The following is a 46,664-nucleotide window of genomic DNA, read 5'->3' as shown; positions in this document are numbered from 1 at the left end:
AGCTTGCTCCGGGCGCGCGGACCGCGGGCGCGCCACTGGCGCCCCCTAAGGGCGGCCCGCGGAAACATCTCGATCCGAACCAATCAAGCGGATCTGGTATCAGCCGTCCTTGACGGTGAATTCCACGAGCATCGTCCGCTGCAGCGGAAAGAAATTGTCGTCCGACAGCATCGTCACCCGGGTGTCGCCCCGGGCGTCGCGCCAGACCGACAGGCCTTCCATATTGTCGAGATCGCCGAACTGGGTGGTGAGCAGCGTTTCCTCGTTCAGGATCCTGTCGTCGCTCAGCGTGAAGCGGCGCAGCCGGGTCTGGAAGCCGCCGAGCCATTTGAACTTGCGCTCCAGCAGATAGAGCTTGCCGTCCGGTCCGAAGTCGGCGTCGGTCTCGTAGAAGCCGTCGCGCCGCTGGATGTCGTACGGGTTTTCCCATTCGCCGTTGCGAAACCGGAAGACGGGCGCCTTGCCCTTGGGACTATAGACAAATTCCGGGATCGCATAGAGCTCGTCCTTCGCATCGATGGCGAGCGATTCGAGCCCGGTATTGCCACGGAACCGCTTCATCGCCGGAAAGCCCGGGATCCGCGTCGCCGGCCCGCTGATCGGATCGTAGCGGCGGACGCGGTGAAACCCCTCGAAGGAGACATAGACGCGACCTTCGGCATCGACGGCCAGCCCCTCCGCGTCGGTCTCGCCGTCGCCGAGCGGCTGGCCGCCGACGCCGAGCAGCGGGCCGATGCCGGTGGTCCGCGCCCGTTCGAGATGTTCGCCGTCGCGCTCGAGCCGCGCCGTCACCCAGACGCCGCGGTCGCCGATCGCCAGCAGGCTCCGGCCGTCGTCGCTCAGATCGAAGCCCGAGAGACCGCCGAAGCGGATGTCGCCATCGGACCAGACGACGGTCGCATCCTTGATCAGGCGAAAATCGCTCGCCTGCGCGGCGGCGCACCAGAAGAGGCAGAGAAGAAAACTCGCTAGACGCATGTCACACCGGTCAAAGGAACAAGGATCGGGGTCAAGGCACCGGAGAAAAAGCCGTCCCCGCGAAACCGGGCCGTCCGTTCCAGCATGTTGATTCGCCGCGATATCCTGACCACCATGCGATCCTGTCGGGTTGGATGTTGCTCTATGGCGCGCTCAGCACGCGGGCGCAGGCGGGGGGAAGGTCGCCCAGCGTCAGCGGCGGCTTCGGCGGCGGCTTCGGCGCGTTCGGATCCGGTGGCTCAAGCGCCTCGGTCACCCACCACACCGCTTCGGCGCAGCCGTCACCCGCGGGCAGCGGCGCGGGGGACACGCAGGCCGTCGCGCCTTTCGGACAGTTCAGCCGCACATGCATATGATCGTTGTGCCCCCACCAGGGCCGCACCTTGCGCAGCCAGGCCCGGTCGTTCGCCGGCGTGCTGGCACACATGGCGAGCTTGGCCGGCGGGGTGATGAAGATCCGCTCCACCGCCGGATCGCGGGCGGCGGCGCGCATCAGCGCGGCATGGGCCGGCGTCCAGTTGGCATTGACCCCGCGCTGGTCGGCGGCGCGCACGTTGTTGGCCGAAATCTTCTCGCGTTCGGCCCGCGAGAGATTGAGCCTGGGCGGCGGCAGCAGCCAGATATCGACGTCGAGCCCGGTCTGGTGCGAGGTATGGCCGCCCACCGGCCCGCCGCGCGCCTGGGCGATGTCGCCGACATAGAGGCCCTTCCAGCCGACCCGGACGGCCTCGCGGCTCAGCCGCTCGATGAAATCGATGGTGACCGGATCGCCCCAGTGATGATTGCGCGACAGCCGCATCGCCTGCCAGGTCGGGCCGCTCTCGGGCAGTTGCGTCCCGCCGGCGAGGCAGCCGCGGGCATTCTGGCCGATCGGGGCGCTCGGCCCCGTCGTCGGCGCCTCCTTCGCGGCGAAGAGCGCCTTGGCCGTCCGCGCCGCCGCCGCGCCGCCGGACAGGGCGACGAGAAACGGCAGGACGATCAGCGCCGCCGCGACCAGCGCGGGCAGGCGAAAGGCTCCGGTCCGGCGTCGGGTCATGCGCTCTCCGTTGTCGATTCGCCGGTTTTGACCCACGTCAGCAGTCCAAGTCCAATCACGAAGAGCAGGAGGATGGGACTGACGCCCAATCGTTGCGACCCGGTCGCGGCCGTCACCGCCGCGATCATCGCCGGTCCGAGGAAGGCGGTCGCGCGTCCCGACAGCGCGAAGAGGCCGAACGCCTGGGCGCCGTCGATCCGCCCCTCCGCCTGATGGACGAGGAGCGTGCGCGACGCCGCCTGCAGCGCGCCCGCCGCCGCGCCAAGGAGGGCGCCGGCGAAGAAGAAGGTGAGGTCGGGGGCCTTCGACCCGACCGGGACAGGCAGGAAGGCCGCCTGTCCCGGCGCGGTGCCGAGCACGATGAGACAGACGAGGATCAAGAGCCAGATCGTCACGACGATCACCGGCTTCGGTCCCAGCGCCCGGTCCGCGCGGCCGCCGATCCAGGCGCCGAGCGCGCCGGCCCCGGCGGCGGCGATGCCGAAGACGCCGAGCTGGAACGCGCCCCAGCCGAGCACCCCCGCCGCGTAGATGCCCCCGAAGGTGAAGAGCGCGGCCAATGCGTCGCGATAGATCATGGAGGCGAGGAGATAGGCCGCGAGGCTGCGGTGCGATCCGAGGCCGCGCAGCGCCTTGACGAGATCGCTCAGCCCGCCGCGCACCGCGCCGGCCAGCCTGCCCCGCCGGGCTGTGTCCGGGGTGAAGAGAAAGAGCGGCCAGGCGAAGAGGAGATACCAGAGCGCGCTGAGCGGCCCGGTCGCGCGCGCCGGTTCGCCGAGCGCGGGATCGAGGCCGAGGACCGGCGCGATGCCGATCAGCGTCCGCGCGCTGCCCGGCGCCGGCACGAGGAGGGCCAGCACGAGCAGCAGCGAGACGAGCCCGCCGACATAGCCGAGCGCCCAGCCCGAGCCCGAGATCCGCCCGAGCTCGGCGCGCGGCCCGAGGTCGGGCAACATGGCGTTGGTGAACTGGATGGTGAATTCCGAACCGACGAAGGCGAGCCCGAAGGCGAGGAGGACAAGGTCGAGACGCGGCGTGTCCGGCGCCGCGAGCCAGAGCCCGAGGCAGCCGAGGATGTAAGGCAGGGAGAAGGCGAGGATCCAGGGCTTGCGCGCCCCGGTCCGGTCGGCGACCGCGCCGAGCACCGGCGCGAGCAGCGCCACCGCGAGGCCGGCGACGGCCGAGGCGGTGCCCCAGACCGCCTGGCCGCGCACCGGATCGCCGATCACCCCGGCGGCGAAATAGGGTGCGAAGACGAAGGTGAGGATCAGGGTCTGGAACGGCTGGTTCGCCCAGTCGAACAGCATCCAGCTCCGGACGCCGCGCTGTCCGCCGCCCGCCGCGACATCCTCCGGACCGGCGGCTCTCATCGCCGCCCCGCGGGCGACGCCGGGCGGCGGCATGGCCGCGCGGAACCGGAACGGCGGATCGGTGTCATTGGCCTCGGCGCGCCTTGCGTTTCCCCCCTTCTGTCACCCGGATCACGCCCCGAAGCAACCCGTCCCGCGCGCCGTCACGCTGGATGCGCCGCGCCGGCGGGTGCCAATGCCAACGTCGGTGCCATAACTCGCACCGCGTCGAGCCCCTGGCGCCCCTTCGCTGACCCGGGGCTCAGCCCTCCAGTGCGCCGGAAGCCCCGCGGGACCACGCCGCCCCCTCGGCTTCTTCCAGTTTCATATTGGCAGAATTCCTATCGGGCAGGACGAGGGGCCCCGCCAACAGGCGGGGAGAAAAAAGGACCGCGGCCAACGGGCCGCTCCTGTCGCGGCCGCGGGAGCGGCCGCCGGGCCCAAGGGCGGAGCCCGCGGGAGCCCCCTTCACTGGGGCGCGCCATGGCCGAGGCGGGCGCGGACGCGGCGGACCATGAGCCAGACGGCGAGCGCCGCGGGGATGACGAGCAGCGCCGAGAGATGGGCCTTGTCGATGCCGACCGGCTCGACCAGCGGCCCGAGCAGATAGGTGCCGAGCGAGACGGCGTAATAGCTGATCGCCACCACCGAAAGGCCCTCGACCGTCTCCTGCAGGCGCAGCTGCGTGGCGGCGCGAGCGGACATCTGGCGCAGCACCTCGGTATTCTGTTGCTGGTTCGCGACATCGACCCGGGTCCGCAACAGGTTCGCCGCCCGCTCGGCACGGCTCGACAGCTCCTCCAGCCGCTCGCGGGCGGAGCGGCAGGTGCGCATCGCCGGGTCGAAGCGGCGGGTCATGAATTCGGCGAAGATCTGGCGGCCACCGATCCGTTCCTCGCGCAACACCTCGACCCGCTGGTTGACGATCGCCTCATAGGCGCCGGCCGCGCCGAAGCGGAAGGCGGAGGTGGTCGAGAGATGGGCGATCTCGGCCGCCATGCGCAGCAGCTGGTCGAGCGTGCGGCTCTCCTGCCCGCCGCCCTCGGCCATGGCGGCCACGACGCCGCTGAGTTCTCCGTCGAGCCGGGCGACCGAGGTTGCGACGCCGCGCGCGGTCGGCAGGGTCAGCAGCGCCATGCTCTTGTAGGTCTCGATCTCCAGCAGACGCTGGACGATCCGGCCAAGCCGGCGGGCGCCGATGCCGGGCCGGACGAACGCGGCCATGCGGCAATGGCCGTTCTCGTCAATGCGGAAATCGGCGGCGACCACCGCTTCTCCATCGACCACCTTGCTGATGGCGAGGCTTTCCGGCACGAACCAGGACAGAACCTCGCGCGCCAGCCGCTCCTCGAGCTCCGGCCCAGCCACCTCGACCCGGACGAGGCAGGAGGTAACGACAAGCCCCGGGGCCTCGGCCAGCCAGTCGGCGGGAAACAGCGAGAACACCTCACCGGAGAACGGGCGGTCGGACACGCCATCGGCGAAGATCGTGTAGGTGACGAACTCGGTATGCATCTCCCATTTCAGGAAGCCGCGGCCGAGGGGCCCCGAATAGTGGCTCGCGCCCGGCGCCGGATGCGGCGCGCCATAGCGATCGAGCAGCGCGACGAGATGGGCGAAATCGAGCCCGCGGTCGCGGTCGGCCGCGTCTTTCGGCTGCTTGATCGCGAGATGCGCGGCGCGGCAAGGGGCGGTGAGCTCGGGAAAAGGCCGGGCATGGAGCTCGTTCGAAAGTTGGTAGCGGTCGGGATAGTCAGGGACGGCGAGCTGTGCCATGGCGGTCTCCGGGCGATCGCCTCGCTTGGTGCCACGTTCCGCCCATCATTCCAAGCCGCGCCCGTGCCGATTTTTTGTCGGCGGACCCGTGGCCGCTGCCAGGCTCGCCGGTTCTGACAGCGCGGGATCCGATGACGAAACGAGACCGACCCGTCTGGAGGGACAGACCGACTCATCTGTCGTTTCGCCTCCGACTGTTGTATGATTTATCTTGGATGGAGGCTTCGAATTGTCGCGGCGATTTGTTTTCGGTCGCTTGATGGTAGGCTGATCCGCACATTTGAAGTGAGTTCATCAGACCTTTTCCATCAAAGGAGGATCAGGCGATGACTAAACTTCGTGCATACGATCGTCTCGGATATGGCCTGGACATGTCCAACGGCAATACAGGTGTATCATTCTTCGCGCCGGGGACTGATTTTGAGGCGGAATATTACGATTATAATGAATACGGGGTCGGACCAGATAGCTGGGACGATTTCTACAAGGTAACGTCTGGATTTCATGGCGGAGAGCTATATAAGTTTTCCTATATTGACGACGATTTGAATGATATCATAGGGTATATCGCACTTACCGACCAGAGAATTGGCAGCGATAATTCCCATATGTTGATTTCTTGGAATCTGGATCTGCGCTTCGCGAGCAGTGAATTTGACTTCGATGGATTTGTCGGATCCGACCGGATCCAGGGAAACAAATTCAAGGACGTCATCAAGGCTGGCGCCATGGGCGACGATTTGATCGGCCGGGGCGGCGACGACAAACTCTGGGGGCAAAGCGGCAACGACAGACTCTACGGCGGCACCGGCGACGACCGCGCCTCAGGGGGTGACGGCCGGGATTTTCTGGACGGTGGCGCTGGCGCCGATCGCCTGACCGGCGGCGACGGGGCGGACGTGTTCCTGTTCCGAACGCTCGCTGACCCCGGATCGGGAGCCGAGCACGACGTGATCCTCGATTTCCGGAGTGGCGTCGATCGCGTCCGCCTCGATCTGATCGACGCGGACGCGACCCGGTCTGGCGTTCAGGTCTTCGATTTCATCGGGCCGGACAGCTTTGGCGGCGTGGCTGGCGAGCTGCGGTTCAGCGGCGGCTTCCTCGCCGGCGACGTGGATGGCGACGGGCGCTCGGACTTTCGCATCGCGCTCGCGGGCGACGGAACCCTCGTCGCCGGCGATCTGGTCCTGTGAGCGGCGCGCAAGCATCCGCCCCCCTACGACGAGACCCCCGGAAGGCGCGTGATGTTGACCGAGGCCGTCGGCTCGTCGAGGTCCGCCTCGGGCGTGAAGTCGATCGCTTCGAGGCGCCGGGCGCGGCCATGGGCGCGGTCGGCGGAGATGCGGATCTCCTCGATATCCTTCTGCGCCTGGCCGAAATGCCGGTCGAGATTGCCGACCCGGGCCGACAGCCGCTCGACATCCTTGTAGAGCAGGCCGAGCTCGCGGCGGATCGCATGCGCCTCGGCCCGCATCCGCGCGTCCTTCAGCACGGCGCGCAGCGTATGCAGCGTCGCCATGCAGGTGGTCGGCGACACGATCCAGACCCGCGCCGCGAAGCCCTCGCGCACGAGATCGGCGAAATTGGCGTGCAGCTCGGCATAGACCGCCTCGGAGGGCAGGAACATCAGCGCCCCCTCCGCCGTCTCGCCCTCGATGATGTATTTCTCCGAGATCGCCTTGATATGGGCGCGGATCGCGGTCCGCATGCCGCGGCCGGCGGCGGCGAGCTCGGCCGGGCCTTTGGCGCCCCGCAGCGCCTCGTAGGCTTCGAGCGGAAATTTCGCATCCACCACGATCGGGCCCGGCGGCAGCGGCAGGTGGATCAGGCAATCGGCGCGGGTTCCATTGGACAGCGTCGTCTGAAAGGTGGCGGCGTCGGGCGGCAGCGCGCGGGTAACGATCTCGCGCAGCTGAATCTCGCCGAAAGCGCCGCGGGTCTGCTTGTTGGAGAGGATGTCCTGCAGGCCGAGTACGTCGCCGGAGAGCTTCTCGATATTGGTCTGGGCCTTGTCGATCGCGCTCAGCCGCTGTTGCAGTTCGCCGAGCGAATGGGCGGTGCGCTGCGCCGAGGCGCCGAGGCTGTCGCCCATGGCGCGGGTGACCTCGGCGAGGCGGCTTTCCATGCTGGCGGCGACCCGCGCCTGCGCGGCGGCCTGCGCTTCGGCGACGTGGGTGATGCCGCCATGCAGCTGCTGCTGGCCATCGTTGAGCGCGCGCACCGCGCCGTCGAGCTCCAGGAGATGCCGCGCCAGCGGCTCGGTCGCGCGCGCGGCGCGGGCGCTGGCCCGGAGCAGCAGGACCGCGACGAGAATGGCCGCCGCGGCCGCCCAGAGCCGCGGATCGTCGAGAGCGATCACGGTGGAGCCGATGGTGATCATCGTCGGCCGAACAGCCGCTCGACATCGGCGAGCTTGAGTTCCACATAGGTCGGCCGGCCGTGGTTGCACTGGCCGGAGAGCGGCGTCGCCTCCATCTCGCGCAGAAGCGCGTCCATCTCGGGGCCGGTCATCCGGCGGCCGGCGCGGATCGAGCCGTGGCAGGATATGCGGCTGATCACCGCGTCGATCCGCGCGCCGAGCCCGCGGCCCGCGTCCTCGATCAGCGCGTCGGCGATGTCGGCGAGCAGGGCGCGACCATCGACCGCGCCGAGGATCGCCGGGGTCTCGCGCAGGCAGAGCGCGCCACCGCCGAAGGGCTCGATGACAAGTCCGAGCGTTTCGAGTTCGGGCGCCGCGTCGAGCAGGGCGGCGCGGGCGGCGGCGTCGAGCTCGACGATCTCGGGGATGAGCAGGATCTGGCCGGGAACACGCGCCGCCCCCCGCTCGGCCTTCAGCCGCTCGTAGACCAGCCGCTCATGCGCGGCGTGCTGGTCGACGATGACGATGCCGTCGGCGGTCTGGGCGACGACATAGGTCGCATGCAGCTGGGCCCGGGCGACGCCGAGCGGATAGTCGGCGGGCGCCTCCTCGGCGGGCACGGCGGGCGTCGCCGGTTCGACGCGACCGGACCAACCCTCGGGCCCGAGCAGTTCCTCGGCGAAACCGAGCGCGGCACGGGTGGGGAGGCTCGGGCGGGCAGGCCAGATCGGACGGGCGACCGCCGCCTCGGGACGGAAGGCGCCGAGCATGCCGGCGCCGGTGGTGGTGGCACCGCGGTGACCGGCCGCGGCGAGCGCCTGTTTCAGCGCGCCGATCATCAGGCCGCGCACGAGGCCGGGGTCGCGGAACCGCACCTCCGCCTTGGCGGGATGCACATTCACATCCACCGCTTCCGGCTCGCAGGTCAGGAACAGCGCCGCCGCCGGGTGACGATCACGGGCCAGCACGTCGGCATAGGCGGCGCGCAGCGCGCCGACCAGCAGCTTGTCACGCACCGCCCGACCGTTGACGAAGAGATATTGCGCCACCGCCGCGCCGCGCGAGAAGGTGGGAAGCGCGGCGAAGCCGGCGAGGCGCAGCCCGTCGCGCCCCGCCTCGATCGGCAGCGCGTTCTGCGTGAAATCGGCGCCGAGGATCGCGCGCAGCCGGCCGGGCAGCGCATCGAAGAGATCGCCGGGCTCGGGATCGAGTCGCAGGAGTTCGCGCGGCGCGCCGGGTTCGGTGACGTCCGTCAGCGTGAAGCCGACACCGGGCGCGGCCATGGCGAGGCGGCGGACCGCCTCGCCGATCGCCTGCGCCTCGGCGCGGTCCGAACGCAGGAATTTCAGGCGCGCCGGCGTGGCGGAGAAAAGCCCGGCCAACTCGACCACCGTGCCGCGGGCGAGCGCGGCGGGACGGACGCCGCCGGTCTCGTCACCGCGCACGGTGAGGCTCGCCGCCTCCGGCGCCGACGCCCAGCGCGAGGTGAGGGTCAGCCGGCCGACAGCGCCCAGCGACGGCAGCGCCTCGCCGCGAAAGCCGAAGGAGCGGATATCCGTGAGGTCGGTGCCGTCGATCTTGGAGGTGGCGTGGCGGCTGAGCGCCAGCGGCAGTTCCTCGGGCGGGATGCCGGCGCCGTCGTCGGCGACCCGGAGCAGCGTCTTGCCGCCGTCGGCATAGGCGATCGCGATCCGCCGCGCCTCGGCGTCGAGCGCGTTCTCAACCAGCTCCTTGATCGCGGAGGCAGGCCGCTCCACCACTTCGCCCGCCGCGATCCGGTTGGCCGCCGCCGCGTCGAGCTGGCGAATCGGGCGCCGGATCGAGCGGGGTTCAGCCGCTATGTTGTGGGTCGCAGCGTTCATACCGCAATTTATAGCACAAGCAGGTGCCGGTGCCAGCGGTTATTGGTTAACGTGGACGTTCCGTCGCGCGGCTATTCCGCGACGACGGTCGGCGGCGCCGGAGGAACGCCGACACCCTGCGCGCGCAGGCGCTCGAACTCGGCGCCGCGGTCCAGCATCTCGCCACCATAGGTCAGGAGTTCGTCGTCCTTCAGGATCAGCCGCGGGAGCAGCAGGCCGCGGTTCTCCTGCCGATAGACCACGTCGGCGGCGGCGAGTTCCGGGCGGATATTGGGATCGACCGGGCCGGCGCGGGCGATCAGCGCCCCGGCGCTCGCGGTACCGGCCGGCGCCTGCTTGCCCGTCAGGCTCGCCACCGCCTCGAGCTCCGGCTGGTAGTCGACGCGATTGATGGCGCCCGGGGTCGGCGACGGCAGCGCGGCGAGATCGGCGGGCATTTCGAGGGGCTTCGTCGGCAGAACCATGAACTCGTCCGGCGTCGAGCCGATGCCCGCGGCGCGCAGATTGCCCGCGACCCCGCCTTCGGCGCAACCCGCGAGCGCGGCCGCGGCCAGAAGCAGCGCGGTCAGGCGCAGGAGGTTGGCAGAGCGCATCCTCGTCCTCGTCAGGTCCGATCGGACCCGTGCTTACCGCGGAATGACGGGCGCGTCACGTCCTGTTGCGCGGCTTCGGCGCCGGCTCGCGCGTGGCGAAGACGAGCAGCGCGGCGCCGCCGAAGATCGCGGCGTCGGCGATGTTGAAGGCGAAGGGATTGCGTATCCCACAGCAGCTGAAATTGAGGAAATCGGCCACCGCGCCATAGGTGGCGCGATCCCAGACATTGCCAATCGCGCCGCCGATGATCGCGCCCGCGCCGATCGGGCGCAGCCAGCCGCCCGGCCCGCGGCGGACCCAGACAAGGAGCGCCGCGACGATGACGAGGGCGAGGCCGATCAGCAGCCAGCGCCCGGAATAGCCCATGTCGAACAGGCCGAAATTGATACCGGGGTTCCAGGCCATGGTCAGGTTGAACCAGGGATCGAACACCTCGATCCGGCGCAGGCCGCGCAGGTTCAGATGCTCGACGACCCAGATCTTGCTGATCCGGTCCAGCGCGAAGACGAGCGCGGCGACGGCGAGCGCGCGACCGAGACGGCGGTTCGGCGTGATCACCATCAGTGGCGGAAATGCCGGACGCCGGTCAGGACCATGGCGAGGCCGGCGGCGTCGGCGGCGGCGATCACCTCGGCGTCGCGCAGCGATCCGCCGGGCTGGATCACCGCCGTGGCACCGGCCTCGGCGGCGGCGAGCAAACCGTCGGCGAAGGGAAAGAACGCGTCCGAGGCGACGACGGAGCCCTTGGTCGGGCTCTCGGACAGACCGAGCGCCGCGGCCATGTCCTCGGCCTTGCGGGCGGCGATACGGGTCGAATCGACGCGGCTCATCTGGCCGGCGCCGATCCCGACGGTGGCCCCGCCCCGAGCATAGACGATCGCGTTCGACTTCACGTGCTTCGCCACCCGCCAGGCAAAGAGCAGGTCGGCGATCTCGGCCTCGGTCGGCGCGCGCTTCGTCGCGACGCGCAAGTCGGCGGCGGCGATCCGCCCGCCATCGCGATCCTGAACGAGAAAGCCGCCCGCCACCTGCCGCCAGGCGAGACCGGGCGCCCGCGGATCGGGCAGGCCGCCGGTCACCAGCAGCCGCAGGTTCTTCTTCTTCGCGAACAGCTCGGCCGCGGCTTGGGTGACCTCCGGCGCGATGACCACCTCGGTGAAGATCTCGGCGATGGCGGCCGCGGTCTCGGCGTCGAGTGTCCGGTTCAGCGCGACGATGCCGCCGAAGGCCGAGACGCGGTCGCAGTCATAGGCGGCGCGGTAGGCCTCGATCAGCGAGCCGCCGCGGGCGACGCCGCAGGGATTGGCATGCTTGATGATCGCGCAGGCCGGGCCGTCCTCGGGCGCGAATTCGGCGAGGAGTTCGAAGGCGGCGTCGGTATCGTTGATATTGTTGTAGGACAGCTCCTTGCCCTGAAGCTGGCGGGCGGTGGCGACGCCGGGCCGAACGGCGCCGTCGCGGTAGAAGGCGGCGGACTGGTGCGGGTTCTCGCCATAGCGCAGGCTCTGGGCGAGGCGTCCGCCGAAGACCCGGCGCCGCGGCCGCGGCTCGCCCAGCGCGCCGGCCATCCAGCCCGAGACGGCGGCGTCGTAGGCGGCGGTGCGGCCAAAGGCGGTCAGCGCCAGCGCCTCGCGGAAGGCGAGGCTGGTCGCGCCCCGGCGCAGGTCCAGTTCGTCGCGCAGCGCGTCGTAATCCTCGACATCGGTGACGACGGTCACGAACCGGTGGTTCTTCGCGGCGGAGCGCAGCATGGCGGGGCCACCGATGTCGATGTTCTCGATACAGTCGGCCCGGCTCGCGCCCGCGGCGACGGTCGCCTCGAACGGATAGAGATTGACGATCAGCAGATCGATCGGTCCGATGCCGTGGTCGCGGAGGGCCGCGCGGTGCGCGGGATTGTCGCGCACGGCGAGCAGGCCCGCGTGCACCATGGGATGCAGGGTCTTGACACGGCCGTCCAGCATCTCGGGGAAATCGGTCAGTGCCGCGACATCGCGCACCGGCAGATCGGCGGCGCGCAGCGCGGTCGCGGTGCCGCCGGTCGAGACGAGCTCGATGCCGCGCGCGACGAGATCCCGGGCCAACTCGATGAGGCCGGTCTTGTCGGAAACCGACAGCAGGGCGCGGGTGATCGGCACGAGTTCGGACGGCATCGACGGACAGGCTCCTCAGAGATCAGTATCGGGATCAGAATCGGTGGCCGTCGGCCGCGCCGAACTCGGCGGCGCCTCGCCGACGCGGCCGAAGGACCAGGTGATCTGCCCCAGATACTCGACCACTTCGGCGCGGACAACCATCTGTTTGGTCGGCACGGGCGCGGCCAGCGCGGGGTCGAACCAGACCGAATCCTCGATCTCGAGCGCACCGCCGGCGACACGGAACATCCAGATCTCGCCCGACGGCGGGGTCAGCGACGCGACCTGGCGAAAGGGATCAAGCTCGGCCCGGACGGCCGGATGCAGATGGAAGCGCGCGGCGAAGCCGACCGGCCCGTCGGCCGCCGCCCGGTCGTGCCGCGCCCGGGCGCGCGCATCGGTCACCGTCAGGATCTCCTCGCCGCGCACCTCGGCGCCGCGGGCCTCGACGAAGATCCGGCGCTCGTGCAGCAGGCCGTGGGTCGCGGCGTAACCGTCCTGCGTGGCGAGCAGCCACATGCCGGTGGCATCCTGCGCCTGACGGACGGAGACGAGGGTCGGACCGTCCTCGAGCCGCGGGCCGAGGACGCGGGCGGCCAGATCGCGCGTCTCGATCCGCGCGAGCGAGCGGCCGTCGACCTCGACCGTGCTCTGCGCCGCGGTCTCACGGCAGAGCCGGGCCCAATCCGCGCCGAACTGGCCGCCGGGGCCGACATTGACCACGAAGGGCTGCCGACCGACGCTCATCTCGAAACCGAGCGCGGCGGCGTGGGCGCCGAGCGCCCAGTCGTCCGCGGGCGGCGCGGCGCCGTCCATCACGACGACCACGCGCCCGCCGGTCAGCCGCGCATAGCCCATCGCGAGCCGCGGCTTGGCCTGAACCGACAGCCGCAGCTCGGCCAGCGCCTGGTCGAGCCGGTCCGGCGCGCCCGGTCCCCCGCCATGAAAGCGCGCCAGCGTCCCGTCCCCGAGGCGCAGCGGCCGCAGGACCGGCACGGCGCGGGCGATGGCGGCGAGCAGCGCGCGGGGCGCGTTCTGACCGCCGTCCTCCAGCAGGCGCGCGGTCCAGATCAACAGGGTCACCGTCTCGGCGAGATCCTCGGGCGCGCGGGTCGCGACCGCGCCTTCGCCGTCGATCAGCTCATCCGCCAGCGCGCCGAGATGCGCCAGCGTCAGCCCCTGCTCCGCCCGCGGCAGCACGCGCCCGGTCCAGACGAGGCCGGCGAGCGCGCGGAGCCTCGGCAGGCCGGCCGGCGCCTCGGGCCAGGCCTGATCGAGATAGCGCTGGTGCATCGCGAGCACGCGCCAGAAGCGGTCCGTCGCGGTCGGGTCGAGGCCTTGGGTCAGCATCGCCGAATGCGCGACCCAGCGCTTGGCGCGCCGGCCAGCGCGCTCGGGGGTCCAGCCGGGGCCATTGCCGCCGCCGAAATGACGGATCCAGTCCTGCGTCCACCCTTGCGCCAGCAGTCGCGCCTGCCGGCTGCCGAGCGCCGCGAGATCGTCGAGCCAGAGGCAGGACTGCCGCAGATCCTCCAGCCGGTCGCCGACCGGCCCTTCCGGCAGGCCGATGTCCCAGATCGAGGCGGGTGCTACGCGAAGATCGAGGCCGAGCGGCGCCCAGCCGCCGGAGACCAGCTTCTGTCCGGCGTCGGCGTCGCCGAGCAGGATCGGGCCGGGCAGCGCCGCGACCGGCCCGGGGGGACCGCCGAGCCGGGCCCGCCGGGCGCGCAGCCGGTTGCGCCAGGCCCGCCAGGACCGCGACAGCCGGACACCCAGCGCCTTCAGGGTCAGAGCGGATCGGGGCATCGGCGGCAATTGTTCCGGAGGAAAACGCGGTCAGGCGCGGACCTTAGCCTCCCGCCGCGGCGGCGTCACGCGGGTTGCGGGCTCTTTTCGAGGAGCGCGGCGTAGAAGCCATCCATCCCGCCGCGCTCCGCCCAGAAATCCGGCCGGGTGCGCAGGGCGCCGGCGGCGTCGAGCCAGCCCGGTTCAATGCCGAGCGCGGCCGGATCGGAGCGGAGCCGGCGGGCGTCCGGGGTCTCGGAGACAAAGGCCGCGATGCGCGCCTCGCCCTCGGCGGGGAGCAGCGAGCAGGTGCAATAGACCAGCCGGCCGCCGGGCCGCAGCATCGTCCAGGCGTGGGCAAGGAGCATTGATTGCAACGCGGTCAGCGCCGGCAGCTCGCGCCCGCTCCGCAGGTGTGGCAGGTCGGGATGGCGGCGGAGGGTGCCGGTAGCGGAACAGGGCGCGTCGAGCAGGATCGCGTCGAACGGCGTCTCCGGCACCCAGCCGAGCGCGTCGGCGACGACGATCTCGGCGGAGAGGCCGGTCCGCGCGAGATTCTCGCGCAGGCGGCGCAGCCGCGGTTCCGAAATGTCGAGCGCGGTGACTTGCGCCCCCGCGGCCGCGAGTTGCGCCGTCTTGCCGCCCGGCGCCGCGCAGAGGTCGAGCATCCGCAGGCCGGCGACGGGGCCGAGCAGCCGCGCCGGCAAGGCCGCGGCGGCGTCCTGCACCCACCAGGCGCCATCCCCGAACCCCGAAAGCGCCGAGATCCGCGGCCGGCCGCGCAGCCGCAGCGAGCCCGTCGGCAGGGGTTCCGCGTCGAGCCCCTCGGGCGCCGACCCGCGGAGCGTCAGGTCGATGGGCGGCGGGATCAGATGCGCGGCCTCGATCGCGGCCAGCGCCTCGGCGCCCCAGGCGGCGCGCACCGGCGCGGCGATCCAGTCGGGCAACGGCGCTTCCGGCGCGGCGTCCCAGAGCGCGGCGCCGCCTTCGGCGACCCGGCGGGCGACGGCGTTGACGAGGCCGGAGAAATGCCGGCCCTTGGGATGCGTCAGCGCGAGGCGGACCGCGCCATCGACCGCCGCGTGCGCCGGAACGCCGTCGAGATGGATCTCGGCGACCGCGATGCGCAACGCGTCGCGGGCGGCCTGTGGGGGCGGCTTGCGCAGGAACCCACCAAGCAGGGCGTCGATCCGCCCAAGGTGGCGCAGCACGCCGGTCGCCACGGTCCGCGCCCGCGCGCGTTCCGGCGGATCGAGCCGGGCGAGCGGGCCATCCTCGGCGGTGGTGAGATCGGCGAGGCTCTCGCGCCGTTCCAGCACGCCGGCGATCAGCTCCGCCGCCGCCCGCCGCGCGGCGAGACCGGGTACGCCCGAGGCGGCGGCGTTCAACGTTGGCCGCCGCGGCGGCCGGCGCTCGGGATCGTGGTCGGCCGCTGCGTCGGGTCGGGCCGGGCCGGACCGCCGCGCGTCGCCATCTCCTCGAGCGCGCGGATCCGGTTCTCGACATTCGGATGGGTCGAGAAGAGGTTGTCCATGCGCGCGCCCGACAGCGGATTGATGATGAAGAGCGGGGCGGAGGCGGGATTGCGCTCGGCGCTCGGCATCTCGATCCGGCTGGCATAGGAGGATATCTTGCGCAAGGCGCTGGCGAGGGCCAGCGGGTCGCCGCTGATCTCGGCGCCGAGCCGGTCGGCGGAATATTCCCGCGTCCGGCTGATCGTCATCTGGATGATCATCGCGGCGAGCGGCGCGACCAGAACCGCCAGCAACGCGCCGAGCCCGCCCATCGGATTGTCGCGGTCACGGTTGCCGCCGAAGAACATGCCGAACTGCGCCAGCATCGAGATGGCACCGGCCACGGTCGCGGCGACGGTCATGATCAGGGTGTCGCGATTCTTGATATGGGCGAGTTCGTGGGCGATGACGCCGGCGAGCTCCTCGCGCGACAGCACCTGGAGAATGCCGGTGGTCGCCGCGACCGCCGCGTTCTTCGGGTCGCGCCCGGTGGCGAAGGCGTTCGGCTGGTCGCCGCGCACGATCATCACCCGAGGCATCGGCAGATCGGCGCGGCGGGCGAGTTCGGCCACCATGTCGTGGAGCTCGGGCGCGCTGGCCCGCGTCACCGCCTCGGCGCCATGCATGCGGAGCGCGAGCTTGTCGGAGTTCCAGTATGCATAGGCGTTGGTACCGATGGCGAACAAGAGCGCGGTCAACATGCCGCCTGTGCCGCCGATCAGCCAGCCGACGCACATGAAAAGCGCGGTCAGCGCCGACAAGAGCAGCATCGTCCTGAAGTAGTTCATCGCTCCCCCGCGACCCTTGCGGCCGAGTTCGCGGCCGCTCTATGATCGGCCATGGCCGTCACGGAGGTATATATGTCGAGCGAGCCAAAGGAGAAAGAGGCGCGGCAGGCCGCGGCCGCCGCCCGCGCGCTGACCGAGGCCGTCACCCGGCGCGCCGCCGCGAAGCCGCTCGACCTGCCGCGCGAGCTTGGCGGGCGCGACGGTCCCGAGCCGATCCGCTTCGGTGACTGGGAGCTGAAGGGCATCGCCAGCGATTTCTGAAGCTGGCGCGGGGTGAGCCGATGCTGAAGCAGGTCATCTGCATCAATTGGGGCACCCGATACGGCCCGCCTTACGTGAACCGGCTTTACGCGGGCGTCGCCCGGCACCTGACGCCGCCCTTCACGTTCACCTGCTTTACCGACAATGCCGACGGCATTCGGCGCGAGGTGCGCTGCGAGCCGCTGCCGCCGCTCGGCGTGGCGATGCCGACCGGCACCAAGGGCATCTGGCCGAAGGCGCGGCTGTGGGGGGCGCGGCTCGGCGATCTGCGCGGCCCGGTGCTGTTCATGGATCTCGATCTGGTGGTGACCGGTCCGATGGACGATTTCTTCGCCTTCGGCGATTCTGACGAGGTGATACTCGCGCGCAATCCGAGCACGCCGCTGGAGAAGCTGGGCCAGACCTCGCTGTTCCGCTTTCCCGTGGGCAAGCTCCTGCCGTTGTGGGAGCGGTTTCGCGCCGATCCGCAGGGAATCGCCGACGCCTACCGCTTCGAGCAGCGCTTCGTCACGCGGGAGGCGCCGGGCGGCATCGGCTTCTGGCCGCCGGGCTGGGTGCGGGGCTTTCGCAACGACTGTGCCCGGCCGTTTCCGCTGAACTATTTCCTGCGGCCGCGGCTACCGGACGGAACCAAGGTGGTGATCTTCCCGGGCGGCCTGCTGCCACCGCATGCGATCGCCGGGCACTGGGGCCGGCACTATCGGCCGAACAGCCGCCTCGGCCATCTGTTCGGCCTCTTCAGCCCCGACCGGCCGGATCCGCCCCTGCGCTATCTGCGGCACTATCTCCTGCCGAGCGACTGGGTCGCGCGGGACTGGGCGGAGTAGCGGAAGGACGCGCCCGGATCAGCCGTTGAGCGCGCCGCGACGGACGGCCCAGAAGCGCTCGCGCGCGTTGAGTTCGGTCAGTTCGCAATTCTCGATGACCGTGACGGAAACCGACCGCCCCCGCCCGATCGCGTCGGACAGCGCCTGATGGATATCGCGGTGGCTGTCCTGGCTCGCCACACGACGCGGCAGGCCGTCGCGCATCCGGCGCAGGTTGGCGGCGTACTGGCTCAGCCGTCGGCGCAGTTGGCAGGACTGGCCGACGTAGGAGCCGACGCCATCGATGCGCCATTCGTAGATGCCCGGACGTGCCAGGTCGATATTCGCGGCGATGTCGAAGCGGAACCAGTCCGTCGGCAAGAAATCCTTTGGCATGCGCTACCTCGCGATCACCCTCGTGACGATTCGATGCGAGGCATCCTGCGCCCCTTGCCGCTTCCAGTTGGTTAACGCGGCACGCCTGAAGCGGCTTTCGGTTAACGCGGGATCAATCGTCCGCCTCGTCCTCGTAGCCGACGAGACGCAGGGGGCGCGCGGCGAGGGCGTGGAGCGCGCACCAGCGGACCAGTGCCTCCTCGCGCCCGTGGGTGACCCAGGTCTCGCGCGGGGCGAGCTCGGTCAGGGTGGCGGTCAGCTCGGTCCAGTCGCAATGATCCGAGACGATCAGCGGCAGCTCGACCCCGCGCTGCCGCGCGCGGGCGCGAACCCCCATCCAGCCGCTGGCGAAGGCAATGAGGGGATCGGCGAAGCGGCGCACCCAAGGGCCGGCGAAGGCCGAGGGCGGGCCGAGCACCACCTGGCCGCCGAAGCCGGCGCCGCGCCCGCGCTCGACCGTCGCGCTCTCCAGCCGGCCGAGTGCCACGCCCTCGGCGGCGTAGTAGTCGCAGAGCGGAGCGAGCGCGCCGTGGATATGGATCGGCGCGTCATACCCCGCGTCCCGCAGGAGGCGGATCACCCGCTGCGCCTTGCCGAGCGCGTAGACCCCGACGAGATGCGCGCGCTCGGGAAAGAGCGTCAGCGAGGCGAGCAGGCGTCCGATCTCCTCGCGCGGGGGCGGATGGCGGAAAACCGGCAGGCCGAAGGTCGCCTCGGTGACGAACACCTCGCAGGGCACCGGCTCGAACGCGGCGCAGGTTGGATCCGGCGCGCGCTTGTAGTCGCCGGCCGCGACGATGGTCAGGCCGCGATGCGCGACCTCGATCTGGGCGGAGCCGAGCACATGGCCGGCCGGATGGAAGGTCACCTCGACGCCGCCGACCGCCAGCGGCTTGCCATAGCCGATGGCCTGGGTCTCGCCAGCGAAATCGGCGCCGAGGCGGATCGCCATGACATCGAGCGTCTGGCGCGTCGCCAGCACCGCGCCGTGGCCGGGCCGTGCGTGGTCGGAATGGGCGTGGGTGATCAGGGCGCGGGCCACCGGCCGGGTCGGGTCGATGTAAAAATCGCCGGGCGGGCAATAGAGCCCCTCGGACCGCGGTGTCAGCAGGTCGCTCGGGCGCGTCATGCGTTGGAAACCCCGCGCCACGGCGAGGGGTTCCGGTTCAGGCGTGCTCGCCCTGCGCGGTCGTATGCGCCTCGGAGGCCATGTCGGCGGCGAAGGCCGCGTCGTCGCGCGAGATGTAGGTATAGAACATCGGCACCACGAAGAGCGTGAACACCGTGCCGACCATCATGCCGGTAAAGATCACAAGGCCGATCGAATAGCGCGCGGCGGCGCCCGCGCCCTCGGCGAGAATGAGCGGCACCACGGCGAGCGCCATCGCGGCGGTCGTCATCAGGATCGGCCGCAGCCGGACCTTGGCGGCCGCGACGATCGCCTGGCGCCGGGTGAGGCCATGCATCTCGCGCTGCTGGTTGGCGAACTCGACGAGCAGGATGCCGTGCTTGGTGATGAGGCCGATCAGTGTGATCAGCCCGACCTGCGTGTAGATATTGAGCGTGCCGAGCCCGAGGTTGAGCGGCAGGATGGCGCCGAAGATCGACAGCGGCACCGACATCAGGATGATGAGCGGGTCGCGGAAGCTCTCGAACTGCGCGGCCAGCACCAGATAGATGACGAGGATCGCGAGGCCGAAGGCGACGAGCAGCGTATTGCCCTGTTGTACCTCCAGCCTGGACTGGCCGGAATAGTCGATGAAGAACCCGTCCGGCAGGCTCTCCTCCATGATCGCGCGAATGGTGGCCAGACCGTCGCCCGAGGTGACGCCGGGCAGGGGCAGGGCCGAGATGGTCGCGCTGTTCAGCTGGTTGAACTGCTCGACCGCCGCCACCGACGCGGTGGTGCTGACCGTCACCACGGAGGAGAGCGGCACCATGTCGCCATTCGCCGCGCGCACGAAGAACTCGCCCAGCCGCTCGGGATTGTTGCGCCATTCGCGCGGCACCTGGGTAATGATGTCGTAACTGTTGGAATCGCGGTCGAACTGCCCGACGGAGCCGCCGCCGACGAGGAGGCCGAGCGTGTTGCCGATTTCGGCGACCGAGACGTTGAGGCTGGCCGCGCGGTCGCGGTCGATGGTGACGCGGATCTCCGGCTGGTCATAGGCCAGCGAGTTCTGCACCACGATGAACCGGCCCGACGCCTGGGCCTTCGTCTTGATCTCCTCGGCGACCTCGTAGACCCGATCCGGGTCGTGCACCGACTGCAGCACGACGGAGATCGGCAGGCCGCCGCCCGAGCCGGGCAGCGACGGCGGCGAGAAGACGAACCCCTCGACGCCGGCGTTCTGGCCGAGCCGGGCCTGGATATCCTGCTGGACCGCGCTCTGCGAGCGGTCGCGGTCGGCCCAGTCCTTGAGCGCCCAGATATAGAAGGCCATGTTCGGCGTGCCGCTGATGCCGGCGATCGAGAAATCGGTCTTCACCTCGGCGATGTCCTGGGTCAGCTCCGAGATCTGGTCGGTATAGAGCTTGGTGTATTCATTGGTCGCATAGCGCGGCGCGTTGAGGATGGCGAAGAGCGCGCCCTGATCCTCCTCCGGTGCCAGTTCGCTCGTGGTGTTGAGGAACATGAAGACCGTCGCCCCGAGGAGCGAGGCGACCACGATCAGCGTCACCGGACGATAGTCGAGCGAACTCGACACCCGGCGCTCGTACCAGTTGGCGAGACTGTCGAACGTATGGTCGACGATGCGCTGGAACCGGCCGACATCGCCGGCCTTCAGGATGCGCGCCGACATCGAGGGCGTGATGGTCAGCGCGACGATGCCCGATATGATGACCGCGCCGGCCAGCGTGAAGGAAAATTCGCGGAAGAGCGCCCCGGTCAGCCCGCCGGTGAAGCCGAGCGGGGTCAGCACGGCGGCGAGGGTGATGGTCATCGCCACCACCGGGCCGGTGATTTCCTTCATGCCGACGATCGAGGCCTGCATGGGGCTGAGCCCCTCCTCGATATGGCGGTGGATGTTTTCCACCACCACGATCGCATCATCCACCACCAGGCCGATGGCGAGCACCATCGCGAGCAGGGACAGGAGGTTGATCGAGTAGCCGAGCGCCAGCAGCACGCCGCAGACGCCGATCAGCGAGAGCGGAATGGTGACGATCGGCATCAGCACCGACCGGAACGAGCCGAGAAACAGCAGGATGACCACGACGACGATGGCAACCGCCTCGGCGATGGTCTTGAACACCTCATCGATCGAGGCGCTGATCGTCTCGGTCGAATCGTAGACGAGCTCGATCTTCATGCCCTGTGGCAGGGCGGCGTTGATCGACGGCAACTCGGCGACCACCGCGTCGGCGGTGTCGAGCGGATTTGCGGCCGGCGTCGGGAAGACGCCGATGAAGGTGCCCTCGGCGCCGTTGAAGGTGACGATCGTGTCGTGGTTCTCGGCGCCGAGCTCGATGCGGGCGACGTCGCGCAGCCGCACCACCGCGTCGCCGTCCGAGCGGATCGGCAGCGAGCCGAAGGCCTCCGGCGACTGCAAGGTCGATTTCAGCGTGATCGAGGAGATGAAGAACTCGTTCTCGGTCTTGCCGGGGGCCGAGAGGAAGTTCGAGGCGCTGATCGCCGTCAGCACGTCCGAGGCGGTGACGCCGCGGGCGGCGAGTTGCAGCGGGTCGATCCAGACCCGCATGGAATAGTTGGCCGCGCCGATGATCTCGATCTCGGCCACGCCGGGGATGGTCGACATTCTCGGCCGGATCACCCGCTCGAGATATTCGGTCATCTGTTCGGCGTTCATGTTCGGGTTCTGCGCCGCGAGATACATGAGGGCGAACTGCTGGCCGGTACCCTTGACGATCGAGGGATCGTCGGCGCCGTCGGGCAGCAGGCCGCGCACCTGCTGGACCTTGGCCAGCACTTCGGTCAGTGCGACGTCGGGGTTCGCCCCCAGCCTCATGTGCACGCTGACGATGCTGGCCGAGGGCGTCGATTGCGAGGTGACATAGTCGATATTCTCGGTCGTCGCCACGGCGGCGGCGATCGGCGAGGTGATGAAGCCCTGGATGAGGTCCGGCGGCGCGCCGCGATAGATGGTGGTGATGGTGACCACCGTCTCCTCGACCTCGGGATATTCGCGAACCTGCAGGCTGAAGATGCCCTGGAAGCCGATGAGCAGGATGAAGGCCGCGAGGACGGTCGACAGGACCGGCCGGCGGATGAAGAGCTCGCTGAAATGCATGCCGGCGCCCCTAGTCGATCGGCGTCGGGTTGGCGGTGGCGGGATTGACCGTATTGTCGATCCGCACCGGCACCCCGCCCGAGAGCCGGTTCTGGCCCGCCGTCACCACCACGTCTCCCGGCTTCAGGCCCTGGAGGATCTCGACCTGATTGCCCGACCGGCGGCCGATCCGCACGAAGACCTGTTCCACCTTCTGCTTGGCCTCGTCCCCCTCGCCCTCGGTGCGCACGACATAGACCGAGTCGCCATAGAGGTTCGAGCTCACCACCGTCTGCGGCAGCGAGATCACCCCCTCCTCCTTCGGCAACTCGACCCGCACGCGCAGGAACTGGCCCGGATTGACGCTGGCGTCGGGATTGTGCACGGCGGCGCGGATGGTGACGAGGCGGGTGTTCGGGTCGATCCTCGGTTCGATGGCGCTCACCTCGCCAGTCAGTTCGGTGGTGCCGACCTCGGAGGAGACGGTGACCGGCAAACCCATGGCGATCAGCCGGATCTGCTGTTCGGGCACCGAGAAATCGACGCGCATCGTGTCGAGATCCTGCAGCGTGGCATAGACGGTGCCCGGAACCACGTATTCGCCGACATCGATCTGAGGGATGCCGATGACGCCGGAGAACGGCGCCTCGAGGCTTTTCTGGTTCATGACCGCGGTGAGCTTGACCACCTCGGCCTGCGCGCTGGTCGCGGTCGCCTGCGCCTCGTCGACGTCGGTCGTGGCGGAGACGCCGCGCGCCTTCAGTGTCTCGGCGCGGGCGAGCTGGGTCTTGCTGAGGTTCAGCGTCGCGTTCGCGGCCTCGAGATCGGCGCGCTCGATGGCATCGTCGATCTGCACCAACCGCTGGTTCAGCTCGACCCGGTCGTTGGCGGCGAAGAGGATCTCCTTGACGATGCCGGCCGTCTCGACGCCGAGATTGACGCCCTGCGCCGCCCGCGCCGTGCCGATCGCCTCGATCCCGGGATACCAGGTCGAGGGTGCGACCTCGATGGTCGAGACCGTCACCGGATCGGGCTGGCGGCTGGCGAAGAAACCCTTGATCGCATTGGCCCGGAAGATGTTGAAGCCGACGATGCCGCCGACAACGATTACCAGGAGAATGATAGCTATTATCAGGCGCTTGATCATCGCTCGTCGTACCCCACCACCAGCCCCGTCCTCGCGCGTGCCGAACATCACATCGCGGTCGGTCATGCAAAGTCAATGTCGCGCATCGCGCGACCCGTATACCTGTGTCCCAAATCACCCGCTTCCGCGAGCGGCGAAATTCGCGAAACCAATGCGTTTCGCCTTCTTGCCGATTTTGACCGACCGGTCAAGTTGTCGTGTTCCCCGAAGGGCATGATGGCGGATCCGAGCCCGCCAACCCGCCGCGGCTTGTGGCGCCCGGCCGCCGCTTCTATGAACGCCGCGGCATCCAGAGGAGGAACAGATGCGCTTCAGGACTTTCTTGCTCGGCGCCGTCGCGGCGGTGGCGCTCACCGCCTGCGCCGAGTCACGCCCCGCCGTATCGGAAAATCTGGTAACCGCCAGCGCAGTGGTCGAATCGGTCGATCCCGCCACCCGGGAGGTCGTCCTCCGCGGCGATGACGGCCAGGTGGTCAGCGTGGTGGCCGGGCCCGAAGTGCGCAACCTCGCCCAGCTGGAAAAGGGTGACCACGTCACCTTCAATTTCTATGAATCGGTCTTTCTCAGCATGGCCGACCCCGACGCCCCGGCGGAGACCACGACGGTCGCCGCGGGCCGTGCGCCCGCGGGTTCGAAGCCGGGCGGCGCCGCCGTCGTGAACCGCGATGTCGTGGTGACCGTGCTGTCCTACAATCCCAAGAACGGTTTCGCGACCTTCCGCACACCCGACGGCGCCACCCACAACGCCACCGTTCCGCCGGAGTTGCGCAACTTCGCGGCCGCCCGGGCGCCGGGCTCGAAGGTCCGCGTCTCGCTGACGCAGGCCGTGGCGGTGTCGATCACCGAGGGTTGAGCACAGGAACCGCGGTTCCGCCCATATGCCGACCCCCGCGCCGAGGCGCGGGGGCAAGCCGGTCAGACCACGCCCTTTGGGTGCGGGATCGCCGCGCGTCCCGGATTGTTAACGAATGTTCCGCCACCGCGATATGGTTTCCGCGCCGGCCCGTCGCGATTTTCAACTTCTGCCGAAATCTTGTGCATCGGGTCAGCCGGCTGGCGCGCCGCGACTTGATCCGCCGGGGCTCATTCGCGCCGCGGTGGCATCGGCGCGGGGGCTGGCTCCGGGCACGGCGGGTTGTTAGCGCTAGCTGCGATCTTCTGTTGCCAGATTGTCAAAAAAGCCCGTTAACTTCAGCCGGTCGCGTCCGCGCCGCAACCTCGGCGGGCCGCGCCAAAAAGGACGGCCCAGCGGGGCGCGTCCAACAACAGGGGATCACTGATGCCGCATCTGAAATCCACAACCGCGCTGGTCGGCCTCGGACTCGTGCTCGCACTCTCTCAAACCGCGCGCGCGGAGCCATCGGAGGAGCTGATCGCCGCCGCCAAGGCCGAGGGCACGATCACGACCGTCGCGCTGCCGCACGACTGGTGCAACTACGGCGGGATGATCGCCGGGTTCAAGGCGAAGTACGGCCTGGAAGTCAACGAGCTCAATCCGGACGCCGGCTCGGCCGACGAGATCGAGGCGATCCGCGCCAACAAGGACAACAAGGGCCCGCAGGCTCCCGACGTGGTCGATATCGGCTATTCGTTCGGTCCGGCGGCGCAGAAGGAGGGCCTGTTGCAGCCCTACAAGGTCTCGACCTGGGACACGATCCCCGACGAAATCAAGGATCCCGACGGCCACTGGTACGGCGACTACTACGGCGTCATGTCGTTCATGGTGAACAACGACCTCGTGCCGGAACCGCCCGCCGACTGGGCGGACCTGCTGAAGCCCGAATTCGCGGGCAGCGTCGCGCTCTCGGGGGATCCGAAGGCCTCGAACCAGGCGATCAGCGCGGTGCACGCGGCAGGGCTCGCCACCGGCGCGGAGCCGGGCAAGGCGGCGGCCGACGCCGGTCTGAAGTTCTTCGCCGACCTCAACAAGGCCGGTAACTTCGTGCCCGTCACCGGCAAGGCCGGCACTCTGGCGCAGGGCGCGACGCCGATCGTCATCTACTGGGACTATAACGCGCTCACCGGCCGCGATACGCTGAAGGGCAACCCTCCGGTGACCGTCGTGATCCCGAAGAGCGGCGTAACCGCCGGCGTCTATGTGCAGGGCATCAGCGCCTATGCCCCGCATCCGAACGCCGCCAAGCTCTGGATGGAGTATCTCTATTCCGACGAGGGGCAGATCAAGTGGCTGGAGGGTTACTGCCACCCGATCCGTTTCAACGACCTGGCCGCGCGCGGCGTGATCCCGCAGGCGTTGCTCGACAAGCTGCCGCCGGCGGATGCCTACGAGGCGGCGATCTTCTCGACGCTCGAGCAGCAGGAAGCCATGTCGGCCGAGATCAAGGGCAACTGGGACGGCGTCGTCGGCGTAACCGTCCCCAACTGACCCGGACCGCGGCGGCGCCGGCGCCGCCGCGAGCCCCCCGCGAGGATCGCTGAATGGCGCAAGGCAAGGACGCGAAGGCTGCCTGGAACTGGCTCGGCGTCGTGCCGTTCCTGGCCTTCGCGCTACTGTTCCTGATCCTGCCGACAATGCAGATCGTGGTCGGCGCGTTCCGCGATCCGGAGGGCGCCTTCACGCTGCGCAACGTCGCCAACCTTTTCACGCCGGCGATCCTCGGTTCCTTCTGGATCTCGATCCGTATCAGCTTCGCCTCGGCTTTCCTCGGCTGCGTGATCGGATTCGCGGTCGCCTGGGCGGTGACGCTCGGCGCGCTGCCGCGCTGGTTGCGCGGGCCTGTGATGACCTTCTCGGGCGTCGCCTCGAACTTCGCCGGCGTGCCGCTCGCCTTCGCCTTTCTCGCCACGCTCGGGCGGCTCGGCCTGGTGACCGTGATGTTGCGCGATTGGTTCGGCATCAACCTCTTCGCGCTTGGCTTCAACCTGCTCTCCTTCTGGGGGCTGACGCTCACCTACCTCTTCTTCCAGATCCCGCTGATGATCCTGATCGTCACCCCCGCGCTCGACGGGCTGAAGCGCGAATGGCGCGAGGCCGCGCAAATCCTCGGCGCCTCGCAGTTCCAGTACTGGCGCATGGTGGCATTGCCGATTCTCTGGCCCACGCTGCTCGGCACACTGGCGTTGCTCTTTGCCAACGCCTTCGGCGCGGTGGCGACCGCCTATGCGCTGACCGGCTCGTCGCTCACCATCGTCCCGATCCTGCTCTTCGCCCAGATCCGCGGCGACGTGCTCGGCGACCCACATCTCGGCTACGCGCTCGCCTTCGGGATGATCGTGGTCACCGGCATCGGCAATGCGCTCTATATCTGGATGCGGGTTCGGGCGGAGCGCTGGATCAAATGAGCACCAACCGCTTCTGGGCCTGGCTCGCCCTCGCCTTCGGGATGATCTACTTCTTCGTGCCGCTGATCGCGACCGTCGAGTTCTCGCTCCGCATGCGGCGCGGGGTCTACAGCTTCGATGCCTACAGGGTTGTGCTCTCCGATCCGAACTTCCACGCCACCTTCGGCTATTCGGTGGTGATGGCGCTGCTGACCATCGGGATGGGGGTGATCCTGGTGGTGCCGACCGCCTACTGGGTGCGGCTGAAGCTGCCGCGCTGGCGGCCGATCATCGAGTTCATCACCCTGCTGCCACTGGTGATCCCGGCGATCGTCATCGTGTTCGGCTATGTCAGGATGTTCAATACCTCGTCGATCCTGCCACTGACCGGTACCGCGTCGGGGACAAATCTGCTGTTGATGCTGGGCTACACCACCTTGGCACTGCCTTACATGTATCGGGCGGTCGATACCGGCCTGCGTGCCATCGACGTGGCGACCCTGACCGAGGCGGCCCAGAGCCTCGGCGCCGGCTGGCTCACCATCATGACCCGGGTGATCCTGCCCAACGTGCTGGTCGCGGTGCTTTCGGGCGCCTTTCTCACCTTCGCCATCGTCATCGGCGAGTTTACCATGGCCGCGCTGCTCAACCGGCCGGCCTTCGGCCCGTACATGCAGTTGCTCGGCGCCAATCGGGCCTATGAGCCGGCGGCGCTCGCGGTGATCGCCTTCGCCATCACCTGGGCCTGCATGGGGCTGATCCAGCTCGTCACCCGATTTTCCAGACATACCCAGGCGGCGCGATAGGCATGGCATTCCTCGATCTCAGGCATCTGCAGAAGTTCTACGGCACCACCCACGTGGTCCGGGACTTCAACCTCGCGGTGGAGAAGGGCGAGTTCATCTCGTTCCTCGGCCCCTCGGGCTGCGGCAAGACCACGACGCTGCGCATGGTCGCGGGCTTCGAGACGCCGAGCGAGGGCTCGATCAGCATCGACGGCAAGGACGTGGTCAACCTGAAGCCGAACCAGCGCAACATCGGCATGGTCTTTCAGGCCTATGCGCTGTTTCCGAACATGACCGTGGCGCAGAACGTCGGCTTCGGCATGAAGATCGCCGGCCGGTCTCGGGCCGAGATCGACGCCCGCGTCGCCGAGATGCTCGGCATCATCAAGCTGCCCGAACTCGGCACGCGCTACCCGTTCCAGCTGTCCGGCGGCCAGCAGCAGCGCGTCGCCCTCGCTCGCGCGCTGGCTGGGCAGCCCAAGCTCCTGCTCCTCGACGAGCCGCTGTCGGCGCTCGACGCGAAGATCCGCGTCAGCCTGCGCGAGGAAATCCGCGCGATCCAGAAGAAGCTGGGCATCACCACGATCTACGTGACCCACGACCAGGAAGAGGCGCTGTCCATGTCGGACCGCATCGTCGTGATGAACAACGGGATCGCCGAGCAGATCGGCAATCCGTTCGAAATCTATTCCAAACCCGCGACCCGCTTCGTCGCAACCTTCGTCGGCCATCTGAACACGCTCGAGGCGCGGCTGACCGATCCTGCGACCGGCGCCTGCGAGATCGCCGGCCAGACCGTCGCCCTCGGCCAACCGGTCGAAGGGCCGGCGGGGCGCGCGGTGACCCTGTCGCTGCGGCCCGAGGCGATCTTGCTCGGCGCCCGCCCGGACAACGACGTGACGATCCGGGCGCCGGTGCGCGATGTCAGCTTTCTCGGCTCGGTGGTGCGGATCCGGGCCATGGTCGGCGCCGCGCCGATCAGCCTCGATATCTTCAACAACACGGCCAGCCGCCCCCCGGTCCCGGGCGAGGAGATCGAGATCAGCTTCTCCAGCCGCGACGCGCTCCTGACCGGCGACTGAGCAGCCGGGAACCCTCATCCTCCTCACCTGAAACGGAGATACCCCGGTGCAGCTTTTTCACTGGCACGCGCCGCGCGGCAATTTCGGCGACGACATGAACCAGTGGTTCTGGGACGACGTGCTGCCCGGCTGGCGCGACTGGGCGGCGCCGGGGCATCTGATCGGCGTCGGCTCGCTGCTGACCACCGGTCTCGCGCTGCCGGCCGGCGTCAAGATCGTCGCCGGCGCGGGCGCCGGCTATGGCCAGCCGCCGCCGATGGACCCGGCCGACTGGGACATCCGCTTCGTGCGCGGCCCGCGCACCGCCGCCGCGCTCGGCCTGCCGGCCACGGCCGCGCTCACCGACAGCGCGGTGATGACCGCCCGCCTGCCGCGGTTCGCCGAACGCGCCACCGGCGGCCAGACCCTTTTCGTGCCGCATTGGGAAAGCGACGTTCACCCGGACTATGATTGGTCGGCGATCTGCCGGTCGGCGGGCATCGGCTATCTCTCGCCCCGGGGCGACTCGCAGGAGGTGATCCGCGCCATCGCCGGCTCGCGCCTCGTGCTGGCGGAATCGCTGCACGCGGCGATCCTCGCCGACGCCTTTCGCGTGCCCTGGCGCCCGGTGCGCAGCGGGGTCGGCGGCTTCAAGATATTCAAATGGCTCGACTGGACCGACAGCATGGAGGTGCGGTTCGAGGCGCTGGAACTTTTCGCGCCGATCACCCGCCTCCGCGGCCTCGTCCGCCGCGGCGCCCCGGCGAAGGAAGTATCGGGCAAGGACGCCGCGGCGACCTTCGACCCCGAAGCCCCGCCCGTCGCCGACCGCCCGCCCCCGACACTCCGCGCCCGGGTCCGCGACAAGGTTCGGGCGGTGGTGGCGGCCCGTGAACTCGCCCGCGCCGCCCGCCTCACGCCGTTCCTCAGCGCCGATCGCGTGCTCGAGTCGCGCCTCGACCGGGGCGCCGAACTCCTGCGCGGCCTCGCCCGGGATTGCGGCGGCGCCTGATCGCGCCGCCGGCCGGTGGAAGGATCAGGCGCTGACCAGCTGCCCGCGCACCAGCTTCTCGTAGTCGTCGGCGATCCGCCGCGTCAGCTCGCCCACTTCGAACGTATAGTCGCCGATCGATCCGACCGGCGTCACCTCGGCGGCGGTGCCGGTCAACCAGCACTGCTCGAAATCCGCCATCTCCTCGGGGAGGATGTGCCGCTCCACCACCCTAACCCCACGCTCGCGCAGCATGGCGACCACCGTCTGTCGGGTGATGCCGTTGAGGAAGGCGTCGGGCAGCGGCGTATGCACCTCGTCGCCCTTCACGAAGAACACGTTGGCGCCGGTCGCCTCGGCCACGTAGCCGCGATAGTCCAGCATGATCGCGTCGGAGCAGCCCTTGGCCTCGGCGGCGTGCTTGGACATGGTGCAGATCATGTAGAGGCCGCTCGCCTTGGCGAAGGAGGGGATGGTCTCGGGGCTCGGCCGCTTCCATTTCGAGATGTCGAGCCTGGCGCCCTTCATCTTGGCGTCGCCATAGTAGGCGCCCCATTCCCAGACGGCGATCGCGAGATGCACCGGATTGCGCGCCGAGGCGACGCCCATGTCCTCGCCCGAGCCGCGCCAGATCAGCGCCCGGACATAGGCGTCGTCGAGGCCGCTCTTCTTCAGTGCGTCGTTTTTCGCCGCCTCGATCTCGTCGAAGGAGTAGGGATGCGGCATTTCGAGATAGTCGCAGGATTTCAGCAACCGCTCGGTATGTTCCGCGCTCTTGAAGATCACGCCGTTATAGGCCCGCTCGCCTTCGAAGACCGCGCTGGCATAATGCAGCGCATGGGTCAGGACGTGAACCTTGGCCTCGCGCCAGGGCACGAAGGCGCCGTCCATCCAGATGACTCCGTCGCGATTGTCATAGGCCCCAGCCATTTGTCCGATCCTTCGATTGCCTTCGGGCGCGCGATTCGTATCGCTATTGCCCTCTCATGTTTTCGATAGTTGCGCGCTAGAGATCCAAGGGGACAGTTTATTTCGCCCAACGGCCGCCGGGATACCATTTGGCGCTTGGAATGTCAACATGCCTGACATAAACTGCGCGCAACCGGGCACGCCCCGGAACAACGGAGGATCCCATGCCCCAGACCGGCTTCTCGGTGTCTCCGAACCGGGGAGAGCAGCTTCTGTTCCTCACCGACGAGCAGCTGCGCCAGGGCATCGAGCTCATGTTCTTCGCCTATCGCGGCTTCACCGCCGATCCCGACCGCATCCTCGAGGAACGGGCCTACGGCCGGGCGCATCACCGCGCGATCCATTTCATCAATCGCCGTCCCGGCCTGACGGTCAACGAGCTGCTCGACATCCTGCGCGTGACGAAACAGAGCCTGAACCGCGTGCTGCGCCAGCTGGTCGATGACCGTCTCGTGCAGGCGCGGGTCGGGCGCGACGACCGTCGCCAGCGCAATCTCTTCCTGACCGAGGCCGGGCGTCAGCTGGAGCAGGAACTTTCCGCCGCCCAGCGCCGGCGCATGCGCGGCGCCTTCTCAAGCGCCGGCCCCGAAGCGGTACACGGCTTTCGCAAGGTCCTGGAGCAGATGATCGACGCGGAGCTGCGCGACCATGTGTTGCGCTCGCTGGAAACCTCGCGCCCATGAACGATTCCCGGGCGAACGATCCCCGGGCGGAGCCCGCCCCCGCCGCGTTCGCCCATGTGCTCGTCGTCGATGACGATGCGCGGATCCGCGATCTGCTGCGCAAATTCCTGATCCGGAGCGGTTTCATGGTGACGGTGGCGCGCGACGCGGCCCATGCCCGCGGACTGCTCGAAGGGCTGGAGTTCGACATGATCGTGCTCGACGTGATGATGCCGGGCGAGGACGGGCTGACGCTGACCGCCGCGCTGCGCGAGCATTTGTCGACGCCAATCCTGCTCCTGACCGCGCGCGGCGACGCCGACGACCGGATCCGGGGCCTCGAGGCGGGCGCCGACGACTATCTGCCGAAGCCGTTCGAGCCGCGGGAACTCCTCCTGAGGATCAACGCCATCCTGCGCCGGGTGCCAAAACCGGCGCCGAAGTCGGAACCGCCGAAGACGCTGCATCTCGGCGAGGTGCGCTACGATCTGACGCGCGGCGAGCTCTGGCGCGGGCGCGAGCCGATCCGGCTGACCGCGACCGAGGCGATGCTGATGCGCATCTTCGCCGCCCACGCGCACGAGCCGGTTACGCGTATCGAGCTGGTCGAAAATCTTGGCGGCGGCGACGCCCAGTCGCAGGAACGAGCCGTCGATGTCCAGATCACCCGCCTCCGCCGCAAGATCGAGATCGACCCCAGGGCGCCGCGCTACCTGCAGACCGTCCGCGGCTCCGGATACATGCTCGCCCCCGACTAGGGCGAAAGCCGCCCCGGCAGAACCGGGCCGTCCGTTCCGGAATATTGATCTGTCGCAAGATCCTGACCACCAGACGATCCCGTCCGGTCGGATATTGCTCCGGTGTGTCCGCCGGGACGGATGAGTCCGGTCGGGGTTTCCCGGCGGCGTTGATGCATGGCGGCCGCCGGCATGCGCGCAGGAATATCCCTCAGCCTTGTCGAGACCGACCGTCAAGCGGGTTCGGAGCGCTCGCTCTGGACCGCCACACGCCGCGGAAACACGCCCGGCGCGCCCGGATCGCGCCGCTGAGCGCCGATGGCGCCGGCGTGAGCCGCGGAATGTCGCGAACGCCGGCGGCCAACGCGCGAGGAGAGGATTTGATCCGTCATCGGGCGCTTGCGAAGCACACGATGCTCCAAACGCCGGATCGAACAGTGCGCGGATTTCATTGACTATTTCCCATTCACCCCGCAGGTTTGAGGTCGAGGAGCTGACCATGCGCAACCAAAAGCCAATCAATCGATGTCGCCTCCAAGGCGGACCCCACGCGGCGGCGTAGGCCGCGACGACTCCCCTTAGTTCAGTTCCAGAAAGAACCGACATGAAACGACTGCTCACATTCGGAGCGGCGCTGATCGCGCTTGCCCTGCCGGCCGCCGGCTTCGCCGATGACCTCAAGCTCACCATCGGCTACCAGACGGTGGTCGAACCTTCCAAGGTGCCCCAGGCCGCCGGAACCTACGAGGCCGCGACGGGTGCCACCATCGACTGGCGCAAGTTCGACAGCGGCGCCGATGTAATCGCCGCGATCGCTTCCGGCGCGCTGGACATCGGCTATGTCGGATCGAGTCCGCTCGCGGCGGCGGCGAGCCGGGAGCTGCCGATCGAGACGATCTACATCGTCGGACTGATCGGCGAGTCCGAGGCGCTGGTCGCCCGCGACGGCAGCGGCGTCGCGAGCGTAGCCGACCTCGTCGGCAAGAAGGTCGCGGTGCCTTTCGTCTCGACGACGCACTACAGCCTGCTCGCCGCCCTGCGGCACGAGGGCGTCGATCCCGCCAAGGTCGAGATCCTGAATCTGCGCCCGCCGGAGATCGCGGCCGCCTGGGAGCGCGGCGACATCGACGCGGCCTATATCTGGGACCCGGCCCTTGGCCAGATCCGCGAGAGCGGCGAGGTGATCCTTGACTCCGCTCAGGTGGCCGAATGGGGCGCACCGACATTCGACGCCTGGATCGTACGCAAGGATTTCGCCGAAGCGCACCCCGACGCCGTGCGCGGCTTCGTCAAGGTGACCGGCGATACCTACGCCAGTTTCCTCGCCAATCCGGCCGCCTGGAACGCCAGCTCCGACCAGGCCAGGGAGATCGCGCGGCTGACCGGCGCCAAGGTCGAGGATGTGCCCACGCTGCTCAAGGGATATGTCTTCCCGCCGCTGGCTGACCAGGCGTCCGACGCATATCTCGGCGGGGCCACGGTCACGGCGATCGCGGCGACCTCGGAGTTTCTGAAGGAGCAGGGGCGCATCGAGGCCGCGCTCGGCGATTACAGCGCCTATGTCTCCGCCGACTACGTCATCGACGCCGCGAAGGTGAACTAGGCGGCTTTCCCTCCCACGCTTTCCCGGTCCGAACGCGGGCCGGGACTTTTCTTGTTTCGAGAATCAACATCATGGCCAGACTCGCACTCACCGACATCACCATCCGCTACGACGGCGCCTCCGAACCCGCTGTGGCCGGGGCCTCGCTCTTGATTTCGACCGGGGACTTCGTCGTGCTGACCGGCCGCTCCGGCTGCGGCAAGACCTCGCTGCTGAACGTCGCCGCGGGATTCGCGCCGTGGACGGAAGGAAGCGCGACCATCGATGGCCGGCCGATAGCCGGTCCCGACGCCGACCGCGCGGTTGTGCTGCAGAGCGGGGCGCTGTTCCCTTGGCTCAGCGTGGCGGAGAACGTCGCCTTCGCGCTCAAGGTGCGCGGCGTGCCAAAGGCCGAACGCCGGGCGCGCGCCGACGCGTTGCTCGCGCAGGTCAAGCTCGGCGATCTGGGCGACAAGTCGATCTGGGAGTTGTCGGGCGGCATGCGCCAGCGCCTCGGTCTCGCCCGGGCGCTGGCCGCCGAGCCGAGCTTCCTGCTGATGGACGAACCCCTGGGCGCGCTCGACGCGCTGACCCGTGAGCAGATGCAGACCTTGCTGCTCGACATCTGGGTGGCGAGCCCGATCGGCGTGTTGATGGTCACGCACGGCATCGACGAGGCACTGCTGCTCGGCACCCGCGTCGTGGTGATGGCGCCGAGGCCCGGCCGTATCGTCCGGGTGTTCGAGACCGGCTTCGCCCGCCGCTACCGTGCCGGCGAGTCGGTGCGCGACATCAAGGCCGCGCCCGAATTCGCCGAGGCCCGCGCCGAGCTCGGCGCCTCCATCCTCGAAGGAGAACCCGCATGAGTGGATCGCAGACCAATGTCGGCACGGACTGGGCGAGCGATGCGCCACGGCCGTCCGCCGAGCGCGAGGGCTCGTTCTGGAGCGTGCGGCGCATCAGCCTGCTGACCATCCTCGCCATTCTGCTTGCCTGGGCGACCGCGACCGAGTTGCGCCTCGTGTCGCCGGTCTTCCTGCCCTCGCCGCTGGCGGTGGCGACGAAGTTCGTGTCGGTCGCCCGCGACGGATATGCCGACGCGACGCTGCTCGAACATCTGGCCGCGAGCCTGAAGCGGGTGTTCGCCGCCCTCGTGGCGTCGGTCGCCGTCGGCGTCCCGGTCGGCCTTGCCATCGGCATGTCGCCGGTCGGGCGGGGGATCTTCGACCCTCTGCTGGAATTCCTGCGACCGATCCCTCCGCTCGCCTACCTGCCGCTGATCATAATCTGGTGCGGCATCGGCGAGCCATCCAAGGTGCTGGTGATCGGCATTGCAATGCTGGCGCCGATCGCGCTCTCCACCGCCGCCGGGGTGCGCGGCGTCAGCCGCGACCGGATCAACGCCGCCCGCGCGCTGGGGGCCTCGCCGGGTCAGGTCATTCGCTTCGTTGTCCTGCCGAGCGCCCTGCCCTCGATCCTCACCGGCCTGCGCATCGCGCTCGGGACCGGCTGGACCACGCTGGTCGCGGCGGAACTGATCGCGGCGAACCAGGGGCTCGGCTTCATGATCCAGTCGGCGGCGAACTTCCTCGTCACCGAGGTGGTGATCCTCGGCATCCTGATCATCGCCGCGATCGCCTTCGTGCTCGAGTTCACCGTGCGCCGCGTCGAGGCGGTCTTTGTCCCCTGGGCTGGCCGGGAGTGACCAGCGCCGCCTCTGCGATCGCGTCCGGCTGGTTGGCGGATTGCCCCCCGCGGCCGCGACTCCTCTCCGTGCGAGGCCGGCGATCGGCGCCGGCCCGTCGGTTTCGCGGCATTCCGCCCGACGATGGAACTCGCTTGACCGGCGAGGCATCGCAGTCTGGAGGTGATGTCGGGAAGGGCGGGCGCAGGCGCGTCACCGTCAATGTTCGGCTCGCACCGCCCGAGGCCGTCGCCGTTCCACCGTGCGACGGTTTCGGCACGTTCGAGGACCCGCCCGGCGATGGTTGATGTGTCCGCGACCCGTGGTTCCGAGGCGCCTCCGATGAGGGAGGGAAATGGTGCGGGCGGTCGGACTCGAACCGACACGTATTGCTACGGCGGATTTTGAATCCGCTGCGTCTACCATTCCGCCACGCCCGCGACGGCTCCACTCAGCCGAGGTTCGACGCGAATTCTATAGGATAGTCCCGGACCGAATACCAGCGTCCGACCTGTTCGCCGACGATGGCATGACCCCGGCTCCATCCATCGCCGCCGGAGAGATATGCCTATCCGCGGGGCGCCATGACAACCGAGCTTTCCAGCGCGACCGGACCCTTCACCCGACGACCCTCACGCCGAACGACAAGACCCGCGTCACCCCGGTCGCCGCGGAATTCGCTGTCCGAGGTCACCGGACCCACCTTCGGCCATAATGATCCCGGCCCGCCCGACAGCGACCTTGTCCTCAACTTCGCACACCGAGGCGAGCCGTTCGGTGGGCGGATCGAGGATTGTTTCGTCCTTGAATGAACGGTCAGCGGCGGCCGCGCAGGCGGGCCAGCCGCTCGGTCTCGGCATCGACCGGTGCCCGCAGCGCGGCGATCAGCGGATGCGCGTCGGTATGGGTCCGACCGTAGTCGAGATTGAATTCATAGTCGAAATCCGGCGGATTGGCCCCCTGGGTATGCTGGAGCACCGTCTCCAGCCGGTCGAGCCCCTTGGCCAGCCGTGCCTCCGGCGTCGCCGCGGCGTTATATTCGTCCCAGAGCGCCAGCAGCCGCGCCCGTCCGGCGTCGGGCAGCGGCGCCAGCAGGCGCAGAAAATCGGCCCGCTCGTCGGCGGTCTTGTCGGTGCCCTGTTCCGGCGCCGGAATGTCGCCGCCGATCGCCTCGCCGAGGTCATGCAGGATGAGGAGCCGCAGGAGCCGGCCGACATCCACACCCGGCAACGCATCCTCGAGCGTCAGCGCCATCAGGCAGAGCCGCCACGTGTGTTCGGCGGTGCTCTCGGGCCGCCCCCGCGCGGTGTGGCCGCTGCGCAGGGTGTCCTTCAGCGCCTCGGCGGCCCGGAAGAACGCGAGATAGGCCGCGATCTCGGGCTCCGCCTCACCGCGTCCCGTCATGACGTTCCCGTCAGACCCGGCCGTGGCAGTGCTTGTATTTCTTGCCGGAACCGCAAGGACAGGGATCGTTGCGCCCGCTGCGCGCCCAGGTGGCGGGATCGTCGGATTCGACGGCCACTCCCGCCGGCGTTGCCAGACCGGCCGGCGCGGGCGCCGGGCCGGCGGCGGCCAGCGCCGGTTCGCGCGCGGGCGCGTTGAAGGCCGCCTCCGCGGCGTCGGCGGCGGCGAGATTGACGGACTGGGCGGCCTGCGCCCGGGCCTGCATCTCGGCGATCATCGCCTGCTGCTCCTCCTGGGTCATCACCTGGACATGAGCGAGCATGCGGGTGACTTCGAGGCGCAGCTTGTTCAGCAGCCCCTCGAACAGCTGGAAGGCCTCGGACTTGTATTCGTTCAGCGGGTCGCGCTGGGCATAGCCGCGAAAGCCGACCACGCTGCGCAGATGCTCCAGCGTGACGAGATGCTCGCGCCAGTTCTGATCGATGGTCTGCAGCAGCACCTGCTTCTCGATGGCGCGCATGGTCTCGGCGCCATAGCGGGCGAGCTTCTCGGCCATCTTGGCGTCGGTCTCGGCGGTCAGGCGCTCCCGGATATTCTCGTCATCGACGCCCTCCTCGTCGGCCCAGGCGACGATCGGCAGTTCGAGGTTGAAGACATGCGCCACCCGCTCGGCCAGCCCCTCGACGTTCCACTGGTCGGCATAGGCGCGGGCCGGAACATGCTCGGTCACCAGATCCTCGACCACCTGGTGGCGCATGTCGTCCACCACCTCGGACAGGTCCTGGTTCTCCATGATCTCGCGGCGCTGGGCAAAGATCGCCTTGCGCTGGTCGTTCATCACGTCGTCGAACTTCAGCAGGTTCTTGCGGATGTCGAAGTTGCGCGCCTCGACCTTGCCCTGCGCCTTCTCGAGCGCCTTGTTCACCCAGGGATGGATGATCGCCTCGCCTTCCTTCATGCCGAGCTTGCCGAGCATGGAATCGAGCCGCTCGGACCCGAAGATCCGCATGAGATCGTCCTCGAGGCTGAGGTAGAAATTCGTCCGGCCCGGGTCGCCCTGGCGGCCGGAGCGGCCGCGCAGCTGGTTGTCGATGCGCCGGCTCTCGTGCCGCTCGGTCGCGAGCACATAGAGCCCGCCGGCGGCCAGCGCCTGTTCCTTGCGCGTCGCGACCTCGGTCTCGACCCGCTCGCGGATCGCGGCGGGATCGGCGCCGGCCTCGTCCTTCTCCAGCGCGTCGATCACATGCATCTCGACATTGCCGCCGAGCTGGATGTCGGTACCGCGCCCCGCCATGTTGGTCGCGATCGTCACCGCGCCGGGTACGCCCGCCTCGGCGATGATGCGGGCTTCCTGCTCGTGATAGCGGGCGTTCAGAACATTGTGCGGCACGCCGGCCTGCTTCAGGAGACCGGACAGCATCTCGGACTTCTCGATCGAGGTGGTGCCGACGAGGATCGGCTGACCCGCCTCATGGGCGCGGCCGATCTCCTCGACGATCGCGGCATATTTCTCGGCCGAGGTGCGGAACACCTGGTCGTCATGGTCGGCGCGGGCGATCGGCTTGTTGGTCGGGATCTCGACCACCCCGAGCTTGTAGATCTCGAAGAATTCCTCGGCCTCGGTCGCCGCCGTGCCGGTCATGCCGGCCAGCTTCTCGTAGAGGCGGAAATAGTTCTGGAAGGTGACGCTCGCCAGCGTGACGTTCTCGGGCCGGATCTGCACCCTCTCCTTGGCCTCGATGGCCTGGTGCAGCCCTTCGCTCAACCGCCGGCCGGTCATCATGCGGCCGGTGAACTCGTCGATCAGCATGACTTCGCCGTCGCGGACAATATAGTCCTTGTCGCGCTTGAAGAGCACATGCGCGCGCAGGGCCTGGGTCACGTGATGGACGAGGGTGGTGCTCTCGGGGTCGTAGAGCGAATCCTCGGGTTTCAAGAGATCGAGCTCACGCAGCCGCCGCTCGAGATATTCGTTGCCGTCCTCGGTCAGCGTCGCGCTGCGCTGCTTCTCGTCGAGATCGTAGTGCTCGGCGGTCAGTTCGGGGATCAGCTTGTCGATGGTGACATAGAGATCGGACCGGTCCTGGCTCGGGCCGGAAATGATGAGCGGAGTGCGCGCCTCGTCGATCAGGATCGAATCGACCTCGTCGACGATAGCGAAATAGTGATCACGCTGCAGGACCTGGGACAGCTCCGACTTCATGTTGTCGCGCAGATAGTCGAAGCCGAGTTCGTTGTTGGTGGCATAGGTCACGTCGGCGTCGTAGGCGACCTTCTTGTCGGTCTCCGACATGCCGGGGACGACCACGCCGACAGTGAGGCCGAGCGAGTGATAGACCTTGGCCATCCATTCCGCGTCGCGCCGGGCGAGATAGTCGTTGACCGTGACGACATGCACGCCGCGACCGGCCAGCGCGTTGAGATAGACCGGCAGCGTCGCCATCAGCGTCTTGCCCTCGCCGGTCTTCATCTCCGAGATATTGCCCTGATGCAGGAATATGCCGCCGACGAGCTGCACGTCGAAAGGACGCAGGCCGAGCGCCCGCCGCGCGGCTTCGCGAGCGTTTGCAAAGGCTTCCGGCAGCAGGTCGTCCAGCGTCTCGCCCTTGTGCGCGAGACGGTCGCGGAATTCCTGGGTCTTGTCGCGGATGCCCGCGTCGCTCAGGGCGCGGAAATCCGGCTCGAGCGCGTTGATCCGCTCGACCATCGGGCGCGTGGCCTTGACCCTGCGGTCGTTCGGCGTTCCGAAGACCTTCTTGGCAATGGTGCCCAATCCCAGCATCGGCCTGTCGTCCCCAAATACCGACGGCGCGGCACAGATTCCGCGCCCCGCCGCCTCGTCCCAGCCCACCGAAATGTCATGACGGGGGCGCTTGTTCACCGGCGCCGAACGGTCTAAGCCTGCGCCCTGCGCGAACGGCCGATCTCGACCGGCTAGGGATGTAAGCGGCGCGCTCGCGGCTGTCAACGGCGCCCCGATCCGGGGTCATCGCCACGAAATTCATACGCCGCCCGCTTCGTATGGGCGCGAACAGGAGAACAAGACATGCGCCGCCTTCTCATCGCCGGGCTTCTGGCGGGCACCGCGCTCGTGCCTCCAATGTCGGCCTTCGCCGCGGATCCGGCCGTCTACGATGCCTCCACCGTCGTCGCCACCGTCAATGGCACCCCGATCACGCTCGGCAATGTCATCGCGATGCGCGACCAGCTACCTGAACAGTACCAGAACCTGCCGGACGAGACACTGATGACCGGCATCGTGCAGCAGCTGGTCGATCAGGCGCTTCTGGCCGAGACGGTCTCGGCCTCGCCCGACAGCGATCCCCTCGCGGTGAAGCTCATGCTGGAGAACGAGCGGCGCGGCGCGCTCGCCGGCCGCGTGGCGGAAGCGACCATGGCCGAGCCGGTGGACGCCGCCGCCGTGCAGGCCGCCTATGACAAGCAGGTCGCCGACTTCCAGCCGAAGCCGGAATACGACGCCTCGCACATCCTCGTCGCAACCGAGGACGCGGCGAAGAAGCTGTTCGACGAGATCAAGGGTGGGGCGGATTTCGCCGAGCTCGCCAAGGCCAACTCCACCGATGGCTCGGCCCAGTCGGGTGGTGAACTTGGCTGGTTCTCCGCCGGCCAGATGGTGCCGGAATTCGAGACGGCCGTCGTCGCGTTGGAGCCGGGCGCGGTCGCCGGGCCGATCCAGACCCAGTTCGGCTGGCATATCGTCAAGCTCAACGCCAAGCGCGAGTCCGCGCCGCCGCCGCTCGACCAGGTGAAGCCGCAGATCGAGGCGCAGTTGCATCAGGAGGCGCTGCAGGCCAAGCTCGAAACGCTGCGCGGTGGCGCCAAGATCGAGATGAGCGCCGAGGCGGTCCCCGCGACCGCGATCCGCGAAAGCGATCTCGTCAACAAAGAGTAAGCTGGCGGCGGGGCGGCGATGGGCAAGAACAAGAAGAAGCGCAAGTCCGGCAAGTCGGAGGTCGCGCCGGTCAAGGCGAAGCCGTCGATCTCGCCGCTCGCCCCCGCCGGAGGCTTTCCCGAACTGCCGGTGATCGACGGTGTGCGCTTCGCCGCCGCCGAGGCCGGGGTGCGCTACAAGGGCCGGCTCGACGTGATGCTGGCCGAGATCGCCCCGGGCGCCGCGATCGCCGGAGTTTTCACCCGTTCCGCCACACGCTCCGCGCCGGTGCTCTGGTGCGAGGAGAAGCTCGCCGCCCTGCGCGCCGGCGGGGGCGGCGGCGGCTTTGCCATCGTGGCGAATTCCGGCAATTCCAACGCTTTCACCGGCGCGGTCGGCCGCGACGCGGTGCGCGTGACGGTGGATGCCACCGCCGCTGCGCTGGGCGTGCCGGCCGATCATGTCTTCGTCGCCTCGACCGGCGTGATCGGCGAACCGCTCCCGGCCGAGCGTATCGCCGTGAAGCTGGCCGAGCTGCGCGACCGGCTGGAGCCAGGCGCCGCCGCGCTGGCCGCGCGGGCGATCATGACCACCGACACTTTCCCCAAGGGCGCCACCGCCCGAGTGGAGATCGACGGGGTTCCGGTCTCGATCGCCGGCTTCGCCAAAGGATCGGGCATGATCGCCCCCGACATGGCGACGATGCTGGTCTTCATCTTCACCGACGCCGCCATCGCGGCCGAGCCCCTGCGCGAGATGGTCGCGGGCCTGAACGAGACGACTTTCAACTGCATCACCGTCGATGGCGACACCTCGACCTCGGACACGCTGGTGCTGGCGGCGACCGGGCGCGCGCCGATGGCCCGGATCGAGCGGCTGGACGATCCGCGGGCCGAGGTGTTCCGCGCCGCGCTGGGCGGCGTGATGCGCGACCTCGCGCTGCAGGTGGTGCGGGATGGCGAGGGCGCGACGAAACTTGTCACCATCGAGGTTACCGGCGCCGAGAGCGACGTCGCCGCGCGGCGGGTCGGCCTGTCGATCGCCAATTCACCGCTGGTAAAGACCGCCGTCGCCGGCGAGGATCCGAACTGGGGCCGCGTCGTCATGGCGGTGGGCAAGTCCGGCGAGAAGGCCGAGCGCGACCGTCTCTCGATCCGGTTCGGCGATATCCTCGTGGCGGAAAACGGCTGGGTCTCGCCCGGCTATGCCGAGGCGGCGGGCGCCGCCTACATGAAACAGGCCGAACTGGTGATCGGCGTCGATCTCGGAATCGATGACGGCGCCGCGACGGTCTGGACCTGCGACCTGACGCATCGCTATATCGAGATCAACGCGGACTATCGCTCGTGAGAGCGGAGCCGGCGTGAAGCTGGTCTTGGTCGCGGCCGTCGCGCTGGTCGATCCCGACGGGCGCGTCCTGATCGCCCAGCGGGCGGAGGGGCGGGCGATGGCGGGCCTCTGGGAGTTTCCCGGTGGCAAGATCGAAGCCGGCGAAACCCCCGAGGCCGCCCTGATTCGCGAGCTCGAGGAGGAGCTCGGGATCGATACCTGGGCGAGTTGCCTCGCGCCGCTGACCTTCGCCAGCCACGCCTATGATGACTTTCACCTGCTGATGCCGCTCTTTGTCTGCCGGCGGTGGCAGGGCACTCCGCGGCCGCGCGAACACCAGGCGCTTCGGTGGGTGCGCGCGGCCGATCTGGTGCGTTTTGCGATGCCCCCGGCCGATCTGCCGCTCATCCCCGTGCTGCGCGATCTGCTATAGGCGCGGGAATTCCACTGTCGCCGTGCAACCACAGGCTTAAGGTGCCTTTTCGGATGTTGCACTTTCGACTTGGTTTCGCGAAATAATCGTGACACACAATCGACGCGCGGTTAACCTTTGGGAAAAAGCGGGACGGTGTCCCCAAATAGGGTGGAAGCGATGACGTTCCAGACAATTCAGGTGTCAAGCTGTCTCTCGATCCAGGGGGAATTCGTCGAGGCGCTGGCCAGTGGCGAGGTTGTGGTGCGCGATGGTCGCTCGATCTATCGGGGGCAGCCGATCCGCTGCGCCACGGGTGACATTTCGACGGTGACGACGCGTCCGCGCGATATCGTGGCTCCGCGGGCGCGCGAACACGTCTGAGCGCGAATCTCGCGCCGCCGCCGCGGTCGGGCACTGACCCGATCGGCCTAGACCCATCCGGCAAGTTCACGGCCCAGGATCGACATCATCATGTCGATATGGGCCGTGTCTTCGTTCAGGCAGGGAACATAGACGAACTCCTCGCCGCCGGCCGCTTCGAAGGCATGACGGATTTCGCCGTTGATCTCCTCCAGCGTCTCGACGCAATCGGACGAGAAGGCCGGTGCCATCACCGCGATTCGCTTCTTGCCCGCCCGAGCCAGTCGCGCCACTTCCTCGACGGTATAGGGCTTCAGCCATTCCTCCGGCCCGAAGCGCGACTGGAAGGTGACGACGACCTCTCCCTCGGCGAACCCGAGCCGGTCGTGGAGCAGGCGCGTCGTCTTGCGGCACTGGCAATGATAGGGATCGCCCTCGGCCAGATAGCGCTCCGGCATGCCGTGATAGCTTGTCACCAGCAGGTCGGGGCGACGGTCGAGCCCGGCGTAGATCCGCTCCACCGATTGCGCCAGCGCCTCGATATAGAGCGGATCATCGTGATAGGCGGGAACCGTGCGGAGGCTCGGCTGCCATTTCATCGCCATCAGCGTCCGAAACGCTTCGTCATTGGCCGTCGCCGTGGTCGGCGCGGAATATTGCGGATAGAGCGGAAAAAAGACGATCCGCTCGCAGCCCCGTTCCCGCAGCCCGGTGATGACCGAGGCGGTCGAGGGATTGCCGTACCGCATGGCGAAATCGACCAGAACCCGGTCGCCATAGGCCGCGCGCGCCCGCTCCGCCACCGCCGCCGCCTGGCCGCGGGTGGTGATGAGCAGCGGGCTTTCGTCTTGCTCGGTGTTCCAGATGCTCGCGTAGTTCCTGCCGGAAGTGAACGGCCGCCTGGTCAGGATCACGAGCTGGAGCAGCGGCTGCCAGAATAGCGGCGAATAGTCGATGACCCGCCGGTCGGACAGAAATTCGCTCAGATAACGGCGCATCGACCAGTAGTTCGTCGCATCCGGCGTCCCGAGATTCGACAGCACAACGCCGACCCGGGCCGGCGACAGCTTCGGATGCTCGAGGCCGGAGAAGGCCGGGCGGGCCGCGTCCGGGGTGGTCTGGAACGGTGCTGAATCCATGGCTTGTCCCTGCAAATCGCGGCCGTCAGCCGCCCGGTTCCTCGCCGGCGTTTCGTTGGGGGACGCCGAGGGCGTCGGCGAGGCGGACACGGGCCGATCCGGGCCGCAGTGGTTTCTGTTGTTGCGGCGCGGGCGCCCAGCCGGTCAGCACCACCACCTCGAAGGTCGCCGGCAGCCGCCCGTCCGGCAGGGCGAACCGCTCGGCATAGAGCGCGGCGGCGCGGGCGAAGACGGCGCGCGGAGTCGGCCGGCGCAGACGGTCGACCATCACGCCGGTCTCGCCCATCGCCCGGAGGTCGCGCATCAGGCGGAAGGGATCGGGATAGGTCACGTCGAAGCGCAATCCGTCCGCCACCGGCAGCGCGAGGCCCGCCCGCTGCAACAGCCCGCCAAGCTCGCGGATCTCGCCCATCGGCGCCACTCGCGGGCTGAGCCCGCCGAGGACATCGATCTCGGCATGGGACAGTGCCTCGCGCAATTCGCGCAAGGTCTCGCCGGCGAAGAGCGCGCCGAGAAACAGTCCGTCGGGCCTGAGCGCCCGCCGCGCCTGCGCGATCTGGCCCACCGGGTCATTGGCCCAATGCAGCGCCAACGCATGGATCACGAGGTCATGCGCCTCGGGTTCGAGATCGAGAATCTCGCGGTCTGGCACCAGCCGCGCCCCGGCGAGGTCGAGCGCCTCGGCCCAGAGCGCGCCGCGCGGTCCGATGATCGCGGGGGCGCGAAAGCTTCGGTTAACCTCTTTCAGCCTCTCTGAAAGCTCCTCGGCCACGGCGCGACGCAGGAAATCCTCGGGCATGCGCTCGGCCCGCGCCCGGCGGCGGGCGAGAAGGTCGGGGTCGAACAGGATGGGCGGCGGCGGCATGGCGGATCCTCACCGCCGGACATAGATCGGGAAGGCGGGCATTGCCATGCTGGAAGCGCTGAAAACCACGCTGATCAACGTGATCTATCCGCCGCGCTGCCTCGCCTGCGCCGAGCCGACGGACGCGCCCGGCGGCCTTTGCCCCGGCTGCTGGCGGGAGACGCATTTCATCCACGGCACGACCTGCGCCAAATGCGGCACGCCGCTGATCGGCGAGGAGGCGGGGCCGGCCGATCTCTGCGAAGGCTGCCAGCGGCATCCGCCCGCCTGGGACCGGGGTCGCGCCGCCGTGCTCTATCGCGGGGCGGCGCGCAAGGTGATCCTCGGGCTGAAGCACGGCGACCGGCTCGACATGGTGAAGCCCCTCGCCGGATGGATGGCGACCGCGGGGCGCCCGCTGCTGGCCGAGACCGACCTGATCGCCCCGGTGCCGCTGCATTGGCGCCGCCTGCTGCGGCGGCGCTACAACCAGTCGGCCGAGCTCGCCCGCCGGCTCGCGGCGCTGTCGGGCAAGCCGGCGGTCGTCGACCTGCTGACCCGCCGTCGCTTCACCACGCCGCAGGAGGGGATGAACCGCGAGACCCGCCTTCGCAACCAGGCCGGCGCCTTCCTCGTCACGCCGCGACGGGTGGAGGCGGTGCGCGGCAAGGCGGTGCTGCTCATCGACGACGTGCTCACCTCCGGCGCGACCCTCTCGGCCTGCGCCGACACCTTGCGCGCTCCCGGCGCGGCCCGCGTCGATGTCCTCGTCCTCGCACGCGTTGCTTTCGAGGACTAGCCGCCTATAGTCGCGGGGGCCCTACCAACGGAAACCCGCATGACGCCGATCACGCTCTACACCACCCCCACCTGCGGCTATTGCGCGGCTGCGAAACGCCTGCTCACCGGCAAGGGCGCGAGTTTCCAGGAGATCAACGTGGCTGGCGACCCCGTCCGCCGCGCCGAGATGGAGCGGATGTCCGGCCGGCATACCGTGCCGCAGATCTTCATTGGCGAGCGGCATGTCGGCGGCTGCGACGATCTCTACGCGCTCGACCACGCCGGTCAGCTCGACCCGCTGCTGGCGGGCTAGGGCGTGCGGGCCGCGCTGGTCCAGCTCTGCTCCGGGGACGATCCGGACGCCAACCTGCCGGTGACCGAGCGCCTGATCCGTGAGGCGGTGGCGGGCGGTGCGATGCTGGTCGCGACACCGGAAGTGAGCAATATCGTCTCTTCGAGCCGAGCGCGGCAGAACGCGGTCCTGCGTCTCGAAGCGGACGACCCGACCCTTGCCCGGTTGCGCGCGGTCGCGGCCGAGCTCGGCATCTGGCTGGTGATCGGCAGCCTCGCGCTCAAGACCGGCGACGCGGACGGACGCTTCGCCAACCGCTCGTTCCTGATCGGGCCGGACGGCGCCATCATCGCGCGCTACGACAAGATCCACATGTTCGATGTCGAACTGGCGGGTGGCGAAACCTACCGTGAGTCCGCGGGATTTCGTCCCGGCGCGCAAGCGGTGGTGGCCGACGGGCCGGCGCGGATCGGGCTCAGCGTCTGCTACGACATGCGCTTCGCCCAGCTCTATCGCGATCTCGCCCAGGCCGGGGCGGAGATCCTGACAGTCCCCGCCGCCTTCACCGTGCCGACCGGGCAGGCGCATTGGCACACGCTGCTGCGCGCCCGGGCGATCGAAACCGGCTGCTTCGTGCTCGCCCCCGCGCAGACCGGCACGCATCCAGCGACGGAGGGCAAGCCGCGGCGGACCTATGGCCACAGCCTCGCCGTCGCACCCTGGGGCGAGGTTCTGGCCGACGCCGGCGAGGATGTCGGCGTGACGCTGGTCGATCTCGATCTCGCGGCGGTGGCGCGGGCGCGGGCGATGGTGCCCTCGCTCGGCCACGACAGGCCCTACGCGGCGCCAGAACGATCGTGAGCATTCCCGAGCGCGATCCTCTGATGATCGTCTTCTTCAGCGAGATCGTGATGATCGAGCAACTCGCCCGGACACGCCTGTCGCGGGCGCTGCCGAAGGGGATGGAGCTGTCGCATTTCATGGTGCTGAACCATTTCGCCCGTCTCGGCGGCGAGAAGACCCCGGCGCAGCTGGCCCGGATCTTCCATGTCAGCAAGGGCGCGATCAGCAACACCGTCGCCCGGCTCGACGCCGCCGGCTATATCCATGTCCGTCCTGACTGGGAGGATGCGCGGCGCAAATGGATCGGCATCAGCCCGGCCGGTCAGGCGGCGCGCGACCGGGCGGTGGATGCGATGGGGCCGGTCTTCGACGACCTGCTGGAGGAACTCGGCGCCCGCCGCCTGCGCGAGGCGCTGCCGACCCTGCGCGCGATTCGCGGCGTGCTCGGCGCGGACGATGCGTGAGTCGGGGCGGGGCAATCGCATCCACGCTTGAGGTTCGCCGTATCCTCGCGGATTTCCCGCGGACGCGTCTTGCCGGCCTGCCAGTGGCAGGTCGCGGCGGACGCGCGCCCGGAGGAAACCTCCGGAGGGCG

At 68.9% G+C, this 46,664-nt stretch carries 43 protein-coding genes and 1 tRNA gene; 22 read left to right on the top strand and 22 right to left on the bottom strand.

What is annotated here, in order from left to right:
* Positions 1–99 precede the first annotated feature (99 nt).
* The 4 genes from Q0480_RS01660 to Q0480_RS01645 form a co-directional block, all read right to left on the bottom strand.
* Positions 100–978, bottom strand: a complete 879-nt coding sequence (locus Q0480_RS01660; protein WP_299130000.1) for an esterase-like activity of phytase family protein — start codon at positions 976–978, stop codon at positions 100–102.
* Between the two features lie 142 nt (positions 979–1,120).
* Complete coding sequence (mepA, locus tag Q0480_RS01655) at positions 1,121–2,014, bottom strand: penicillin-insensitive murein endopeptidase (RefSeq protein WP_299129998.1); 894 nt, start codon at positions 2,012–2,014, stop codon at positions 1,121–1,123.
* Complete coding sequence (locus tag Q0480_RS01650) at positions 2,011–3,384, bottom strand: MFS transporter (protein ID WP_366940805.1); 1,374 nt, start codon at positions 3,382–3,384, stop codon at positions 2,011–2,013. Before Q0480_RS01650 ends, mepA begins: the two co-directional genes overlap by 4 nt.
* 447 nt (positions 3,385–3,831) lie before the next feature.
* Positions 3,832–5,139: a DUF3422 family protein gene (locus Q0480_RS01645; RefSeq protein WP_299129996.1), complete on the bottom strand. Its 1,308-nt coding sequence runs from the start codon at positions 5,137–5,139 to the stop codon at positions 3,832–3,834.
* A gap of 326 nt (positions 5,140–5,465) precedes the next feature.
* On the opposite strand from Q0480_RS01645, the gene Q0480_RS01640 reads away from it, so the two are divergent.
* Positions 5,466–6,332, top strand: a complete 867-nt coding sequence (locus Q0480_RS01640; protein WP_299129995.1) for a M10 family metallopeptidase C-terminal domain-containing protein — start codon at positions 5,466–5,468, stop codon at positions 6,330–6,332.
* A 23-nt stretch (positions 6,333–6,355) separates the two neighbouring features.
* Here Q0480_RS01640 and rmuC read toward each other — a convergent pair whose 3' ends face one another.
* From rmuC to htpX, 8 genes are all read right to left on the bottom strand, one after another.
* Positions 6,356–7,519: a DNA recombination protein RmuC gene (gene rmuC, locus Q0480_RS01635; protein ID WP_299129993.1), complete on the bottom strand. Its 1,164-nt coding sequence runs from the start codon at positions 7,517–7,519 to the stop codon at positions 6,356–6,358.
* Complete coding sequence (gene mutL, locus Q0480_RS01630) at positions 7,516–9,360, bottom strand: DNA mismatch repair endonuclease MutL (RefSeq protein WP_299129991.1); 1,845 nt, start codon at positions 9,358–9,360, stop codon at positions 7,516–7,518. The genes rmuC and mutL overlap by 4 nt, the downstream gene beginning before the upstream one ends.
* Positions 9,361–9,431: 71 nt before the next feature.
* Positions 9,432–9,953, bottom strand: coding sequence for a DUF3035 domain-containing protein (locus Q0480_RS01625; protein ID WP_299129990.1), 522 nt, complete (start codon positions 9,951–9,953; stop codon positions 9,432–9,434).
* Positions 9,954–10,008: 55 nt separating this feature from the next.
* On the bottom strand, positions 10,009–10,515 hold the full coding sequence (gene lspA / locus Q0480_RS01620) for a signal peptidase II (protein ID WP_299129988.1): 507 nt from the start codon (positions 10,513–10,515) through the stop codon (positions 10,009–10,011).
* Entirely contained in the window at positions 10,515–12,107 is a 1,593-nt protein-coding gene (gene purH / locus Q0480_RS01615; RefSeq protein WP_299129987.1) for a bifunctional phosphoribosylaminoimidazolecarboxamide formyltransferase/IMP cyclohydrolase, read from the bottom strand. The genes lspA and purH overlap by 1 nt, the downstream gene beginning before the upstream one ends.
* Before the next feature lie 15 nt (positions 12,108–12,122).
* Positions 12,123–13,895 (bottom strand): heparinase II/III family protein, encoded by a 1,773-nt coding sequence (locus tag Q0480_RS01610; RefSeq protein WP_299129984.1) that lies wholly within the window; start codon positions 13,893–13,895, stop codon positions 12,123–12,125.
* Between the two features lie 65 nt (positions 13,896–13,960).
* Positions 13,961–15,262: a transcription antitermination factor NusB gene (locus tag Q0480_RS01605; RefSeq protein ID WP_299129982.1), complete on the bottom strand. Its 1,302-nt coding sequence runs from the start codon at positions 15,260–15,262 to the stop codon at positions 13,961–13,963.
* Positions 15,259–16,176 (bottom strand): zinc metalloprotease HtpX, encoded by a 918-nt coding sequence (gene htpX, locus Q0480_RS01600; protein WP_299129980.1) that lies wholly within the window; start codon positions 16,174–16,176, stop codon positions 15,259–15,261. Before htpX ends, Q0480_RS01605 begins: the two co-directional genes overlap by 4 nt.
* 72 nt (positions 16,177–16,248) lie before the next feature.
* Between htpX and Q0480_RS01595 the strand changes: the two genes are divergently transcribed.
* The gene (locus Q0480_RS01595; protein ID WP_299129978.1) at positions 16,249–16,437 is read left to right on the top strand and encodes a DUF1674 domain-containing protein; all 189 of its coding nucleotides are present in this window, start codon (positions 16,249–16,251) and stop codon (positions 16,435–16,437) included.
* Positions 16,438–16,457: 20 nt separating this feature from the next.
* Positions 16,458–17,264: a glycosyl transferase gene (locus Q0480_RS01590; protein WP_299129977.1), complete on the top strand. Its 807-nt coding sequence runs from the start codon at positions 16,458–16,460 to the stop codon at positions 17,262–17,264.
* 18 nt (positions 17,265–17,282) lie between these two features.
* Here Q0480_RS01590 and Q0480_RS01585 read toward each other — a convergent pair whose 3' ends face one another.
* The 4 genes from Q0480_RS01585 to Q0480_RS01570 all read right to left on the bottom strand — a co-directional run bounded on the left by Q0480_RS01585 (position 17,283) and on the right by Q0480_RS01570 (position 23,084).
* Complete coding sequence (locus Q0480_RS01585) at positions 17,283–17,639, bottom strand: hypothetical protein (protein ID WP_299129975.1); 357 nt, start codon at positions 17,637–17,639, stop codon at positions 17,283–17,285.
* A gap of 112 nt (positions 17,640–17,751) precedes the next feature.
* Positions 17,752–18,768 carry a ligase-associated DNA damage response exonuclease gene (locus Q0480_RS01580; RefSeq protein ID WP_299129973.1) on the bottom strand — a complete coding sequence of 339 codons (1,017 nt, stop codon included), beginning with the start codon at positions 18,766–18,768 and terminating at the stop codon, positions 17,752–17,754.
* A gap of 37 nt (positions 18,769–18,805) precedes the next feature.
* On the bottom strand, positions 18,806–21,892 hold the full coding sequence (locus tag Q0480_RS01575; RefSeq protein WP_299129972.1) for an efflux RND transporter permease subunit: 3,087 nt from the start codon (positions 21,890–21,892) through the stop codon (positions 18,806–18,808).
* A gap of 10 nt (positions 21,893–21,902) precedes the next feature.
* The gene (locus Q0480_RS01570; RefSeq protein WP_299129970.1) at positions 21,903–23,084 is read right to left on the bottom strand and encodes an efflux RND transporter periplasmic adaptor subunit; all 1,182 of its coding nucleotides are present in this window, start codon (positions 23,082–23,084) and stop codon (positions 21,903–21,905) included.
* A gap of 238 nt (positions 23,085–23,322) precedes the next feature.
* Between Q0480_RS01570 and Q0480_RS01565 the strand changes: the two genes are divergently transcribed.
* From Q0480_RS01565 to Q0480_RS01540, 6 genes are all read left to right on the top strand, one after another.
* Positions 23,323–23,871: a hypothetical protein gene (locus Q0480_RS01565; protein WP_299129969.1), complete on the top strand. Its 549-nt coding sequence runs from the start codon at positions 23,323–23,325 to the stop codon at positions 23,869–23,871.
* A 426-nt stretch (positions 23,872–24,297) separates the two neighbouring features.
* Positions 24,298–25,404 (top strand): ABC transporter substrate-binding protein, encoded by a 1,107-nt coding sequence (locus Q0480_RS01560; RefSeq protein ID WP_299129968.1) that lies wholly within the window; start codon positions 24,298–24,300, stop codon positions 25,402–25,404.
* A gap of 53 nt (positions 25,405–25,457) precedes the next feature.
* Positions 25,458–26,321, top strand: coding sequence for an ABC transporter permease subunit (locus Q0480_RS01555; RefSeq protein WP_299129966.1), 864 nt, complete (start codon positions 25,458–25,460; stop codon positions 26,319–26,321).
* Positions 26,318–27,106 (top strand): ABC transporter permease, encoded by a 789-nt coding sequence (locus Q0480_RS01550; protein WP_299129964.1) that lies wholly within the window; start codon positions 26,318–26,320, stop codon positions 27,104–27,106. The genes Q0480_RS01555 and Q0480_RS01550 overlap by 4 nt, the downstream gene beginning before the upstream one ends.
* 2 nt (positions 27,107–27,108) lie before the next feature.
* Positions 27,109–28,167, top strand: a complete 1,059-nt coding sequence (locus Q0480_RS01545) for an ABC transporter ATP-binding protein (protein WP_299129963.1) — start codon at positions 27,109–27,111, stop codon at positions 28,165–28,167.
* A 46-nt stretch (positions 28,168–28,213) separates the two neighbouring features.
* The gene (locus Q0480_RS01540) at positions 28,214–29,158 is read left to right on the top strand and encodes a hypothetical protein (RefSeq protein ID WP_299129961.1); all 945 of its coding nucleotides are present in this window, start codon (positions 28,214–28,216) and stop codon (positions 29,156–29,158) included.
* Positions 29,159–29,182: 24 nt separating this feature from the next.
* On the opposite strand, the gene Q0480_RS01535 is transcribed toward Q0480_RS01540, so the two are convergent.
* Entirely contained in the window at positions 29,183–30,067 is an 885-nt protein-coding gene (locus Q0480_RS01535; protein WP_299129959.1) for a branched-chain amino acid aminotransferase, read from the bottom strand.
* Between the two features lie 203 nt (positions 30,068–30,270).
* Between Q0480_RS01535 and Q0480_RS01530 the strand changes: the two genes are divergently transcribed.
* From Q0480_RS01530 to Q0480_RS01510, 5 genes are all read left to right on the top strand, one after another.
* Positions 30,271–30,789 (top strand): MarR family transcriptional regulator, encoded by a 519-nt coding sequence (locus Q0480_RS01530; protein WP_299129957.1) that lies wholly within the window; start codon positions 30,271–30,273, stop codon positions 30,787–30,789.
* On the top strand, positions 30,786–31,526 hold the full coding sequence (locus Q0480_RS01525; protein WP_299129956.1) for a response regulator: 741 nt from the start codon (positions 30,786–30,788) through the stop codon (positions 31,524–31,526). Before Q0480_RS01530 ends, Q0480_RS01525 begins: the two co-directional genes overlap by 4 nt.
* Positions 31,527–32,109: 583 nt before the next feature.
* A complete protein-coding gene (tauA, locus tag Q0480_RS01520; RefSeq protein WP_299129954.1) occupies positions 32,110–33,108 on the top strand; it encodes a taurine ABC transporter substrate-binding protein in 999 nt (332 codons plus the stop codon).
* A 71-nt stretch (positions 33,109–33,179) separates the two neighbouring features.
* Positions 33,180–33,953, top strand: a complete 774-nt coding sequence (locus Q0480_RS01515) for an ATP-binding cassette domain-containing protein (RefSeq protein WP_299129952.1) — start codon at positions 33,180–33,182, stop codon at positions 33,951–33,953.
* Positions 33,950–34,792: an ABC transporter permease subunit gene (locus tag Q0480_RS01510; RefSeq protein WP_299129951.1), complete on the top strand. Its 843-nt coding sequence runs from the start codon at positions 33,950–33,952 to the stop codon at positions 34,790–34,792. Before Q0480_RS01515 ends, Q0480_RS01510 begins: the two co-directional genes overlap by 4 nt.
* 335 nt (positions 34,793–35,127) lie before the next feature.
* Here the strand turns inward: Q0480_RS01510 and Q0480_RS01505 are convergent.
* The 3 genes from Q0480_RS01505 to secA form a co-directional block, all read right to left on the bottom strand.
* A tRNA-Leu gene (locus tag Q0480_RS01505) sits at positions 35,128–35,211 on the bottom strand.
* Between the two features lie 376 nt (positions 35,212–35,587).
* Positions 35,588–36,175, bottom strand: a complete 588-nt coding sequence (locus Q0480_RS01500; RefSeq protein ID WP_299129950.1) for an HD domain-containing protein — start codon at positions 36,173–36,175, stop codon at positions 35,588–35,590.
* Positions 36,176–36,185: 10 nt separating this feature from the next.
* A complete protein-coding gene (gene secA / locus Q0480_RS01495; protein ID WP_299129948.1) occupies positions 36,186–38,957 on the bottom strand; it encodes a preprotein translocase subunit SecA in 2,772 nt (923 codons plus the stop codon).
* 264 nt (positions 38,958–39,221) lie between these two features.
* Between secA and Q0480_RS01490 the strand changes: the two genes are divergently transcribed.
* The 4 genes from Q0480_RS01490 to Q0480_RS01475 all read left to right on the top strand — a co-directional run bounded on the left by Q0480_RS01490 (position 39,222) and on the right by Q0480_RS01475 (position 42,192).
* Complete coding sequence (locus Q0480_RS01490) at positions 39,222–40,088, top strand: peptidylprolyl isomerase (RefSeq protein WP_299129947.1); 867 nt, start codon at positions 39,222–39,224, stop codon at positions 40,086–40,088.
* 18 nt (positions 40,089–40,106) lie between these two features.
* Positions 40,107–41,417 carry a bifunctional glutamate N-acetyltransferase/amino-acid acetyltransferase ArgJ gene (gene argJ / locus Q0480_RS01485; RefSeq protein ID WP_299129946.1) on the top strand — a complete coding sequence of 437 codons (1,311 nt, stop codon included), beginning with the start codon at positions 40,107–40,109 and terminating at the stop codon, positions 41,415–41,417.
* A gap of 13 nt (positions 41,418–41,430) precedes the next feature.
* Positions 41,431–41,829 carry a (deoxy)nucleoside triphosphate pyrophosphohydrolase gene (locus Q0480_RS01480; protein WP_299129944.1) on the top strand — a complete coding sequence of 133 codons (399 nt, stop codon included), beginning with the start codon at positions 41,431–41,433 and terminating at the stop codon, positions 41,827–41,829.
* Positions 41,830–41,988: 159 nt separating this feature from the next.
* Positions 41,989–42,192, top strand: coding sequence for a hypothetical protein (locus Q0480_RS01475; protein ID WP_299129943.1), 204 nt, complete (start codon positions 41,989–41,991; stop codon positions 42,190–42,192).
* A gap of 47 nt (positions 42,193–42,239) precedes the next feature.
* Here Q0480_RS01475 and hemH read toward each other — a convergent pair whose 3' ends face one another.
* The gene (hemH, locus tag Q0480_RS01470) at positions 42,240–43,310 is read right to left on the bottom strand and encodes a ferrochelatase (RefSeq protein ID WP_299129941.1); all 1,071 of its coding nucleotides are present in this window, start codon (positions 43,308–43,310) and stop codon (positions 42,240–42,242) included.
* Positions 43,311–43,335: 25 nt separating this feature from the next.
* Positions 43,336–44,175 carry a methyltransferase domain-containing protein gene (locus Q0480_RS01465; RefSeq protein WP_299129939.1) on the bottom strand — a complete coding sequence of 280 codons (840 nt, stop codon included), beginning with the start codon at positions 44,173–44,175 and terminating at the stop codon, positions 43,336–43,338.
* A gap of 46 nt (positions 44,176–44,221) precedes the next feature.
* On the opposite strand from Q0480_RS01465, the gene Q0480_RS01460 reads away from it, so the two are divergent.
* Genes Q0480_RS01460 through Q0480_RS01445 form a run of 4 tightly spaced genes read left to right on the top strand, consistent with a single transcriptional unit; the run spans position 44,222 to position 46,533 of the window.
* The gene (locus Q0480_RS01460) at positions 44,222–44,953 is read left to right on the top strand and encodes a ComF family protein (protein WP_299129938.1); all 732 of its coding nucleotides are present in this window, start codon (positions 44,222–44,224) and stop codon (positions 44,951–44,953) included.
* Between the two features lie 39 nt (positions 44,954–44,992).
* Positions 44,993–45,247 carry a glutaredoxin 3 gene (gene grxC / locus Q0480_RS01455; protein WP_299129936.1) on the top strand — a complete coding sequence of 85 codons (255 nt, stop codon included), beginning with the start codon at positions 44,993–44,995 and terminating at the stop codon, positions 45,245–45,247.
* A gap of 3 nt (positions 45,248–45,250) precedes the next feature.
* On the top strand, positions 45,251–46,087 hold the full coding sequence (locus tag Q0480_RS01450; RefSeq protein ID WP_299129935.1) for a carbon-nitrogen hydrolase family protein: 837 nt from the start codon (positions 45,251–45,253) through the stop codon (positions 46,085–46,087).
* Positions 46,088–46,110: 23 nt separating this feature from the next.
* Positions 46,111–46,533 (top strand): MarR family transcriptional regulator, encoded by a 423-nt coding sequence (locus Q0480_RS01445; RefSeq protein WP_299129933.1) that lies wholly within the window; start codon positions 46,111–46,113, stop codon positions 46,531–46,533.
* Positions 46,534–46,664: the final 131 nt, after the last annotated feature.

Origin of the sequence: uncultured Amaricoccus sp., assembly GCF_937891315.1 — a bacterium.
Classification (GTDB): domain Bacteria; phylum Pseudomonadota; class Alphaproteobacteria; order Rhodobacterales; family Rhodobacteraceae; genus Amaricoccus.
The sequence above is the reverse complement of the archived record's forward strand: the minus strand, read 5'-3'. Positions and strand labels throughout refer to the sequence as shown.

What these genes read in the sequence shown, in the direction of transcription:
- Q0480_RS01460 (WP_299129938.1), top strand. Translation starts at nt 44,222, where the DNA reads ATGCTGGAAGCGCTGAAAACCACGCTGATCAACGTGATCTATCCGCCG.
- Q0480_RS01550 (WP_299129964.1), top strand. Translation starts at nt 26,318, where the DNA reads ATGAGCACCAACCGCTTCTGGGCCTGGCTCGCCCTCGCCTTCGGGATG.
- Q0480_RS01585 (WP_299129975.1), bottom strand. Translation starts at nt 17,639, where the DNA reads ATGCCAAAGGATTTCTTGCCGACGGACTGGTTCCGCTTCGACATCGCC.
- Q0480_RS01535 (WP_299129959.1), bottom strand. Translation starts at nt 30,067, where the DNA reads ATGGCTGGGGCCTATGACAATCGCGACGGAGTCATCTGGATGGACGGC.
- Q0480_RS01525 (WP_299129956.1), top strand. Translation starts at nt 30,786, where the DNA reads ATGAACGATTCCCGGGCGAACGATCCCCGGGCGGAGCCCGCCCCCGCC.
- htpX (WP_299129980.1), bottom strand. Translation starts at nt 16,176, where the DNA reads ATGAACTACTTCAGGACGATGCTGCTCTTGTCGGCGCTGACCGCGCTT.
- mepA (WP_299129998.1), bottom strand. Translation starts at nt 2,014, where the DNA reads ATGACCCGACGCCGGACCGGAGCCTTTCGCCTGCCCGCGCTGGTCGCG.
- Q0480_RS01545 (WP_299129963.1), top strand. Translation starts at nt 27,109, where the DNA reads ATGGCATTCCTCGATCTCAGGCATCTGCAGAAGTTCTACGGCACCACC.
- mutL (WP_299129991.1), bottom strand. Translation starts at nt 9,360, where the DNA reads ATGAACGCTGCGACCCACAACATAGCGGCTGAACCCCGCTCGATCCGG.
- Q0480_RS01610 (WP_299129984.1), bottom strand. Translation starts at nt 13,895, where the DNA reads ATGCCCCGATCCGCTCTGACCCTGAAGGCGCTGGGTGTCCGGCTGTCG.
- Q0480_RS01660 (WP_299130000.1), bottom strand. Translation starts at nt 978, where the DNA reads ATGCGTCTAGCGAGTTTTCTTCTCTGCCTCTTCTGGTGCGCCGCCGCG.
- Q0480_RS01555 (WP_299129966.1), top strand. Translation starts at nt 25,458, where the DNA reads ATGGCGCAAGGCAAGGACGCGAAGGCTGCCTGGAACTGGCTCGGCGTC.
- Q0480_RS01590 (WP_299129977.1), top strand. Translation starts at nt 16,458, where the DNA reads ATGCTGAAGCAGGTCATCTGCATCAATTGGGGCACCCGATACGGCCCG.
- Q0480_RS01570 (WP_299129970.1), bottom strand. Translation starts at nt 23,084, where the DNA reads ATGACCGACCGCGATGTGATGTTCGGCACGCGCGAGGACGGGGCTGGT.
- grxC (WP_299129936.1), top strand. Translation starts at nt 44,993, where the DNA reads ATGACGCCGATCACGCTCTACACCACCCCCACCTGCGGCTATTGCGCG.
- Q0480_RS01530 (WP_299129957.1), top strand. Translation starts at nt 30,271, where the DNA reads ATGCCCCAGACCGGCTTCTCGGTGTCTCCGAACCGGGGAGAGCAGCTT.
- Q0480_RS01500 (WP_299129950.1), bottom strand. Translation starts at nt 36,175, where the DNA reads ATGACGGGACGCGGTGAGGCGGAGCCCGAGATCGCGGCCTATCTCGCG.
- Q0480_RS01515 (WP_299129952.1), top strand. Translation starts at nt 33,180, where the DNA reads ATGGCCAGACTCGCACTCACCGACATCACCATCCGCTACGACGGCGCC.
- rmuC (WP_299129993.1), bottom strand. Translation starts at nt 7,519, where the DNA reads ATGATCACCATCGGCTCCACCGTGATCGCTCTCGACGATCCGCGGCTC.
- Q0480_RS01560 (WP_299129968.1), top strand. Translation starts at nt 24,298, where the DNA reads ATGCCGCATCTGAAATCCACAACCGCGCTGGTCGGCCTCGGACTCGTG.
- Q0480_RS01625 (WP_299129990.1), bottom strand. Translation starts at nt 9,953, where the DNA reads ATGCGCTCTGCCAACCTCCTGCGCCTGACCGCGCTGCTTCTGGCCGCG.
- Q0480_RS01645 (WP_299129996.1), bottom strand. Translation starts at nt 5,139, where the DNA reads ATGGCACAGCTCGCCGTCCCTGACTATCCCGACCGCTACCAACTTTCG.
- secA (WP_299129948.1), bottom strand. Translation starts at nt 38,957, where the DNA reads ATGCTGGGATTGGGCACCATTGCCAAGAAGGTCTTCGGAACGCCGAAC.
- Q0480_RS01575 (WP_299129972.1), bottom strand. Translation starts at nt 21,892, where the DNA reads ATGCATTTCAGCGAGCTCTTCATCCGCCGGCCGGTCCTGTCGACCGTC.
- Q0480_RS01465 (WP_299129939.1), bottom strand. Translation starts at nt 44,175, where the DNA reads ATGCCGCCGCCGCCCATCCTGTTCGACCCCGACCTTCTCGCCCGCCGC.
- Q0480_RS01490 (WP_299129947.1), top strand. Translation starts at nt 39,222, where the DNA reads ATGCGCCGCCTTCTCATCGCCGGGCTTCTGGCGGGCACCGCGCTCGTG.
- Q0480_RS01475 (WP_299129943.1), top strand. Translation starts at nt 41,989, where the DNA reads ATGACGTTCCAGACAATTCAGGTGTCAAGCTGTCTCTCGATCCAGGGG.
- Q0480_RS01565 (WP_299129969.1), top strand. Translation starts at nt 23,323, where the DNA reads ATGCGCTTCAGGACTTTCTTGCTCGGCGCCGTCGCGGCGGTGGCGCTC.
- argJ (WP_299129946.1), top strand. Translation starts at nt 40,107, where the DNA reads ATGGGCAAGAACAAGAAGAAGCGCAAGTCCGGCAAGTCGGAGGTCGCG.
- Q0480_RS01445 (WP_299129933.1), top strand. Translation starts at nt 46,111, where the DNA reads ATGATCGTCTTCTTCAGCGAGATCGTGATGATCGAGCAACTCGCCCGG.
- hemH (WP_299129941.1), bottom strand. Translation starts at nt 43,310, where the DNA reads ATGGATTCAGCACCGTTCCAGACCACCCCGGACGCGGCCCGCCCGGCC.
- Q0480_RS01650 (WP_366940805.1), bottom strand. Translation starts at nt 3,384, where the DNA reads ATGAGAGCCGCCGGTCCGGAGGATGTCGCGGCGGGCGGCGGACAGCGC.
- tauA (WP_299129954.1), top strand. Translation starts at nt 32,110, where the DNA reads ATGAAACGACTGCTCACATTCGGAGCGGCGCTGATCGCGCTTGCCCTG.
- Q0480_RS01640 (WP_299129995.1), top strand. Translation starts at nt 5,466, where the DNA reads ATGACTAAACTTCGTGCATACGATCGTCTCGGATATGGCCTGGACATG.
- Q0480_RS01580 (WP_299129973.1), bottom strand. Translation starts at nt 18,768, where the DNA reads ATGACGCGCCCGAGCGACCTGCTGACACCGCGGTCCGAGGGGCTCTAT.
- Q0480_RS01595 (WP_299129978.1), top strand. Translation starts at nt 16,249, where the DNA reads ATGTCGAGCGAGCCAAAGGAGAAAGAGGCGCGGCAGGCCGCGGCCGCC.
- lspA (WP_299129988.1), bottom strand. Translation starts at nt 10,515, where the DNA reads ATGGTGATCACGCCGAACCGCCGTCTCGGTCGCGCGCTCGCCGTCGCC.
- purH (WP_299129987.1), bottom strand. Translation starts at nt 12,107, where the DNA reads ATGCCGTCCGAACTCGTGCCGATCACCCGCGCCCTGCTGTCGGTTTCC.
- Q0480_RS01510 (WP_299129951.1), top strand. Translation starts at nt 33,950, where the DNA reads ATGAGTGGATCGCAGACCAATGTCGGCACGGACTGGGCGAGCGATGCG.